The sequence below is a fragment of the Rhodococcus sp. IEGM 1370 genome (assembly GCF_033142325.1).
Lineage (GTDB): Bacteria > Actinomycetota > Actinomycetes > Mycobacteriales > Mycobacteriaceae > Rhodococcoides.
The window spans coordinates 240,733-298,403 of the sequence record NZ_JAWLRY010000004.1 but is presented as its reverse complement, the minus strand read 5'-3'; the positions used below and the strand labels follow the sequence as shown (position 1 = coordinate 298,403).

General features: G+C 64.7%; 49 protein-coding genes and 1 pseudogene (2 of these 50 only partly in view). 14 read left to right on the top strand and 36 right to left on the bottom strand.

Features of this window, described 5'->3' with window-relative positions; translation table 11 throughout:
- The 3 genes from R4P47_RS09700 to R4P47_RS09690 form a co-directional block, all read right to left on the bottom strand.
- Window positions 1-81, bottom strand: partial view of a transposase gene (locus R4P47_RS09700; protein ID WP_317784654.1) — the start only. The gene continues 399 nt to the left of window position 1, outside the view; 81 of the gene's 480 nt are visible here — the first part of the coding sequence; the start codon lies at window positions 79-81; its stop codon lies off the left edge, out of view.
- A 284-nt stretch (window positions 82-365) separates the two neighbouring features.
- Entirely contained in the window at window positions 366-1,649 is a 1,284-nt protein-coding gene (gene glyA / locus R4P47_RS09695) for a serine hydroxymethyltransferase (RefSeq protein WP_037191396.1), read from the bottom strand.
- A 46-nt stretch (window positions 1,650-1,695) separates the two neighbouring features.
- Window positions 1,696-2,892, bottom strand: a complete 1,197-nt coding sequence (locus tag R4P47_RS09690) for a DUF885 domain-containing protein (protein WP_317784653.1) — start codon at window positions 2,890-2,892, stop codon at window positions 1,696-1,698.
- A gap of 165 nt (window positions 2,893-3,057) precedes the next feature.
- Between R4P47_RS09690 and coaA the strand changes: the two genes are divergently transcribed.
- Window positions 3,058-3,981 (top strand): type I pantothenate kinase, encoded by a 924-nt coding sequence (coaA, locus tag R4P47_RS09685; protein WP_317784652.1) that lies wholly within the window; start codon window positions 3,058-3,060, stop codon window positions 3,979-3,981.
- A gap of 3 nt (window positions 3,982-3,984) precedes the next feature.
- Here coaA and R4P47_RS09680 read toward each other — a convergent pair whose 3' ends face one another.
- On the bottom strand, window positions 3,985-4,767 hold the full coding sequence (locus tag R4P47_RS09680) for an isoprenyl transferase (protein WP_037191390.1): 783 nt from the start codon (window positions 4,765-4,767) through the stop codon (window positions 3,985-3,987).
- Window positions 4,768-4,913: 146 nt separating this feature from the next.
- Here R4P47_RS09680 and trhA point away from each other — a divergent pair, with 146 nt between their 5' ends.
- Entirely contained in the window at window positions 4,914-5,579 is a 666-nt protein-coding gene (gene trhA, locus R4P47_RS09675) for a PAQR family membrane homeostasis protein TrhA (RefSeq protein WP_068052828.1), read from the top strand.
- Between the two features lie 6 nt (window positions 5,580-5,585).
- Here the strand turns inward: trhA and R4P47_RS09670 are convergent, their stop codons facing one another.
- From R4P47_RS09670 to mca, 4 genes are all read right to left on the bottom strand, one after another.
- Window positions 5,586-6,506: a GGDEF domain-containing protein gene (locus R4P47_RS09670; RefSeq protein ID WP_317784651.1), complete on the bottom strand. Its 921-nt coding sequence runs from the start codon at window positions 6,504-6,506 to the stop codon at window positions 5,586-5,588.
- 111 nt (window positions 6,507-6,617) lie between these two features.
- A complete protein-coding gene (locus tag R4P47_RS09665; RefSeq protein ID WP_317784650.1) occupies window positions 6,618-8,627 on the bottom strand; it encodes a thioredoxin domain-containing protein in 2,010 nt (669 codons plus the stop codon).
- Entirely contained in the window at window positions 8,627-8,899 is a 273-nt protein-coding gene (locus R4P47_RS09660) for a hypothetical protein (RefSeq protein WP_269596709.1), read from the bottom strand. Before R4P47_RS09660 ends, R4P47_RS09665 begins: the two co-directional genes overlap by 1 nt.
- Complete coding sequence (gene mca / locus R4P47_RS09655) at window positions 8,896-9,771, bottom strand: mycothiol conjugate amidase Mca (RefSeq protein WP_176460389.1); 876 nt, start codon at window positions 9,769-9,771, stop codon at window positions 8,896-8,898. Before mca ends, R4P47_RS09660 begins: the two co-directional genes overlap by 4 nt.
- Window positions 9,772-9,875: 104 nt before the next feature.
- Between mca and R4P47_RS09650 the strand changes: the two genes are divergently transcribed.
- Both R4P47_RS09650 and greA read left to right on the top strand, forming a co-directional pair.
- Window positions 9,876-10,316 carry a DUF4307 domain-containing protein gene (locus R4P47_RS09650; protein WP_068052817.1) on the top strand — a complete coding sequence of 147 codons (441 nt, stop codon included), beginning with the start codon at window positions 9,876-9,878 and terminating at the stop codon, window positions 10,314-10,316.
- A 225-nt stretch (window positions 10,317-10,541) separates the two neighbouring features.
- Window positions 10,542-11,036, top strand: a complete 495-nt coding sequence (gene greA / locus R4P47_RS09645) for a transcription elongation factor GreA (protein ID WP_032394210.1) — start codon at window positions 10,542-10,544, stop codon at window positions 11,034-11,036.
- 70 nt (window positions 11,037-11,106) lie between these two features.
- Here the strand turns inward: greA and R4P47_RS09640 are convergent, their stop codons facing one another.
- From R4P47_RS09640 to R4P47_RS09630, 3 genes are read right to left on the bottom strand one after another with little or no spacing between them, the layout of a single operon-like run.
- On the bottom strand, window positions 11,107-11,901 hold the full coding sequence (locus tag R4P47_RS09640; protein ID WP_094669390.1) for an ABC transporter permease: 795 nt from the start codon (window positions 11,899-11,901) through the stop codon (window positions 11,107-11,109).
- On the bottom strand, window positions 11,898-12,866 hold the full coding sequence (locus R4P47_RS09635; protein WP_068052812.1) for an ATP-binding cassette domain-containing protein: 969 nt from the start codon (window positions 12,864-12,866) through the stop codon (window positions 11,898-11,900). The genes R4P47_RS09640 and R4P47_RS09635 overlap by 4 nt, the downstream gene beginning before the upstream one ends.
- Window positions 12,867-12,921: 55 nt before the next feature.
- Window positions 12,922-16,053, bottom strand: coding sequence for an arabinosyltransferase domain-containing protein (locus tag R4P47_RS09630; RefSeq protein ID WP_317784649.1), 3,132 nt, complete (start codon window positions 16,051-16,053; stop codon window positions 12,922-12,924).
- Between the two features lie 166 nt (window positions 16,054-16,219).
- Here R4P47_RS09630 and R4P47_RS09625 point away from each other — a divergent pair, with 166 nt between their 5' ends.
- Window positions 16,220-17,356: a hypothetical protein gene (locus R4P47_RS09625; RefSeq protein WP_317784648.1), complete on the top strand. Its 1,137-nt coding sequence runs from the start codon at window positions 16,220-16,222 to the stop codon at window positions 17,354-17,356.
- Window positions 17,357-17,378: 22 nt separating this feature from the next.
- On the opposite strand, the gene ilvA is transcribed toward R4P47_RS09625, so the two are convergent.
- Window positions 17,379-18,542 carry a threonine ammonia-lyase gene (gene ilvA, locus R4P47_RS09620; protein WP_218829037.1) on the bottom strand — a complete coding sequence of 388 codons (1,164 nt, stop codon included), beginning with the start codon at window positions 18,540-18,542 and terminating at the stop codon, window positions 17,379-17,381.
- A 186-nt stretch (window positions 18,543-18,728) separates the two neighbouring features.
- Between ilvA and R4P47_RS09615 the strand changes: the two genes are divergently transcribed.
- From R4P47_RS09615 to R4P47_RS09595, 5 genes are all read left to right on the top strand, one after another.
- Window positions 18,729-19,667 (top strand): Asp23/Gls24 family envelope stress response protein, encoded by a 939-nt coding sequence (locus R4P47_RS09615; protein WP_317784647.1) that lies wholly within the window; start codon window positions 18,729-18,731, stop codon window positions 19,665-19,667.
- The gene (locus tag R4P47_RS09610; RefSeq protein WP_317784646.1) at window positions 19,667-20,218 is read left to right on the top strand and encodes a hypothetical protein; all 552 of its coding nucleotides are present in this window, start codon (window positions 19,667-19,669) and stop codon (window positions 20,216-20,218) included. The genes R4P47_RS09615 and R4P47_RS09610 overlap by 1 nt, the downstream gene beginning before the upstream one ends.
- 132 nt (window positions 20,219-20,350) lie before the next feature.
- On the top strand, window positions 20,351-21,352 hold the full coding sequence (locus tag R4P47_RS09605; RefSeq protein WP_317784645.1) for a GAF domain-containing protein: 1,002 nt from the start codon (window positions 20,351-20,353) through the stop codon (window positions 21,350-21,352).
- A 293-nt stretch (window positions 21,353-21,645) separates the two neighbouring features.
- Window positions 21,646-22,164, top strand: a complete 519-nt coding sequence (locus R4P47_RS09600; RefSeq protein WP_149407540.1) for a hypothetical protein — start codon at window positions 21,646-21,648, stop codon at window positions 22,162-22,164.
- Window positions 22,165-22,197: 33 nt separating this feature from the next.
- On the top strand, window positions 22,198-22,587 hold the full coding sequence (locus R4P47_RS09595) for a hypothetical protein (protein ID WP_094669380.1): 390 nt from the start codon (window positions 22,198-22,200) through the stop codon (window positions 22,585-22,587).
- A 95-nt stretch (window positions 22,588-22,682) separates the two neighbouring features.
- Here the strand turns inward: R4P47_RS09595 and R4P47_RS09590 are convergent, their stop codons facing one another.
- The 18 genes from R4P47_RS09590 to R4P47_RS09505 all read right to left on the bottom strand — a co-directional run bounded on the left by R4P47_RS09590 (window position 22,683) and on the right by R4P47_RS09505 (window position 44,363).
- Window positions 22,683-25,208: a polynucleotide kinase-phosphatase gene (locus R4P47_RS09590; RefSeq protein WP_317784644.1), complete on the bottom strand. Its 2,526-nt coding sequence runs from the start codon at window positions 25,206-25,208 to the stop codon at window positions 22,683-22,685.
- Window positions 25,205-26,500: a 3' terminal RNA ribose 2'-O-methyltransferase Hen1 gene (locus R4P47_RS09585; RefSeq protein WP_317784643.1), complete on the bottom strand. Its 1,296-nt coding sequence runs from the start codon at window positions 26,498-26,500 to the stop codon at window positions 25,205-25,207. Before R4P47_RS09585 ends, R4P47_RS09590 begins: the two co-directional genes overlap by 4 nt.
- A 281-nt stretch (window positions 26,501-26,781) precedes the next feature.
- Window positions 26,782-27,972 carry an elongation factor Tu gene (gene tuf / locus R4P47_RS09580; protein WP_032380840.1) on the bottom strand — a complete coding sequence of 397 codons (1,191 nt, stop codon included), beginning with the start codon at window positions 27,970-27,972 and terminating at the stop codon, window positions 26,782-26,784.
- A 102-nt stretch (window positions 27,973-28,074) separates the two neighbouring features.
- Window positions 28,075-30,177, bottom strand: coding sequence for an elongation factor G (fusA, locus tag R4P47_RS09575; protein WP_037191357.1), 2,103 nt, complete (start codon window positions 30,175-30,177; stop codon window positions 28,075-28,077).
- Between the two features lie 95 nt (window positions 30,178-30,272).
- Window positions 30,273-30,743 (bottom strand): 30S ribosomal protein S7, encoded by a 471-nt coding sequence (gene rpsG, locus R4P47_RS09570; RefSeq protein ID WP_003941856.1) that lies wholly within the window; start codon window positions 30,741-30,743, stop codon window positions 30,273-30,275.
- A gap of 1 nt (window position 30,744) precedes the next feature.
- Window positions 30,745-31,119 (bottom strand): 30S ribosomal protein S12, encoded by a 375-nt coding sequence (gene rpsL, locus R4P47_RS09565; protein WP_008714048.1) that lies wholly within the window; start codon window positions 31,117-31,119, stop codon window positions 30,745-30,747.
- A gap of 294 nt (window positions 31,120-31,413) precedes the next feature.
- Complete coding sequence (locus tag R4P47_RS09560; RefSeq protein WP_149407536.1) at window positions 31,414-31,941, bottom strand: DUF3558 domain-containing protein; 528 nt, start codon at window positions 31,939-31,941, stop codon at window positions 31,414-31,416.
- Window positions 31,938-32,438 carry a DUF3558 domain-containing protein gene (locus tag R4P47_RS09555; protein ID WP_373454795.1) on the bottom strand — a complete coding sequence of 167 codons (501 nt, stop codon included), beginning with the start codon at window positions 32,436-32,438 and terminating at the stop codon, window positions 31,938-31,940. The genes R4P47_RS09560 and R4P47_RS09555 overlap by 4 nt, the downstream gene beginning before the upstream one ends.
- 21 nt (window positions 32,439-32,459) lie before the next feature.
- Window positions 32,460-32,987 (bottom strand): hypothetical protein, encoded by a 528-nt coding sequence (locus R4P47_RS09550; RefSeq protein WP_317784642.1) that lies wholly within the window; start codon window positions 32,985-32,987, stop codon window positions 32,460-32,462.
- Window positions 32,988-33,029: 42 nt separating this feature from the next.
- On the bottom strand, window positions 33,030-34,436 hold the full coding sequence (locus R4P47_RS09545; protein WP_317784663.1) for a guanine deaminase: 1,407 nt from the start codon (window positions 34,434-34,436) through the stop codon (window positions 33,030-33,032).
- 61 nt (window positions 34,437-34,497) lie between these two features.
- Complete coding sequence (locus tag R4P47_RS09540) at window positions 34,498-35,121, bottom strand: TetR/AcrR family transcriptional regulator (RefSeq protein ID WP_317784662.1); 624 nt, start codon at window positions 35,119-35,121, stop codon at window positions 34,498-34,500.
- A 45-nt stretch (window positions 35,122-35,166) separates the two neighbouring features.
- Window positions 35,167-35,919: an enoyl-CoA hydratase family protein gene (locus tag R4P47_RS09535; protein ID WP_317784641.1), complete on the bottom strand. Its 753-nt coding sequence runs from the start codon at window positions 35,917-35,919 to the stop codon at window positions 35,167-35,169.
- Entirely contained in the window at window positions 35,919-37,079 is a 1,161-nt protein-coding gene (locus R4P47_RS09530) for an acyl-CoA dehydrogenase family protein (RefSeq protein ID WP_068283787.1), read from the bottom strand. The genes R4P47_RS09535 and R4P47_RS09530 overlap by 1 nt, the downstream gene beginning before the upstream one ends.
- Window positions 37,076-39,082, bottom strand: coding sequence for an acetyl/propionyl/methylcrotonyl-CoA carboxylase subunit alpha (locus tag R4P47_RS09525; protein ID WP_317784640.1), 2,007 nt, complete (start codon window positions 39,080-39,082; stop codon window positions 37,076-37,078). Before R4P47_RS09525 ends, R4P47_RS09530 begins: the two co-directional genes overlap by 4 nt.
- Window positions 39,083-39,086: 4 nt before the next feature.
- Entirely contained in the window at window positions 39,087-40,685 is a 1,599-nt protein-coding gene (locus tag R4P47_RS09520; RefSeq protein ID WP_317784639.1) for an acyl-CoA carboxylase subunit beta, read from the bottom strand.
- Window positions 40,682-41,830, bottom strand: a complete 1,149-nt coding sequence (locus R4P47_RS09515; protein WP_149407531.1) for an acyl-CoA dehydrogenase family protein — start codon at window positions 41,828-41,830, stop codon at window positions 40,682-40,684. Before R4P47_RS09515 ends, R4P47_RS09520 begins: the two co-directional genes overlap by 4 nt.
- Complete coding sequence (locus tag R4P47_RS09510) at window positions 41,827-43,554, bottom strand: acyclic terpene utilization AtuA family protein (protein WP_317784638.1); 1,728 nt, start codon at window positions 43,552-43,554, stop codon at window positions 41,827-41,829. Before R4P47_RS09510 ends, R4P47_RS09515 begins: the two co-directional genes overlap by 4 nt.
- Window positions 43,551-44,363: a TIGR03084 family metal-binding protein gene (locus R4P47_RS09505; protein WP_317784637.1), complete on the bottom strand. Its 813-nt coding sequence runs from the start codon at window positions 44,361-44,363 to the stop codon at window positions 43,551-43,553. Before R4P47_RS09505 ends, R4P47_RS09510 begins: the two co-directional genes overlap by 4 nt.
- A 112-nt stretch (window positions 44,364-44,475) precedes the next feature.
- On the opposite strand from R4P47_RS09505, the gene R4P47_RS09500 reads away from it, so the two are divergent.
- The 3 genes and pseudogenes from R4P47_RS09500 to R4P47_RS09485 all read left to right on the top strand — a co-directional run bounded on the left by R4P47_RS09500 (window position 44,476) and on the right by R4P47_RS09485 (window position 48,227).
- On the top strand, window positions 44,476-45,531 hold the full coding sequence (locus tag R4P47_RS09500) for an endonuclease/exonuclease/phosphatase family protein (RefSeq protein ID WP_317784636.1): 1,056 nt from the start codon (window positions 44,476-44,478) through the stop codon (window positions 45,529-45,531).
- Window positions 45,532-45,538: 7 nt separating this feature from the next.
- On the top strand, window positions 45,539-46,270 hold the full coding sequence (locus R4P47_RS09495) for an ASCH domain-containing protein (RefSeq protein ID WP_317784635.1): 732 nt from the start codon (window positions 45,539-45,541) through the stop codon (window positions 46,268-46,270).
- Window positions 46,222-48,227 (top strand): annotated as a pseudogene (locus tag R4P47_RS09485) (DUF222 domain-containing protein). Before R4P47_RS09495 ends, R4P47_RS09485 begins: the two are co-directional and overlap by 49 nt.
- Before the next feature lie 277 nt (window positions 48,228-48,504).
- Here the strand turns inward: R4P47_RS09485 and R4P47_RS09480 are convergent.
- From R4P47_RS09480 to R4P47_RS09465, 4 genes are all read right to left on the bottom strand, one after another.
- On the bottom strand, window positions 48,505-49,212 hold the full coding sequence (locus R4P47_RS09480) for a DUF4352 domain-containing protein (RefSeq protein WP_317784633.1): 708 nt from the start codon (window positions 49,210-49,212) through the stop codon (window positions 48,505-48,507).
- A 335-nt stretch (window positions 49,213-49,547) separates the two neighbouring features.
- On the bottom strand, window positions 49,548-51,653 hold the full coding sequence (locus R4P47_RS09475; protein WP_317784632.1) for an ArnT family glycosyltransferase: 2,106 nt from the start codon (window positions 51,651-51,653) through the stop codon (window positions 49,548-49,550).
- Between the two features lie 102 nt (window positions 51,654-51,755).
- Complete coding sequence (locus tag R4P47_RS09470; protein WP_317784631.1) at window positions 51,756-52,433, bottom strand: class F sortase; 678 nt, start codon at window positions 52,431-52,433, stop codon at window positions 51,756-51,758.
- A 3-nt stretch (window positions 52,434-52,436) separates the two neighbouring features.
- Window positions 52,437-53,858 carry an ice-binding family protein gene (locus R4P47_RS09465; RefSeq protein ID WP_317784630.1) on the bottom strand — a complete coding sequence of 474 codons (1,422 nt, stop codon included), beginning with the start codon at window positions 53,856-53,858 and terminating at the stop codon, window positions 52,437-52,439.
- Window positions 53,859-54,255: 397 nt separating this feature from the next.
- On the opposite strand from R4P47_RS09465, the gene R4P47_RS09460 reads away from it, so the two are divergent.
- Entirely contained in the window at window positions 54,256-55,011 is a 756-nt protein-coding gene (locus R4P47_RS09460) for a TetR/AcrR family transcriptional regulator C-terminal domain-containing protein (protein ID WP_317784629.1), read from the top strand.
- A gap of 37 nt (window positions 55,012-55,048) precedes the next feature.
- Here R4P47_RS09460 and R4P47_RS09455 read toward each other — a convergent pair whose 3' ends face one another.
- Together R4P47_RS09455 and R4P47_RS09450 are read right to left on the bottom strand one after the other, a co-directional pair.
- A complete protein-coding gene (locus tag R4P47_RS09455; protein WP_317784628.1) occupies window positions 55,049-56,743 on the bottom strand; it encodes an MDR family MFS transporter in 1,695 nt (564 codons plus the stop codon).
- A 106-nt stretch (window positions 56,744-56,849) separates the two neighbouring features.
- Window positions 56,850-57,671: the 3' portion of an MFS transporter gene (locus R4P47_RS09450; RefSeq protein WP_317784627.1), read on the bottom strand. Its footprint extends 468 nt past the window's final position; the window shows 822 of its 1,290 coding nt (coding positions 469-1,290); its start codon lies off the right edge, out of view; it ends in the stop codon at window positions 56,850-56,852.

Sequence of the window (57,671 nt, the reverse complement as noted above, 5' to 3'; positions counted from 1 at the left end):
CGAGACGGCACCGACACCATCCTCGAACAACGCTACCGCCGCGACCCGCTGATCCTCGGTAAGTGAACTTCGTGCACGCATACAAAACTCCCCGGTAGTCGGAACTGAATTACTCAGTCCAACTTCCGGGGAGCGGTGCATTGCACTCGGATCGACTGAAAGCCACATTGATCCACCGAGGTTGGGTGAATGGACCACTGCACACGTCTGGCCGGTGCAACGGTCCATTCACGCAGATCGGCGTGCGGCGTGGATGGACCACTGCAGACGTCTGGGCGGTGCAATGGTCCATTCACGCGAACAAGGGTGCGCGCGAACGAGGGTGCACGCGGACCGAGTGGGCGAATCTGCAGAAGAGCCCAGCGTCAGCCGAGCAATCCCCAGTCTTCGAGGCCCTCGTACAGCGGCTTGCTCTGTGCCAGTTTCACGACGCGGTCCTTGAGGGAATCGCTGGCTTCACCGGTGGCCAGGGCGGTGGCGATGATGTCGGCGACCTCGGTGAACTCGGCTTCGCCGAATCCGCGGGTTGCCAGTGCGCCGGTGCCGATGCGCAGGCCGGAGGTGACCATCGGCGGGCGCGGGTCGAAGGGCACTGCGTTGCGGTTGACGGTGATGCCGACCTCGTGCAGGAGATCCTCGGCCTGCTGGCCGTCCATCTCCGAGTTGCGCAGGTCCACCAGAGCGAGGTGCACGTCGGTGCCGCCGGTGAGGACCGATACACCCTTGTCTGCGACGTCGGCACCGGTGAGACGCTCGGCGAGCAGTGATGCACCGAGGAGGGTGCGCTCCTGGCGTTCCTTGAACTCGGGCGTCGCAGCGATCTTGAACGCAACTGCCTTGGCGGCGATGGCATGCATCAGCGGGCCGCCCTGCTGGCCGGGGAACACAGCGGAGTTGAGCTTCTTGGCCCATTCCTTCTTGGCCAGGATGATGCCGGAGCGGGGTCCGCCGAGGGTCTTGTGCACGGTGGAGGAGACGACGTCTGCGTACGGCACGGGTGAGGGGTGCACGCCTGCGGCGACGAGTCCGGCGAAGTGCGCCATGTCGACCCAGAGCAGTGCGCCCACTTCGTCGGCGATGGAGCGGAACGCGGCGAAGTCCTGGTGACGTGGGTAGGCCGACCAACCGGCGATGAGCACCTGAGGCTTGGCGGCGATGGCCTGCTTGCGCACCTCGTCCATGTCGATCCGGTGGTCTTCCTTCGACACCCCGTAGGACTCGACCTCGTAGAGCTTGCCCGAGAAGTTCAGCTTCATGCCGTGCGTGAGGTGGCCGCCGTGGGCGAGGTCGAGGCCCATGATCTTGTCGCCCGGGTTGATCAGTGCCATCAGGACCGCGGCGTTGGCCTGCGCTCCGGCGTGCGGCTGCACGTTCGCGAACTCGGCACCGAAGAGTTCCTTGGCGCGGTTGCGCGCGAGATCCTCGACGATGTCGACGTGCTCGCAGCCGCCGTAGTAGCGGCGGCCGGGGTAGCCCTCGGCGTACTTGTTGGTCAGGACGCTGCCCTGGGCCTGCAGCACCGCGCGGGGAACGAAGTTCTCCGAGGCGATCATCTCCAGCGTGTCGCGCTGACGCCCCAGCTCACCGGCCATCGCTTCGGCGACCTCGGGATCGAGTTCGGCCAGTGACAGGTTGTTGACGTCAGTCATAACAGGAGTCTCCAAGGGACAGCAGAATAAAGGGGGCCAGGCCAGTTTACGAGACGCGCAGTGCACCGGGTGTCAGTGGCTCGTCGAGCAGCCTGCCGAACAGTTGCGCGCGCTCACTGGCCGTCTCACCTCGGTCCAGCCAGCCGGCGAGCAGCTTGTAACCCTCGACGTAGGTGCTGATGTACGCCCGCCACAGCGGGGAGGACAGAAAGCGCAGGCTGTGCCGGGCGCGCTGCGGCGATGCCAACGACCATCGCTCCAGGTAGGCGGCCACGTCGTCCTCGCTCTTGTGCTGATCGTGCAGCAGCAACGCGGCGTCCTGCCGCACCCCCAACAGCTGGCTCGACGCGGCCGCGAGACGCTCGGCCTTCTCGCCGTCGAATCGCAGCCCCAGATCGGCGTAGATCTCCTGTGCCCACAGGCCCCAGCCTTCGCCGACGACGGCACCGAGCGCGTGATCGGCCAGGCCCTCGGCCATCAGGCACTGCGGGGTGTTCACCACGAACAGTGTCTGCTCGAGTTGGCCTGCACCGAGCAGTCCGGTCTCCTTGCGGCAGTGTTCGGTGTGGTGGCCCGGGTAGGACTCGTGCGCGATCAGGTGCGGCAGGTTGGCCATCTGCTGTTCGATGTCGGAGTTGATGGCGACGGTGGACTGGAAATTGCCGAGGTAGTAGTTGAACCCGGACCACGGCTTGTCTCCGACGACCTCGTAGGTGACCTTCTCGGTGTCGGGCAGCGTGTATTCGGCGCGGACGCGGTCGCGCAGCGCGGACGAGAACGCCTCGACGCAGTCCTGCAGTCGGTCGGCCGGAATGACGTCGGCACGGCGATGCGCGATCAACCGTTCGCCGAGCGACCCGGGACCGGCGAGAACCTCGTCCATCTTGCGGTGTGCCTGCAGGTACTGGTCCTGGTCGCCGGCGGAGATTCGGACGTCGAAGTAGGCGTGGACCTCGTCGACGAAGCCGATGTCCTCGCCTGCGAACTTGCGCGCCGAACATTCGAGTGCGCGCAGGTGGACGTCGAGGAACGTCGTGCGCTCGGGTGTCAGATCGACGTTGCCGAGCTCGGCGCGCAGTGTCTGTGCTCGACGGATCAGCTCACGCGGCTCGGGGGCCGGGGCGTTCTCGGTGATACGACGCAACTCGGGATCGCCGGTGTACGCGTCGACGAATCCGTCTTCGAGCCGGTCGAAACTCAGGCCCAGCAACAGGTATTCACGAACGAGGGAAGCAGCATCCATATCCGAACCCTAGTACGGCGAACGACCCCGCCCGTGCGCGATCCACCGGCACCGAGCACAATCTGGAACCATGCGACTCGCGCTCGACAGGAGCTCAGCCGAACCCTCTGCAGCTCCGATGTGGCAAGAGTGGAGCCTGCGGAACGATTTTGGTCGGAGTCGTGCGTGAGCGAGTCCAGTCCGTATGTCGAGTTCGACCGTGTGCAGTGGCGCACGCTGCGTCAATCCACGCCGTTGGTGCTGACCGAGGAAGAACTCGTCGGTCTGCGTGGTCTGGGTGAACAGATCGATCTCGACGAGGTGGCCGAGGTCTACCTACCGCTGGCGCGACTGATTCACCTCCAGGTCGCGGCCAGGCAACGGCTGTTCGCCGCGACCGCGACGTTCCTCGGTGAGAAGCACCCCGACCGTCAGGTCCCGTTCGTCATCGGTGTCGCAGGGAGCGTCGCCGTCGGAAAGTCGACGACGGCCCGTGTGCTGCAGGCACTCCTGGCCAGGTGGGACCACCATCCGCGGGTCGATCTGGTCACCACCGACGGATTCCTGTACCCGACGGCCGAGCTCATGCGTCGAGGCATATTGCACCGCAAGGGTTTTCCCGAGAGCTACGACCGGCGCAAGTTGCTCAGATTCGTCACCGAGGTCAAGTCCGGGACCGAAGAGGTGGGCGCACCGGTCTATTCGCACGTCTCGTACGACATCGTCAAGGGCCAGTACCACATGGTCCGGCAGCCCGACATCCTGATCGTGGAGGGGCTCAACGTATTACAGACCGGGCCACGGTTGATGGTCTCCGATCTGTTCGACTTCTCGATCTACGTCGACGCGCGAATAGAGGACATCGAGAGCTGGTACGTCAGACGCTTTCTGGCATTGCGCAAGACGTCGTTCACCGACCCGTCCTCGCACTTCCACCACTATGCGGGCCTGTCCGACGACCACGCGCAGATCGCGGCCGAGGATCTGTGGCATTCGATCAACCTGCCGAATCTGGTGGAGAACATCCTGCCGACGCGACCGCGAGCGACGATGGTGCTGCGCAAGGACAACGACCACGCGATCAACCGGCTGCGGCTTCGTAAGTTGTAGAGCTCAGATACCGAAGCGACGGTGTCTGGCCGCGAAGTCACGCAGCGCCCGCAGGAAGTCGACGCGTCGGAATTCGGGCCAGTAGGCCTCGGTGAACCAGATTTCCGAGTAGGCGCTCTGCCACAGCAGGAAGCCGGAGAGTCGCTGTTCGCCCGAGGTGCGGATGACGAGGTCCGGATCGGGTTGGCCGGAGGTGTAGAGGTGGCTACCGATCTCGTCGACGTTGATCGACGCCACCAGCTCGTCGCCGCTGACGCCCTCGGCGATCTTCTCGGTCACCAGGGACTGCACGGCGTCGGCGATTTCCTGCCGACCGCCGTATCCGACGGCGACGTTGACGTGTGTGCCCGACCGTCCCTCGGTGAGCGCAGCCGCTTCCTTGAGTCGACGCGCGGTCGACGCGGGCAGCAGATCGAGGGTGCCGACGAGTTTGACGCCCCAGTTCATCTCGGGTCCGCAGATCTCCTCGACGACGTCGGTGATGATGTCGAGCAACGAATCCAATTCGTCGGCGTCGCGGCGGAGATTCTCGGTGGAGAGCAGGTAGATGGTCGCCATCTCGATTCCGGCTGCGTCACACCAGCCGAGCATCTCGGCGATCTTCAGTGCGCCCATGCGGTGCCCGTGCGCGACGTCGGTGAACCCGTTCTCGCGAGCCCAGCGGCGATTGCCGTCGCACATCACCGCAACGTGCCGCGGGTGCTGCACGCCTTCCAGCTGGCTCAGCAGACGCCGCTCGTACACGTTGTAGAGAACGCCGCGGACCTTCTGCGGAATGATCACCACTGCTTCGTCACCACTGCCCCGTCACCGCTGCTCTCATCACCACGAAGGATCACCTTACGCCGACGTCTGCGAGGCGGTCGCCGGTACAGTAGCGTCAGAACCTACGGTTGCGTAGGTTCAAGGCGGCGGCACGGGAGGCAATCGACATGACGATGTTCGGACTCGACGAGATACCCGTCAAACCTCGCATGCGCGGCTGGATTCACCTGTACGCGTTCGGCGTGGCGGTGGTGTGCGCGATCACTCTCGTCACGCTCGCGTTCAGCATGGTCTCGGTCAGTGCGGGTGTGGCCGTGAGCGTGTATTCCATCACCGTATGCGGCGTGTTCGGGGTCAGCGCCACCTACCATCGCGTGCACTGGAAGACCACGGCGTCGCAGATCTGGATGAAGCGCGCCGACCATTCGATGATCTTCCTGTTCATCGCGGGTAGCTACACCCCGTTCGCCGTGCTCGGTTTACCCGGATCCACCGGACGCACGTTGCTCGTCGTCGTATGGGCCGGGGCCCTCGCCGGGGTGGCCCTGAAGATGTTGTGGCCCACCGCTCCCCGCTGGGTCGGGGTACCGCTGTACCTGCTCCTCGGCTGGGCGATCGTCCCGGTCGCACCCACGCTGATCGACCACGTCGGCTACGCGCCGTTCGTCTTGCTGCTCGTGGGCGGAGTCTTCTACAGCATCGGAGCCGTGCTGTACGCCACCAAGTGGCCGAATCCATGGCCGACGACCTTCGGCCATCACGAGTTCTTCCACGCGGCAACGGTATTGGCGGCAACCTGCCACCTCGTTGCCGTCTGGCTCGTACTGTTCTGATCGACCTCAGGTGGTTCGGGATGCCTTGTCTCGGTACATCAGTGCGTCGGCGCGCTGAATCAGCCGGTCTCTCGACTCCCCCGGCTCACGTACTGCAACACCCACGCTCACCGATACCCCGAGCAGATTCGATCCGAACGGCACCGGCTCGCCGCAGATCGCCGACCGCACCGATTCGGTGACTTCGGCGGTGTCGAGGCCCGCCGACCCGTCGAACGTCACCGCGAACACGAATTCGTCTCCCGCATATCGGCCGACGACGCTCCCGCGCGGCGACCACTGGTGCAGTCGACGGCCCGCTGCCTCGAGCACGGCGTCACCTGCCGGATGACCGTGCGCGTCGTTGATGGATTTCAACCGATCGACGTCGACGAAGGCCAGGGCAACCGGCAGATCCTCGGCGATCCATTCGTCGACGTAGGCGAGCAGAGGACCTCGTCGCAGCAATCCGGTCAGCTCGTCGCGCTCGGCGCGATCGCGCCAGTGAACGGTGTCGTCGACGACGGGATTGACCAGGTCCAGCAGTGCGACGATGAACCGTCGCCCGGCGATCGTCGAGATTCCGACGTGCATCCAGCAGGAGACGACCTCCCCGTCGACGCGCCGCACTCGACGCAGAGCTCCGATCGGTCGACCGTGGTCGGTGGGGCCTGCCTCGGGGTAGCGGTGCTCGAGCTGGACCGCAATACGCGTCGCCGACGCGCGATCCCCGAGCGGCACGAAATCTGCAACGGGGCGACCGATCATGTCGTCCACGGCGCACCCGAGCACGCCCTCGCACAGGGTGTTGGCACCGACCACCTCGTAGTGCATCGAGTGCACCATGGCCGCCATCGGAACCGCGGCCACGAACTGGGCGACAGCAGCGCGCTGGTCGTCGGTCACCGCCTCGTGCACGGTGTCCGCACGCACCACACCCTCATTCATGACACCTTCGCTCATGACACCGTCGATCCATTGGTAGACGCTCGACCGCCCCAGGCCGAGGAAACTCCCGGCAACAGTACTGTTGCTCCGTCGAAGCATCGACGAGCGTGGTCAACTCCGCAGTGCGAACGGCAATTCTTCGGCAGAGGTCACAGGACGGTCGCACACGAAGCCACGACACACGTACGCCGTTTCGAGGCCGTCGACCGGTGGACGGTCGCTCAGCAGCACCGACGAATCCGTCAGGCCTGCGACCACCACGGAACCGCCAGGGGCCAGAGCCCGGACGGCCGAGAGCAGGTCACCGCCGGGTGCCGTCGACACCGCGACCTGAATGGGACCGCGAACGGACGCTTCCGCGACCGCCAACCAGTGGCCACCGGACCTGGGTGCTCGTTCGAGAATCGAGGCCGATCGTGCCAGCGACGCAGCCGCCAGTTCTCCGTACCGCGCCGAGGAGGTGTGATCGACCAACGCCGCTGCGGTGAGCAGCGCCTCGGCCATCGTCGACGCGCCCGACGGGGTGGCCCCGTCGATCGGGTCACGGGGCCGGGTCACGAGAGTCTCGGCATCGTCGGCGGTGTCGAACCACGCGCCGACGTCGTCCGGGTCGGCGAAGTGGTCGATCGCGGCATCGACGATCGACGTCATACGCTCGGTCCACACCGTGTCTCCGGTGGCCTGGAACAACGCTGCCGCCGCGACCGCGAGAGCCGCGTAGTCCTCGAGCACACCGGTGGCCTCACCGACTGCACTGCCGAGTGAGGCGCGGCGGACTCGGCCCGACTCGACGTGGCCGGCGAACAGTTGCTCGCCGCACTCGACTGCCGCGTCGACCCATCGCGGTTGCCCCAACCCGGTCCCGGCCTCGACCAACGCCGTGATCGCCAACCCGTTCCACGCGGTGACGACCTTGTCGTCGCGGCCCGGTTGCGGCCGAGTCGCGCGAGCGGCGAACAACGTGCTGCGCACTCGGGCGAACCGGTCGTAGTCCTCGGGTTCGGCGGGCAGCTGCAAGACCGACATGCCGGCCTCGAACGTGCCTGCCGAGTTCACCGCGAACAGCCCTGCTGCCCACACACCGTCCTCGAAGCCGAGTGTCTCGGTCAGTTGCTCCGGAGTCCACGCATACGTCAGCCCCTCGATGCCCTCGGTGTCGGCATCGAGTGCCGACGCGAAACAGCCGTTGGCCGTGCGTAATTCACGCAGCATGAACTCCGCGGTGTCCGACGCCACCCGCCGGGCGAGCGCATCGTCGTCGACTCGCGCTGCGTGCGCGTAGAACCGCAGCAGCAGAGCGTTGTCGTAGAGCATCTTCTCGAAGTGCGGGACGATCCACTCGGCATCGACGGAGTAGCGCGCGAATCCGCCGCCCAGTTGGTCGTAGATACCCCCGCGCGCCATGGCCGACGCGGTACGGCGCACGACGCCGAGAACCTCGGTGTCGCCGGTGCGCTCGTAGTGCCGGAGCAGACCTTCGAGCAACGCGCCGGGCGGGAACTTCGGTGCTCGGCCGAAGCCGCCGTAGAGGGTGTCCTCGTCGGCGCAGATCGCGGAGACCGAGGCCGCCAATGCATCGGCGTCGATAGGGCGACCGCCTGCGGGCACGCCTGCGCTGTGTTTGCGAAGTTCGGTGACGATGTCGGCGGAGGCGTCGAACACCTCCTGTCGCCGCGTCGACCAGGTGTCGGCGATCGCGGTGAGCAACTGCTGGAACGACGGCATTCCCTGACGCGGAGCCGGCGGGAAGTAGGTACCGCAGTAGAAGGGTTCGGTGTCGGGGGTCAGGAAGCACGTCATCGGCCACCCGCCCTGGCCGGTCATCGCGACGGTGGCGTTCATGTACACCGCGTCCAGGTCGGGTCGTTCCTCGCGATCGACCTTGATGCACACGAAATGCTCGTTCATCAGCGACGCGGTCGCCTCGTCCTCGAACGACTCGTGTGCCATGACATGGCACCAGTGGCACGCCGAGTATCCGATCGACAGCAGGATCGGAACATCGCGATCGCGGGCGGACTGCAGTGCCTGCGGTCCCCACTGCTGCCAGTGCACCGGGTTGTCCGCATGCTGCTTCAGATACGGGCTGGTGGACTCACCCAGGGCATTGGCGTCGAGCATCAGGGCTCGTCGGAGACGGCGGGTTTGGTTCGGTTCTGTTCCGGTGGAAACGGATCTGCCAACCCGCCGCGATCGGTGCCCTCGTCGAGAGCCTGATCCAACGTCGGATCCTCCTGCTCGAACGTGGCGGGCAGACGCTTGATCTTCTTGTTCATGGACCAGATCAGCAGTGCCGTTCCGACCAACAGCGCGACCAGGATCACCAGACCGATGGGCGAGGACTTACCGAATTCGGGACCGGTCGGCTGCTGGGCGAGGATCGAAACGATCATTTGTCGGTCTCTTCTATTCCGGCGAACAGGTCCGTCTCGGGCAGCGACGTCGTGACCCGAGTGCGGGCCAGCTCGAACTCTTCGGTGGGCCACAGCTTGCGCTGCACGTCCAACGGCACGGCGAAGAACGAGCCGTTGGGATCGATCTGCGTCGCGTGTGCGCGTAGGGCGTCGTCGCGCTGCTCGAACCAGTCACCGACGGTGACCTGAGTGGTGATGCGGCCGATGATCTCGTCGCGCTGGCCGTCCCACCGCTTCAGCCAGTCGACGAACGGGCTCTCCTCGCCGCGGTCGATGAACCAGTCGTGGAAGAGCTGCATGCGCTTACGAATGAACCCGTGCGAGTAGTACAGCTTGAGCGGAGTCCACGGCTCACCGGCGTCGGGGAAGCGTTCGGGATCGCCCGCTGCCTCCCATGCCGCCATCGAGACCTCGTGGCACCGGATGTGGTCCGGGTGCGGGTACCCGCCGCGTTCGTCGTACGTGGTGATGACGTGCGGCTTGAACTCGCGAACCACCTTCACGAGCGCCTCGGTCGAGACCTCCAACGGGACCAACGCGAAACAGCCGTCGGGAAGCGGCGGGAGCGGATCGCCCTCGGGCAACCCGGAGTCCTCGAACCCGAGCCACGTCTGCTGCACGCCCAGCACTCGGGCGGCCTCGGCCATCTCCTCACGCCGAACCTCGTGGATGCGCTCGTGCACGCCCGGAATGTCCATCGCCGGATTGAGGATGTCTCCCCGCTCGCCACCGGTCAGGGTGACGACCAGAACATCGTGTCCTTCGGCCGCGTAGCGAGCCGTTGTCGCAGCGCCTTTGCTGGATTCGTCGTCGGGATGGGCATGCACTGCCATGAGCCGCAGTCCGGACACGTTCTTCCTCACCTCGGATTCGCCTGATTCTTGCCTGCCCCTATAGTTCCATCTGACGCCGACAGGCCCCCAGCGGCACCCCCGAATCGATCCCGAGAGCGGCCATGACCAACGCACTTCCCGCAGGTAGATACCCGTCGGGTTCAGGCCCGAGCGGTATTCGACAGGCCCCCAAACGTGCGACGAAGATCGCACTGGTGGCACTGGTCCTGCTGGTCGGACTGGGCGTGGCCTACTACGCGTACAGCAAGTTCTCGGTCAAACCGATCGAGGGCAGTCAGCTCTCGTTCGACATCGTCGACGAGGACACGATGTCGATCAGGTTCAGCGTCACCCGGCAGGATCCCGAGCAGCCCGCTGTCTGCATCGTCCGCGCTCGCTCGCGCGACGGCTCCGAAACCGGCAGGCGCGAGGTGTACATCCCACCGGAGTCGGCGTCCACCACCGTGGAGATGACTACCGAGGTGACGACGTCGGCCGCCCCTGCCGTCGGCGACGTCTACGGCTGCACCCTCGATGTTCCCGAATATTTACGAGCCCGATAGGCGAACTGCCTGTTCGTGGTAAGGTCGGGTCATACACGGCCACCGCAGAAGGTGCCGTGTATTGCTGCATTGCGGGCAGGGTTCACCTGCGAACGATGACGACGGCTCCAGGATGTGGGCCGGCCAAGGGGATCCAACCATTGGAGTCCCCTGTTCGTTGCGTGCCCTACCTGCTCAGAAACCGGAATCCGAGCTCGAGATTCCGACTACGAGGGAGTGATCGAGATGACCGAGACCCAGGTGACCTGGCTTACCCAGGAATCACACGACAGGCTCAAGAGCGAACTCGACCAGCTCATTTCCAATCGCCCCGTCATCGCCGCCGAGATCAACGAGCGTCGCGAAGAGGGCGATCTGAAGGAGAACGGCGGCTACCACGCTGCGCGCGAAGAGCAGGGCCAGCAGGAAGCACGTATCCGCCAGCTGCAGGAGCTGCTCAACAACGCGAAGGTCGGCGAGGCACCCACCCAGTCCGGTGTCGCACTGCCCGGCTCGGTCGTCAAGGTCTACTACGACGGCGACGAGTCCGATACCGAGACGTTCCTGATCGCCACCCGCGAAGAGGGTGCCCGCGACAACAAGCTCGAGGTGTACTCCCCCGCGTCACCGCTGGGCGGATCGCTCATCGACGCCAAGGTCGGCGACACCCGTGAGTACACGCTGCCCAACGGCAAGACCATGAAGGTCACCCTCGTCAGCGCGGAGCCGTACCACACCTAGGCCTGCTCACGAGAAGACATGAAAGCACCCACGGTCGCCGAGCGACCGGGGGTGCTTTTCTGCGTGGATGTCAGGCGGTCATCGTCTTCTGGTACTTGCGCACCGACAGCGGCACGAACACCACGAGCATCAACACGACCCAGATCAGGGTGTAGAGCACGGGGTTCTGCAGTGGCCACACCTCCGGCGGCGGTGCCATCGGGTTGGTGTTGCCGAACTGCTCTCGCACCGCCAACGTCACCGACGAGATCGGATTCCACTCCGCGATCGTCTTGAGCACGGTGGGGAAATTGTCGATCGGGACGAAGGTGTTGGCGATGAACGTCAAAGGGAAGATCACGATGAACGACGCGTTGTTGAAGATCTCGGGCGACCGCACGATCAGACCAACCAGGGCCATCACCCACGAGATCGAGTACGCGAACAACAGCAGCAGCACGTACCCGAGCAGAGCGTCGAAGAACGAGGACGTGATGCGCCACCCCACGAGGAGTCCGGTGAGCGACATGATCGTGATGGTGACGAGGTTGTTGCCCACATCCGCTGCGGTCCGCCCGATCACCACTGCCGATCGTGCCATCGGCAACGACCGGAACCGATCCATCACGCCCTTCTGCAGATCCTCGGCCAGCGACGACCCGGTGAGGGAGGCACCGAAGATCATCGTCTGTACGAAGATGCCGCCCATCAGGAAGCTCTTGTAGTCGATTCCGGGGACATCGATCGCACTGCCGAAGACGTACGCGAACAGCAGGACGAACATGATCGGCGAGAGCGTCGCGAAGAACAGTAGGTCGGGAACTCGCTTGAGCTTGATCAGATTTCGCTTGGTGATGATCGCGGAATCCAGAAGAACGTTGCTCATTTCTCTTCCTCCGCCGTCTCGGGTTCGCCGGTGGTCTGACCGGTCAGACTCAGGAACACATCGTCGAGGTTCGGCCGCCGAAGACCGACGTCGACCACTCCGATTCCGTTGTCCTCCAGCTGGGCCAGCGCCGTGGACAGATCCTTCGATCCCCCGTTGACGGGCATGACGATCCGGCCCACCTGATCGTCGAGGGTGGGTGGCTCGACGCCGATCGGAGCGAGGATCTGCATCGCTCGCTCGGCCTGGGACCGATCGGTCAACACGAATTCGACTCGCTCGCCGCCGGTTTGGGCCTTGAGCTCGTCGGCCGTGCCACGCGCGATGATCTTGCCCTTGTTCAGCACGATGATCGAATCGGCCAACCGGTCGGCCTCCTCCAAGTACTGGGTGGTCAACAGAATGGTCGTGCCGTCGCGAACGAGATCTGCGATGAACTCCCACATGGTGATTCGACTACGTGGATCGAGTCCGGTGGTCGGTTCGTCGAGGAACACCACCCGTGGTCGACCGATCAGGCTGGCCGCGATGTCGAGTCGCCGACGCATACCTCCCGAGTACTGCTTGGCTGTCCGGTCACGTGCGTATTCCAGGTCGAATCGTGCGAGCAGTTCGTCGGCCCGCTTCTTGGCCTCGGCCTTGCGTAGGCCGAACAGTCGGCCGACCATCTCGAGATTCTCGTACCCGGTCAGGTACTCGTCCACGGCCGCGAACTGACCGGTCAGCCCGATCGTGCTGCGCACCTCGTTGGCCTGCGTCGCCACGTCGAGCCCGAAGATCCGGGCCGAGCCGGATGTCGCTTGCAGCAAGGTGGCGAGAATACGGACCGCCGTGGTCTTTCCCGCGCCGTTGGGGCCGAGCACACCCAGCACCGTGCCCTCGGGAACGGTGAAATCGATCCCGTCGAGCGCGACGTTCTTGCCGTACCGAAGTACGAGGTCCTCTACTTCTATAGCGTTCGCCATGGCCCTCTCCCCGTTTCTCTCCTGGTCGGTGTAAGGACTTCCGAACGCGTAGAGATTAACCGGTCTTGATCGGACCGGGCGTCCACAGACCCGAACGCTGGACCTCTTCTGCTGTGATCTGCGCCGCCTGCGCCGTCTCGTCGTACGGGATGTACTGCTCGATCGATCCCCAGTCGCGGTCCCAGTCGCCGTCAAGATACGACGGGATGGTGCGGGCGGAGGCGACGATGTCGATCCACCCGAGCGGCCCACCGCCGAAGTGGTCCTGCCACGCGTTGGTGATGACGGCACCGCTGCGGTCCGGCAGCACCCGGTACTGCGGAACTTCGGCGACCCCGAGGCGGTGATCGAACGGATGCTGGCAGGGGAAGTTGAAGCCGACCTCCCAGTCCAGCATCACCGGAGCGTCACGGCCGACGACCTCGTTCAACGTCTGGGTACGCGGAACCCGCGGCGGCGTGATCGCCAACCACTGGTCGGAATCTCGATCGTTGTCGGCCAGCACGAGCCGAATCGTGTTGGCACCGTTCGGAATCTGATCCATCGGCACACGCAGGTTGCGCCACGACGGCGTCGGGCCGATGTCGATGGGGGTCACCCGACCCTGCGCCTGCCCGTCGACTCCGTACTCGAGTTCGAGGCTCTGCCCGTACGTGACGATGCCGTCGGAGTCCACCGAGCGGATGCGTCCGGCAGCGGCGATCGAGATCAGGTCGCCGGGATCGGCAGGCAGCGCGTACCAGCCGGTCGTCAACGTGGCGGGGGCGTCGGATCCGAACGAACCGAGCACCGGCACGGTGGCCGGATCGAGGCCGAACGGCAATGCGCTACCGCCGGTTCCGGCCCCGGTGGTCGACGTCGGCTGCTGCTGCTCGTCGGTGTCGACGGTGTTCGAGGTACCCGACGCCGAGGACTCCTTGTCTGCGGTGAGATCGCCCGCCACACCGTCGGGGGTGAACCCGTCGTTCTCTTCGCCCAGCGCGGCGAACGCATCCCCGGTGACCGGTTGCAGCACATCGGCATTGGGGTTCGTCTCGAGCAACACGTCGTTGGCAAGGCCGCACGTGTCGCCGGCAAGCGCCGAGAGATTCGATTTCGCGACCGAGTACGACGGCCACTGCGCCACGGCACCCTTGGCCATCGACGCGACGGCCACCAGCACCATCAGTGCTGCTCCGACAGCGATCGGCGGCACCGACCACCATCGCGCCATCGGTTTGTCGGTGCGCACGTACGGCGCGCGGAGATGGAACCAGACGGCTGCGAGCAACAGCAGCAGGGTCAGGCCGAGGAACATGGTCGAGATGCCGAGACCGGCAACGAGGATCGGCTTGTCCCAGAACGGAACTCCCCAGGCCGAGACGTACCAGTACCCGTTGGTTCCGGTGAACGCGACGGCCGTCACGAACGAGACCGACGCGGCGAACAGCAGTCGGTTGCGCCGCGATCGCAGTACCGCCGCGCCGGTCGCCACGGCTGCGAGCACCGCAACCGATGCGGCGAGTCCGGCGAAGACCCCGAAGTGGTGGGTCCACTTGGTGGGGGTGATCATCATCAAGGCCATAGCCCCGACGGTGATGCCGACGATCCGCCGCGCCGGTCCTGTTGCGGTACCGGGGATCTTGCCGCCCTTGCGCAGCATGGCGACGACGACCGCGATCAGCGAGACGATCATCACGAACACCCCGAAGCGGCGCGCGAGCGAGCCGTCGATGTCCATGTTCATCAGCCACTGGTAGCGCAGGTACTCGTCGAACCAGGCCTGGCTCGGCCCGGCCGCGTTGTGCACTCGCTGCATCTCGAGCATGCCGGCCACGGTCTGGTTGCCGAATGCGAACACCAGAACCACCGTGCCCGACGCGATCAGCGGGGCCAGCAACGTCGCCGCGCCCAAGGCCGTGCTACCGAACTGCCGGGCCCGAGCGACGACGATCTGCAGCACCGGCCTGGCTCCGGCGATCAGCGGTGCGAAGCAGATGAAACCGGAGGGGCCGCACGTGACCGTCAACGCCGCGATGAGTATCGCCGCGGCCGCGGGCAGCAACCTGCGGGTCGCGATCGAGCGCTCCACCGAACACCACGTCAGCAGTACTCCGAGCGCCACGAACGGCTCCGGACGCAGGCCGTTGTTGTACGGCAGCCAGAACGCGAGCAGCACCAGCCCGCCCGTCCACAGGGCAGTCTTCGAGGCGCGAGCAGCAGCACCGAACCGCGGAATCACCTCGCGACTGATGACGAGCCACGCCACGACCGCGCAGATCAGCGTCGGCAGGCGCATCCAGACACTGGCCGTCGAGACGTGCGACATGATTCCGAACATGTCGTACAGCGGCGTACCGAACGGTGTCTCGGGCACACCGAAATAGCGGAAGTAGTTGGCCATGTACCCGGCGTGATCGGCCGTACGCGCCATGCCCAGCTGATAACCGTCGTCGGAGGTGTTCGCGCCGATCAGATGCCACACCAGCAACGTCCCGATCACCACCGCATCGGCAGCACCGAACGTCCACCAGCGACGCGGCAGGAACCGTCGGGCACGTCGGCCGTCGGACAGGTCGAGGCGGTGCAGCGCCACCAGCGAGATGCCCGTGGCGAGTACGCCGACGATCATCGCGAACCACTTCACCGCACTCGGGGTCGACGAGAATCGACTGTCGAGCTGCGCGGTCAGTGTCAGGCCGTCGACGGTGCCGCGAAGATCGCTGAACACTCCGACCAGCTGCGGCCGAACATCGCCCTCGCGCGTCGCGGTGTCGGCACCGGTCAGCCCGACGGTGGTCGCCGTGCCGTTCGAGGTGATCGTCAACGCGCAGTCGTCCGCAGTCGAACGGCTCAGCTCCGAGACCGGCTTCTCGAGGAGGACGGAATCACGCAACGTCACCTTCAGTTGCGATGCCTCACCACCCGTGACCTCGGCGACGAGACCGTAGCGATAGGCGTCGGGCGATCCCTCGGGCGAGGTGGACAGCAACAGCCCGCCGTCGGGCAACAGATTCGCGGCAGCACACGGGACCGTCGCGTCGACGCTGATCGGGGTGTATCCGACGAGCGGAGCCTCGACACTGGCGATCGTGTCCGACTGCGGCCACGTCAGGGAGGACTGTTGCTGCTCGATCGGCAACAGCGGTATCGCGATCGTCAGCAGGATTCCCAGGACTGCGGAGACGATCGCGACGAGCCGAGCCATGCAAATATCTCCCACCGATGTCCTGGTCCAGGTCGCTGATCAAGGTACCAGCCGGGGTCGAGCGAACCCGGCACGCTGATCGTGCGGAAATGTGCTCGACGCAGAACAGTTTCCTTCCGACCGATACTCCGGTTCGGACAACCTTCGCTGTGGCACACTCAGCCCGATGATCAGCCCGATGACGGTGCATGTCGACGACACCGGTGCTGATTCCATTGCCGCGCGAATAACGACCCCATCAGGCGTCGAAGTGCGAGTGAGAACCGAGTCGAATTACTCGCTGGACCATTCCTCCACCCCCTGGCTTCCGCCGCTCCTGACCGCCGGGATGCGCAAAGGGTGGGATATCGCTTTCGACGGCCCCGTGGATTCGACCGCACTTCGAGGTGCATCCGAGGCTCAGAAGATCTTCCGGGACTGGTACCCGAAGCGTTTTCGAGAAGTATCGATGTCGGCGGAACCCGGCCGCGTTGCCACCGGCGCGACGGGAGTGGGTTGTTTCTTCAGCGGTGGCGTCGACAGCTTCTACTCGGCAATCATGGAATCCGACCGCATCACCCACCTGGTCTTCGTGCATGGTTTCGATATCGGTATCGACGACGAGAGTTTGGCGGCCAGAGCCTTGGCCGGAGCCCGAGAGTCGGCGGCGGAATTGGGAAAGCCGTTGATCGAGGTGAAGACCACGATCAGGTCGGCCTTCGCCGACCGACTGCCTCTCGATTGGGGATACGACTTCCACGGTGCCGCGTTGGCGCACGTCGGTCTGGCGTTGTCGCAGCACCTGAGCACCGTCATCATCCCGTCCTCGAACTGCCGCGAGGAACTCGCACCGTGGGGCTCTCATCCAGACCTCGACCCGTTGTGGTCGAGTAGCTCGGTCGCCTTCGAGCATCACGAACTCGATCTGCACCGTTTGGGCAAAATTCGTCGAATCGGCGAGAACCGGACCGCGATGAACCATTTGCGGGTCTGCTGGGAGAACCTCGACGGGGAATTCAATTGCGGCCGATGTGCCAAATGCGTTCGCACCCAGATCGGGCTGGCGGCCGCGGGTGCGCGGTGCACGACTTTCCCCGAAACCATGGATGTGCGCGCTGTGGCTCGAATGCACATGAGAAGCCGCGATCGCGGCTACCTGAGAACCTCACTCGCGGCGATGCACGATGCCGGTGTCACCGACACAGAACTGCAGCGGGCCGTGAACACAGCAATACGCCGAAGCCATTGGACCCCGGCGCTTCTCTACGTGCGTAGTGCAGGTTCGTATATCGGCCAGGTGATCCGTCGAAGTCTGCGGCGTTGAATCGGTTGTGTCGACCAGCAGGTCAGTTCTCCACGTGCACTGCGTATCCGGCCGCACCGAGAGCATCGAGCACCGAGCCGCGGTGGTCCGGTCCGCGGGTCTCGACGGTCAACATCACGTCGACCTCCTCGAGCCCCAGGCGTCCGCCCGTACGGGAGTGGACGACGTCGACAACGCTGGCACCGGCGTCGCGCACCACGCCGAGCACCCCGGTGAGTCCGCCCGGCTTGTCCGAAATCGTCACGCGCACAGCGAGATAGCGTCCACCCGCCCGGAGACCATGAGTGATGACGTGGGTGAGCAGCAGCGGGTCGATGTTTCCGCCGGAGAGGACGGCGCACACCGAACCGGTCAATCCGAGCTCGTCCGCGGAATGCGTCATCAGCGCTGCCACCGCTGCCGCCCCGGCCGGTTCCACGATCAGTTTCGCGCGTTCGATGCACAGCACCAACGCCCGCGACAGCGCATCCTCGCTGACGGTCACCACGTCGTCGACCCATCCCTGCACGTGATCGAAGGGCACCGATCCGGGCAGGCCGATCGCGATGCCGTCGGCCATCGTCGACATCGATGTCAACGCGATCGGATGACCCGCCTTCAGCGATGCAGGCCACGCGGCAGCACCCTCGGCCTGCACGCCGACGATCCTGATACCGGGCTTGGTCAGCTTCACCGCCGCGGCGACACCGGCCAACAGTCCACCGCCGCCGGTGGGGATCACGATGGTGCCGACGTCCGGCATCTGCTGCAGCAGTTCGGTACCCAACGTCGCCTGCCCCGCGACGATGTCGAGGTGGTCGAACGGATGAATGAGAGTGGCACCGGTGCGTTCGGCGAATTCCCTCGCCGACTTCAGCGCCTCGTCCACCGTGTTGCCCACCAGATGAACAGTCGCGCCGTAGGCCTTGGTGGCGACGAGCTTCGGTAGCGACACGCCTACCGGCATGAACACCGTCGAGTCGATCCCCACCTGCGAGGCGGCCCACGCCACACCCTGAGCGTGATTGCCCGCGCTGGCCGCGACGACACCGCGGGCGCGCTGCTCGGCGTCGAGCCGGGCAATGCGGTTGTACGCCCCGCGCGGCTTGAACGATCCGGTGCGCTGCAGGTTCTCGCACTTGAGCCGCACCTCGTGGCCGGTCAGGTCCGACAGAATTCGCGAGGCCACCACAGGGGTCCGGCGCATGACCGGCTCCAGCAGCTCCTCGGCCGACGCGATATCCGACGCGGTCACCCGCACAATTTCCGACACGGTCGCAGTATGCCAGGAACAATTACTCTCGTGACGTCATCCGCCACCGGTCGTCACTACAGTTGTGGAGCGCGTGCCGCACCACGGCGAGCCGCGACGGGCGCAAAGGATTCTCTGAACATGACGCAGGCTGGATCCGACGAGGTCGACGACGGCCGCGAGATGCGTGGCAGCGTCGAGATCAAGGATCGGGCCATGTCGCGGACTGCCATCGCGGCGGCATCGAAGGATCCTCGGGTCACGCGCACCACCGGCGGCTTGTCGCGACTGACCGGGCGAGAACTCCCCCGCGCCGACGTCACCCTCGGCGAGGACACGATTGCCGTCAACCTCTACATCGGGGTGACCTGGCCGTCGCAGATCACCGAGGTGACCGAATCCGTGCACGCCACCGTCGAGGCCGCGTTGGCTACGATGACGGGCCTGCACGTGCATCGAGTGAACGTCCTGGTATCGGACACCACACTGGACACCGGCCCCTCGCCCACCTCGAATACCGAAGCATCGCAGCCCATCTCACCTCGACCACCCACTGCTGGCCCGGCCGCGATGCCGTTGGCACTGTTGTTCGGGTTCGCCCTCCTCGGTGTGGCCTTTGTCGCCGGCCGGGAATTCCTGATCGCACACGGCAACCTCGGTGGTAGCCCGTGGATCGCCGACGCGGTGTCCTGGATCTCCCGATTGCACTGGCAGAGTTGGATGATCGCCGCCGCGATCGGAGCCGCCGTCGTCGGGTTCTTCGTCGTGTTCATCGGGGCCAAGCCCCGAACGAGAACGCATTCCGGCCTGGGCGAGTCGGCGTCGACCGTGTGGGCCACGCCGACCGACATCGCTCGATTGTGCAGTGCTGCAGCACAGTCGACCCGCGGAGTCGTGGACGCGCACACCGTCGTCACCCGGAAGAAGATCGAAGTTCGGGTAGAGCGTGACGCTGCGTACGATGCCGACCGTATCGACGTCGGCGTGCGCGAGGCACTCGCTCCTGTGCTGTCCGTTGCTGCGGGCGAGCGCCGGCTGACGGTGAAGCAGTCGGTGGCAGCACCGACGAGGGTCTCGTGATGAAGACCTTCGTTGCCGGTGTCGACCGACTCCTCGCCATCGCGACCGGGGCCGGGTTGATCGCGGGAGGTAGCTTCGCGCTGGCCTGGCATTACGACGTCCCCTGGGCACGAGAGATGCTCTCTCGCTTCGATCGTGCGCGAATCGCCGCCCTACCGGAACAGGGCTGGTGGTTGCCGACCCTGGCCGTGGTCGGCTGCATCGCCGTTGTCACGGCACTGCTTCTGTTGATCGGCAACTTCTCTCCGCGCACGACCGGAACGGCAAGCGTCATCGAGAAGCCCCACTTCTCGGCGCACGTGGACCTGAGCGCCATCGCGTCGGGCGTCGCCGCGGAGCTGGCCGATTTCCCCGGTGTCCGACGCGCCCGCGGTACGGCGATCGACGATCGGGGAATGCCCACCATCACCGTATCGGTCCATGCTGCAGCCGATTTCGATGTCGTGGCCTTCACCGCCCGAGCCGAAGCCCGTGCCGCCTTCGTGGCCGAATCACTCGCCGGTGCACACGTCGCCACTCGCATTCAACTGCACGTCGACAAGCGGCGGTAGCGCGGCCGCGCAGCGTTGCGACAGGCCCGGCCACCTGTCCCTTCTGTCGGATTCACCGGTACGGTGTCGATACACGGCCCGAAGCAGGGAAGATCCGCGGAGCTCGACTCGAGTGGAAGGGAGTCCGCCTCGATGGGGCGTAGGAACGGCGACTGGATGTTGATTCTTCTCGAACCGGATTCGGCGGCATGCGTGGTGGCGGTGGGGACGACGCAGAAGAGCAAGGTTCCCATGGCAGCGTTCCTGAGGAGGTCGTCCGACTCGATCCACGCACGTGATGCGGTTGCTCGGTGCGCAGAATCGGGCAGGGACGTGGACATCGAATGCGGGCCGGGCAGGTACGTCTCGGCTCGTCCGATTCTCGGTGACGACGGTACGGTCCAGGCGGTGTGGGCCAGACTGCATCCGGGCACGTGCGACTCTCCGCCGTCGAATGCTTGGGCCTTTCGCTGGAATCCGACTCGCGGCACTGCCCACTCCAAGGACTCCCCGGCGCTGAATTCCGATGTGGCGCACTTGTCGGTAGCAGAAGCGATGGCAACGTTGGATTTCGGATTGCGAGCCACCGACGTCCTCGCGATGCTGGTATCCAGCACAGTCGGCGACACAGTGGATCTCGACGCCACCCAGCGTTGGACCACGGACGAGCTACATCGAATTCGCGTGCTGGCGCACACCACCGTCGAAGGGGAAGCTCGTCACCTGCGTGGCATCGCAATCGACCGCGGTCCGTTCGTCATGAACCATCCATCCCCTACCGGAGTCCAGGAGACGATGAGCGGGCTCGTAGCGGGTGCCTCGGTCATCGCACGACGCCACACCGCAATAGTCGATCTGTGCACCCTGGAGACCTTGTACTGGCACGGCCCGCCGCCACCGTCCATCGCCTGGAATCTCGACCCGACCGACCCGCGACCGCGAGTGCACCCGGACGACGACGGAGCAGTCGACGCACTCGCGAAATCAGTGTCCCGGGCCGGCGGCGCAGGAGACGAACCGAGCATCACCGTCAGATTCAGAGACCGAAACGGCGGCTACACCACCCACTCGGTGACCGCGTGCGCTCTACCGATTCTCCCTGACGACGAAGAACCTCGGCTCGCGCTGGTGACGGTGACCGAGGCCCGCATCTGATCGCGCGCAGCGCTGGCGCTTCGGCACCGACGGGTTTAAGGTTCGGTGTGTTACGCAAAGACTCGGTCAACGAGGCGTAACCCGCGACCTACCTTGTGTCTCTCGGGATGGTCCGCACAACTACAGATCGCCGGACGAGCGTGCGCTCTCGTTCCAGGCCGATCCCATCGAGTACGCAACCGGCCCATATCCGTTGTGGCCCCATATTCGTTGTGGCACTGCACCCGGCTCGGTCCGAACGACAGCCACCATCACGTCGCCGAATCGCCCCTTACTCACGAACGGGAGACATCATGAACCGCATTTCTGCTCGGACTCGCACCGCATCCATCGCCTTGATCGCCGGCTCGATGATCGCCGTGACGTCGATGAGCGGGGCCGCTGTTGCTCTTGCTCAACCCGCGCCACCCGCGGTGTCCGCCACCGTCGAGGAATTCGTCCCCGTGAGCGCAGAAGAAGTTGCCTCGCTCAATGCTTCGCTGGCAGAACAGGGCCGCAATCCACTCCCCGCCGGCACAGCCGGCTTTCAGATCAGCGACGATGCGACTGTGACGATCGTCGACGAGACCGGCAAGGTCCTCGACCGGCAGCCGACTCCCACGGGACCTCAGGCCCGTGGAGTCACCGATGAAATCAAGCGAGTAGTCGGTGCCTGCCTCGGAATCGACTTCTTCGGCGCAGTCGGTGCTTGGGAGGCGATCGAAAGCCAGGTGAACTCGTGGGACAAGGCTGCCAAGTTCGTCCTGAGGCGAGTCGGCCTGATCGCCGCATTGTCCTGCGGCGGCGGAATATTCGCGGAGTACCTACTCTGACATGCCCTTCTCCCCAGGAAAGGAACGATTGCCATGACAGCTCCCACCCGAAACAAGTTCGAGCGATGGTCCGGCGGGATGCCCCTCGCCGCCCCGGTGGCATTCGGAGCCGTGCTGTTGATCGCCAGTGTCTCGTCGAAGCTCGGTGGCAGCTCCCTCTTCTTCTTCGCCCCTCTGGCCTTCGTCACCTCGGGAACGATGGTCTGGCTCGGAGCCCGACGTGATCCGACGCGAGACCACCTCGCTCACGTCACCGTCGGGTCGGGACTGCTGGTGGGATGCGGCGTCGTCGTCGCCGTGTGTGGTCTCGCAGGCGGTCTGATGCTCGACTCACCGACGTTCTGGGCGTCCATAGCCGTCGTTGCAGCAATTGCGGCACCGATCAGCGCAGGCATCAGCCCATTCTCGTCGCCGAGGGGCTAGTGCCTGCGGCAGTGGGGGGGGGGGGGGGGGGGGGGGGGGGGGGGGGGGGCCCCCCCCCCCCCCCCCCCCCCCCCCCCCACCACTGGCCACGGCACCTACAACCGCGGGTCGACCGGCTCGGATTCCAGTGCCAGGACGGCGAACACGGCCTGGTGGATGGAATAGAGCGGCTCACCGCGCACCGAGCGATCCAGCGCTTCCATTCCCAGCGCGTATTCGCGAAGCGCCATCGACTGCTTGTGTCCCACGTTTCGGTTGCGCAGGGCAGTCAGTCGATCCGGGTCGGTGTAGTCGGCACCGTAGATCAGCCGCAGATACTCACGGCCACGAACCTTCATGCCGGGCTGCATCTTTCCGCGCGGAGCGTTCGCTTCCGGTTTGACGACCATGCCCTCGCCGCCCTGCGCCGTCAACTCCTCCCACCACTTCTCACCTGCCGCAACCGAATCCGGCGACGACAGATCGACCTCGATTCGACGGGTGATGGCGAACACCTCGGGAGCTGCTGCCACCAATCGGTCGGCAACATCGAGGTGCCAGGCGTGCGGACGATCGGCATACGTCTCGACGTTCGACGCCAGCACCTGGAACGGCGCAATCCGAACCCCGTCGAGGCCGTCCGTCGGCCAGATGTACCGCCGATACGCATCGGTGAACTCGCCCAGGTTGACCTGCCGAACGGTGTTCCGTTCCAGCAACGCCTGCACATCCAGACCACGCGAACCGGCCGATGCCAGCACCGCCGCCTCGGCCCCGAGATTCGCCCGAGACACCGCAGCGACCGCGGCGTACTCGGTCTTGATCAGGCCCTCCGCTTTGGCGGACCACGGCATCAGTTCGCAGTCGAGAATCAACCAGCTCGAGGCCAATTCGTCCCACACACCGGCCTTCTCGATCGCGTCGGACACCCCGGAGATGAGCTCGCCGGTCAGTGACTCGTCGAACACCGGACGACCCGTCCGCGTGTACGCGGTGCCGAGCGATCCCTCCGGCGCATCGAACTTCTCCCGAGCAGTGTCTGCATCTCGACACACCACCACGACCACCCGCGAGCCCATGTGCTTCTCCTCGCAGATCACCGTCGATGCACCGAGCGCGCGATACGCGTCGAATGCCTGCGTCGGATATTCGAGATACCCCTCGCGCTCGGATGTTCCACTCGGAGCCATCGTCGGCGGCAGATAGTGCAGCCACTGCGGAGCGAGGGCGAACCGACTCATCACTTCCAGTGCGCCCGCGGCATTCTCCGGCCGAACCGATACGCGCCCACGCAGCGACGTCTCGACGCCCGTCGGGCCGATCACGTCGGACAGATCGAGCGATGCTGCATCCCGCGTGAACGCGCCCATCGGGCGGGCAGGCTCGTACCAGACCTTCTCGGCCGGAACCGACACCACCTCGCGCTCCGGGTAACGCAGCGCCGTGAGCTTCCCGCCGAAGACGCATCCCGTATCGAGACACGCAGTGTTGTTCTCCCACTCCACTTCCGGAACCGGGGTGTGCCCGTAGAGCACCGTCGCCGAGCCCCGATAGTCCTGCGCCCACGGGTACCGCACCGGAAGGCCGAACTCGTCGGTCTCGCCGGTGGTGTCGCCGTACAGGGCAAAACTTCGAACCCTGCCCGACGCCCGGTTGTGGTACTTCTCGATCAACCCGGCGTGCGCGACGACGAGCTTGCCGCCGTCGAGCACGAGGTGCGCGACGAGGCCGTCGCAGAACTCGAGCACCTGCCGGCGAAACTCTGCCGACTCGGCGTCGAGCTGTTCGAGGGTCTCGGCGAGACCGTGCGACGTGGTCACCTTCCGGCCGCGGAGTGCCTTGACGAGCTTGTTCTCGTGGTTGCCCGGAACTGCCAATGCTGCTCCGGTACCGACCATTCCCATCACCAGTCGCAGGACTCCGACCGAGTCCGGTCCGCGATCGACGTAATCGCCGACGAACACGGCAGTCCGACCGGGCGGTGGCGTCGCACCGACCGCGCGGCCGGCCTCGTCCCGCTCGATCGTGTAACCCAGCACGCCGAGCAGGCTTTCGAGTTCGGAGGCGCAGCCGTGGATGTCGCCGATGACGTCGAACGGTCCCGTGAGCTCACGTCGATCGCTGCGCAGCGGGGTGCGGACGAACGTCGCCGACGCCACCGCCTCGACACCGTCGAGTACGTGGACCGTGCGAAAGCCTTCCTTGGACAGTCCCCGAAGCGAGCGTTGCAACTGGGACTGCTGGCGGCGCAGCACATCTCGACCGAACGTCCTGTCGGTGCGCTCGGCGTTGCGCTGTGCACACACCGACTCGGGCACATCGAGTACGACGGCGACCGGTAGCACGTCGTGTTCGCGGGCCAACGCGATCAACGTCTTTCGCGCCGCGGGTTGCACATTCGTGGCGTCCGCGACGGTGAGCAGACCGGCCCGGAGCCTGGTTGCGACGAGGAATTCCAGCAGCGCGAATGCGTCCTTGGTCGCGCTCTGCAGGTTGGGGTCGTTGCTCACCATGCCCCGGCAGGCATCACTGGACACCGTCTCGTACGGACCGAAGTGCTGCGCGGCGAAGGACGACTTGCCGGACCCGCTGATGCCGACGAGTACGACGAGGGATCGATCCGGAATGTCGAAGGTACTCATCGGGTCTGCTCCTCTCGGGTGAAGACGGCCATCTGGGTCGGGGTGCCGTGCATGTCGTCGACGGGGCCGATTCCCTCGACGCGCATCTCATAGGCGTGTTCACGTGCCACCGACGAACCCCAGTGCTCGAACTGCGCGCGGGTGAACTCGAATCGGTGATCGACATGACGGAAGCTTCCCGGTTCGAGGCCGGGATACAGCGCGTTGTACTCGGAGTTGGGTGTGGTGACGAGAACCGTTCGCGGACGCGCCTGAAGAAACACCGAACGCACCAACGCCGGCAGCCGATCGAGATCGACGTGTTCGATGACCTCCATGAGCACCATCGCGTCGAATCCGTGCAGCCGAACGTCGCGGTACGTGGCCGACGACTGCACCAGTTCGATCCGAGCACGCTGCCGGTCGGACATGTCGTCCAGACGTAGCCTGCGCTGCGCCTTGGCGAGTGCACGATCGCTCACATCCGCACCGAGAATGCGATCGAAACTGTTGTCCGCAAGCAGCTCTCGCAGCAGGCGACCCTCACCGCAACCGAGGTCGATCACCGACTTCGCGCCTGCACCCGTCAGTGCCGCCAACACGGCACGCACCCGCTTCTCGGCCAGCGTCGGATCTCGCGGGGCTGCGTCGCCCTGCGGAGCGTCGGGCACGAGTCGGTCGAGCGCCGAGGCCACCAGTTCGCGACGGTGCGCCAGGTAGCGGGAGGCGATGAGCGACGACTCCGGGTGATCCCCCAGCCAATCCCCTGCTGCTCGAACGAGTTTGTCGGCCTCGTCCTCGCCCACCCAGTAGTGCTTCCCGTCGTCGAGGACCGGAAGAAGGACGTACAGGTGCCGCAGTGCAGCCGACAACGTGAATGTTCCGGTCAAGACCAGATCGACGTACTCGGAGTTACCCCAGTGCGGCTGCGTCGGATCGAGCGGGATGGGCGTCGCGTCCACTTTCCAACCGAGGGGACCGAACATCCGTGACGCCAGGTCGGTCGCACCACGAGACGGCGCGGCAGGCATCGAGATCATCAGATCGATTGCAGCAGAGACCAATTCAGGCCTTCCGGTACACACGCCGGCCAGCGTCTGCTTGAACAGTCGCGACAATGCCACCGCGAGCCCGGACGCTGCACCGTCGTTCACCAGAACTGCAACTGTGGTGCGCTCGACCGAGACTTCCGGATACAGCACAGTGGTGGTGCCCATGCGCAGGTTCCAGCTCTGCACGCGATCGGGGTGCTTGTGCAACAAATACCCGATGTCGGAGGAGTCCGGGAAATCGGTTGTGGCATTTGCAGTCACGGTCAGTAGCACCGCAGCGACGTTACGGGACAGCCGCGCCCGATGCGTCCCATTTTTCGGGTGCCCGTCGGGCTGCGTCAATGGACCACTGCACACGTCTGACCGCGGCAAGGGTCCATTCACTCACTGCGGGTGAACACTTCGGCCCGCGTGAATGGACCGTTGCATACGTCTGAGCGGTGCAAGGGTCCATTGACGCTCACGGGAGGGGTGCACGCACGCAAAAGCGGCACCCACCCGTGAGGGTGAGTGCCGCTTCCGGTACAGCTGGTGAAACTAGATCACTTGACGATCTTCGTGACGCGACCGGCTCCGACGGTACGACCGCCCTCACGGATTGCGAAACGGAGGCCGACATCCATGGCGACCGGCTGGATCAGCGTGACGGACATCTCGGTGTTGTCACCGGGCATGACCATCTCGGTGCCCTCGGGAAGGGTCACGACGCCCGTAACGTCCGTGGTACGGAAGTAGAACTGCGGGCGGTAGTTGTTGAAGAACGGCGTGTGGCGGCCGCCCTCGTCCTTCGAGAGGATGTAGGCGTTGCCCTCGAACTCCGTGTGGGGAGTCGTGGTGCCGGGCTTGATGATGACCTGTCCACGCTCGACGTCTTCGCGCTTGATGCCACGAACGAGGAGGCCGACGTTGTCGCCTGCCTGACCCGAGTCGAGCAGCTTGCGGAACATTTCGATTCCGGTGACGGTGGTCTTGGTCGAGCCGGGGCGGATGCCGACGATCTCGACCTCTTCGTTGACGTTGACCGAGCCGCGCTCGATACGTCCGGTGACCACGGTGCCACGACCGGTGATGGTGAAGACGTCCTCGACGGGCATGAGGAACGGCTTGTCGGTCTCACGGACGGGATCCGGAACGGAATCGTCGACGGCCTGCATGAGCTCCAGAACCGACTCGCCCCACTTCTCGTCACCCTCGAGTGCCTTGAGTGCGGAGACCTTGATGACCGGTGCGTCCTCGTCGAACTCCTGCGAAGCGAGGAGCTCGCGGACCTCCATCTCGACGAGCTCGATGATCTCGTCGTCGTCGACCATGTCGGCCTTGTTCAGTGCGACCAGGATGTACGGAACACCGACCTGGCGGGCGAGCAGCACGTGCTCGCGGGTCTGCGGCATCGGGCCGTCGGTTGCTGCAACGACCAGGATTGCGCCGTCCATCTGTGCCGCGCCGGTGATCATGTTCTTGATGTAGTCGGCGTGACCCGGTGCATCGACGTGCGCGTAGTGGCGCTTCTCGGTCTGGTACTCGACGTGGGAGATGTTGATCGTGATACCACGAGCCTTCTCCTCCGGAGCCTTGTCGATCTGATCGAAAGCCGAGGCCTCGTTCAGGTCCGGGAACTTGTCGTGCAGAACCTTGGTGATTGCAGCCGTCAGCGTCGTCTTACCGTGGTCAACGTGACCGATGGTGCCGATGTTGACGTGCGGCTTCGTCCGATCGAACTTCGCCTTCGCCACTGTGTGTCCTCCTGGACTGATCTGTGCGGGCCCCGACGGGGCCGGCACGCGTATGTGTTCTTACTTATTACAGGTCGAGCGTGGTCCAGCAAACGAAGAGATTTACTCTCCGTTGACCTTCGCGATGATTTCCTTCGCTACGTTCGCGGGAACTTCTGCGTACGAATCGAAGACCATGGAGTAGTTAGCGCGGCCCTGTGTCTTCGACCGAAGGTCTCCGATGTAGCCGAACATCTCCGACAGCGGAACCAGTGCCTTGACGATACGGGCACCGCTGCGCTCCTCCATGGCCTGAATCTGACCACGGCGGGAGTTCAGGTCGCCGATGACCTCACCCATGTAATCCTCGGGCGTGATGACCTCGACGGCCATGACGGGTTCGAGAATGACGGGGCTGGCCTTGCGGGCGGCTTCCTTGAACGCTTGTGAGCCGGCGACCTTGAAGGCCATTTCCGACGAGTCGACGTCGTGGTACGCACCGTCGAGCAGTGTGACCTTGACGTTGACCAGGGGGTATCCGGCGAGAACACCGTACTGCATGGCGTCCTGAGCACCGGCGTCGACCGAGGGGATGTACTCCCTGGGCACACGACCACCGGAGACCTTGTTCTCGAATTCGTAGGTCGCACCGTCTTCGCCCTCGAAAGGCTCGAGCTTGATGATGACCTTCGCGAACTGGCCGGAGCCACCGGTCTGCTTCTTGTGGGTGTAGTCGTGCTTCTCGACCGTCTTGCGGATGGTCTCGCGGTACGCGACCTGCGGCTTGCCGACGTTGGCCTCGACCTTGAACTCGCGACGCATACGGTCCACGAGGATGTCGAGGTGCAGCTCGCCCATGCCGCCGATGACGGTCTGGCCGGTGTCCTCGTCCAGCTTCACCGAGAAGGTGGGATCCTCTTCGGCGAGCTTCTGGATTGCTGTTCCCAGCTTCTCCTGGTCGGACTTGGTCTTCGGCTCGATCGAGACCTGGATGACCGGGTCCGGGAAGCTCATGGACTCGAGGATGATCTGGTTCTGCGGATCGCAGAGCGTGTCACCCGTCGTGGTGTCCTTGAGGCCGATGACCGCGTAGATGTGACCGGCAGATGCGGTCGCGATCGCGTTCTCCTTGTTGGAGTGCATCTGGAACAGCTTGCCCAGACGCTCCTTCTTGCCCTTGGTCGAGTTGATGACCTGAGCGCCGGAGTCGACCTTGCCCGAGTACACCCGGACGTAGGTCAGCTTGCCGAAGAAGGGGTGAGTCGCGATCTTGAACGCGAGAGCCGCGAACGGCTCGTCTGCGGACGGCTTGCGAGTAATCTCCTTCTCCTCGTCGCCGACGGCGTGTCCGATGGTCTCGGCAACGTCGAGGGGAGACGGGAGGTAGTCGATGACCGCGTCGAGCATGGGCTGGACGCCCTTGTTCTTGAACGCGGATCCACACAGGATCGGGTACAGCTCGCTGTTGACCGTCATCTTGCGGATGGCGCCCTTGATCTCGTCGATCGTGAGCTCTTCGCCGCCGAAGTGCTTCTCCAGAAGCGCTTCGTCGGACTCGGCCACGGTCTCGAGCAGCATGGTGCGGTACTCGTCCGCGCGCTCCTTGAGGTTTTCCGGGATCTCCTGGATCTCGTACTTCTCGCCGAGCTTGGTCTCGCCACTCCACACAAGAGCCTTCATCTGCACGAGGTCGATGACGCCCTCGAAATCGTTCTCTGCGCCGATGGGCAGCTGGATGACCAGCGGCTTGGCACCGAGACGATCGATGATGGTCTGCACGGTGTAGTAGAAGTCCGCGCCGAGCTTGTCCATCTTGTTGACGAAGCAGATGCGCGGCACGTCGTACTTGTCGGCCTGACGCCAGACCTGCTCGGACTGCGGCTCGACACCTTCTTTGCCGTCGAACACTGCGACAGCGCCGTCGAGGACGCGGAGCGAGCGCTCCACCTCGACGGTGAAGTCGACGTGACCGGGGGTGTCGATGATGTTGATCTGGTTGTCGTTCCAGAAGCACGTCGTGGCAGCAGAGGTGATCGTGATGCCACGCTCCTGCTCCTGCTCCATCCAGTCCATGGTGGCTGCGCCATCGTGAACTTCACCGATCTTGTAGGAGATACCGGTGTAGAAGAGGATGCGTTCGGTAGTGGTGGTCTTGCCGGCATCGATGTGGGCCATGATGCCGATGTTGCGGACCTTGAGTAGGTCGGTCAGCACGTCCTGTGCCACGAGTTAACCCGCCTTGGTGTTGGAAGAGGTATTGCCTGAGCTGATCAACGCTCCGGCGGTATCGGATAGTTCCGAATACCGCCCGAGCGAGGAGATCACCAGCGGTAGTGAGCGAACGCCTTGTTGGCTTCGGCCATCTTGTGAGTGTCCTCGCGACGCTTCACAGCGGCACCGAGGCCGTTGCTGGCGTCGAGCAACTCGTTCGCCAGACGCTCGACCATGGTCTTCTCACGACGAGCGCGCGAGAACGTGACCAGCCAGCGCAGTGCCAGCGTGGTGGAGCGGCCGGGACGAACCTCGACGGGCACCTGGTAGGTGGCACCACCGACGCGACGGCTGCGAACCTCGAGGGCCGGCTTGACGTTGTCGAGTGCACGCTTGAGCGTGACGACGGGGTCGGTGCCGGTCTTCTCGCGAGCCTGCTCGAGCGCCTGGTAGACGATGCGCTCTGCGGTCGACTTCTTGCCGTCGAGGAGAATCTTGTTGACGAGCTGCGTGACCAACGGCGATCCGTAGACCGGGTCGTTGATCAGCGGCCGCTTGGGTGCTGGGCCCTTGCGTGGCATATCAGCTCTTCTCCTTCTTGGCTCCGTAGCGGCTACGAGCCTGCTTGCGGTTCTTGACACCCTGGGTGTCGAGCGAGCCGCGGATGATCTTGTAACGCACACCCGGGAGGTCCTTCACACGACCACCGCGAACGAGCACCATCGAGTGCTCCTGCAGGTTGTGACCCTCACCGGGGATGTATGCGGTGACCTCGACCGAGGAGGTCAGGCGAACACGCGCGACCTTACGGAGCGCGGAGTTCGGCTTCTTGGGGGTGGTGGTGTACACGCGAGTGCACACGCCACGGCGCTGTGGACTGCCCTTGAGGGCAGCGGTCTTCAGTTTCGCGACCTTGTCGGTGCGTCCCTTACGGACCAGCTGGTTGATCGTTGGCATGAACCGGCTTTCTTCGTGTCGATAAACAGGGATCTAGCAGTTGGAGCAAGAGAACACTGCTCCTCACCCGGTACTGCTGCTGCTCCAGTACTGCTACCGCGGGTCTCTTGCACCCCGCGGTCGGGTGTGTCGCATACCCCCACACGTCCAGCCGGTTGCGCGCTCTCAGAGCGAACGTGCGCACGGCTGTACCTCGCATAGGCACACAAACGGTCCGGCCAGGCCGGACACGACCCATAACGATACCCGGCGGCGCGGCCTCGGGTCAAAACACCCTTCGCCCTGATACGCAACCTATCTGCTCAGGTTGAGTGTGAGGTCGGCCAGCTTCGCCGCGGCCTGGCACGGATCGGGGTGGGCGGCACCGGGCTGGTACTGCACCCACCACCCGAAGATGCCGTCCCGATCCGCGCCGGCCGAGACTCCGCACGAATCGGGATCGTTCGGACGCTGAGCCTGGATTGCCTTGCGGCCCTGCACCGTTGTGTCGGTGACGGTGTACATCATCTTTTCCTCGGCGGCCCGCTCGGCGGCCAGAGTGCCGGATTCGAACCAGTTGAACGTCACCTTCACCGTGCCCGCGGAGCCGACGAGATCCCACCGACAGATGGCCCCGAAGAAGCCGCGTTCGATGGCGTCGGCTCCGGTGGTCTCGGCGATCTGGTCGTCGGAGACGGCATCGCACTCGGTCAACAATTCGGTGAATTCTTGGCCACCGGAGCCTGCGAAGCTCGCTGGTCTCGCAGTTCCCTCGACGGTCTGGGCGCACCCGGCGACGAGCAACAGGGTCGACGCCGCCGCGACCACTCGTCTGCGTGTCATTGCTTGCGCTCCACGGTCAGAGTCGCGAGTTCGTTTCCGACGTCGCACGGCGGGCGCGCGGCAGGTCCGAGGGAGTACGTGATCGACCAGTGGAAGAAGTCGTCGCCGAACTGCACGCCTATTTCGCACAGAGTGTCCTGCTCGGCCTCGAACCCCGGGTTGCCGTCGATCTCGATGTCTTTCGCCGGACGGCCGATCAGCTCGGAACCGGCGCGCTCGCGTCCGATAGGGCTGCCGCGGTACCAGGAGAAGCTGACGCCCGGTCCGCCGAACCCTGTGGTCTCCCACTGGCACCCGACGGAATTACGGGTGATCTGCGCGAACGGGCCCGCTCCGAACGCGGACTGCACCTCGGCGTCGGTGATCGATCCGCATTCACCGAAGAAGGGACCCGGCTCGTACACCGTGGTCGTCGGGGCAGTCTCTTGCGTCGATGCAGCGTCGTCCTCCGCACCGCCGCACCCGGCGATCAGCACGGCTGTTGCCGTCACGACCATCGCGAACCGTCTCGTCATCTGCTACGGGGCCGAGAATCCGCCGACGCCGGGAATGTCGAACACGATTCCGGAGGCAAGGACGTGCGCGGTGAACAGGACCGGGCCGCTGCCGGTATCGGCGACGACCGGCCCTGCGGGCTCGAACACGCCGTTTCCCTGCCGGCAGATCGGTGCGTTGACCGACCCCGTGCGTCCGTTGGCGATGTTGACGAAGTCGACCTGCAGGCTGGCGAAGTTCTGGTACGACGTGCAGATCCGCGGATCGGCGGCACGGCCCCAGATGTGGGTCAGTCCCGGCGTCTCGGTACTGGCAACCTCGATCGTGCCGATCCACTGATCCGGAACGATGAGTCCGCCGACGGTGACCCCGAGGTTGGGAATCTGCAGAACGGGGACGGGACCCGGTCCGGGCGAGGGTGCAGGCGCGTTCTCGGCGGGTGCAGGCGGCGCATCGGCAGGCGGTTGCGCCTGTGCGACCGGCGCGAGGGCCATGGCGCCCACAGCCGCGAATGCGGCTGCGAGGAGACCGAATCGAGTCCGACGAGCCATACCTGTGTGTCTCCTGATCCTTTGGAAGCGAGTCGCCATACGTTACCGCGAAGCCGCGAGCTTCCGGCCCTGGACGTAGACGCCGACGATGGCGGGCTCGCGCATCGACATCAGCAGAGCGAACAGGGTCTGGTCTCGGGCGAGCTCGGCATCGTCGGCACGGACGCCGTGGTCGATCGCCGCCGCCAACTGCGGCCATGCGGACGGATCGACCACCACGAAGTCGGCTTCCTTGCCCGCGTCGAAGTTGCCGATTCGGCTATCCATGTCCAGCGCTCGTGCCCCCGCGAGGGTTCCGGTGAACAGCAATTCAGCGGGATGCAGGGACAGTCCTGCGTCACCGGCCTCGGAGATGTGCACCTTGAACGCGTCGGCGAGGACCTGCGGCAGCAGCCATTCGTCACCACCGCCGAAGTCCGACCCGATGGCGATGTTCACTCCCGCGGCAACGGTCCGCAGCCACGGCATGGTGCCCGAGCCCAGGAACTGCTGCGAGGTGGGACAGTGCGCGATGGACGTGCCGGTCTCTGCCATTCGCGCGAGTTCGACGTCCTGACAGTGCACCGCGTGGGCCAGGACGGTGCGCGGGCCCAGGAAGCTCTTCCCACCGACCTGCGAGCCCGGCAGAAACTTGCCGTCGTAGGTGTCGAGGTACGTCTCCACCCCGTAGGCATTCTTGGTGGCGTCGATCTCGCCGGTCCCCGGCCGGTTGTTCTCGTTGAGGTGTGTGTGGAAGTAGACACCTCGGGCCCGCACGGAATCGTAGAGCTCGCCGAGGTTCTTCAGCGTCTGCGTCGTCACCGAGAGCGAGAACCGCGGTACGACGGCCACGTGCAGCAGTGCCGTGTCGACATCGCCGGTGTCGGCTGCGTGCCACTTCTCGATCTCCTCGGACACCAGTCGGATGGCCTCGTCCTCACCGGTGATCAATGCCTGCGCCGACGCCGGGCCGGTGGTCTGGACCCCGCGGCCGCTGACGATGCGTAGCCCGTGCTTCTCGGTCTCGGCGAACAGCGAGTCCTGCGCATGCGGGAACGCCGATCCGAACACCATCGCCTGTGTGGTTCCGGCCCGGATTCGCGCAGCACAGAAATCTCTGGCCGCAGCGGCAGCGAACTCGGGATCGGCGAAGCGGGACTCGGACGGAAAGATGCACGTGTTCAGCCACTCGAGCAGTTGCCCGCCGCCGTAGGAATCCCCGGCGTAGGTCTGCGGGAAGTGAATGTGGGTGTCGACGAATCCCGGAAGCAGAAACCCGGGCCGATGGTCGGCAACCGTATGCTGCGCGAATTCGGTTGGGAGCGAATCGAACTCTCCGCAGAACTCGATGATGCCATCGTCGCCGACCACGAGGGCACCGTCGGGAATCGAGACCAGCGCGGCGGCGGCGTCGAGCACCGTGGGCGAGCCGGCGACGTGAAAGATGTGGCCGCGGTGCACGCGTGCGATTTCGGAAGTCACCCGCCAGACTCAAGCACACGTCGATCGGAACTGCAGATCGTGCGGCTCTCTACTGCGCTCCCGCTCCTGCGGCGGACAGCCGCGCGTTCAACGACGCATCCAACACCTCTGCCCACGAGCGCACGACCTCGGCACGTCGTCGTGCGTCGTCGGTCAGCACATCGGCCAGACCCAGACCGCGGGCGAGGTCGAGGGTTGCCTGAACCAGGCGGTGGGTGACGGGATCGTTGTCGTCGACACCGAGGTTCTCGACGGCCATCTTGTGGGCCCGACGACCGAACCGTTCTTCGAGAGGAACGATCCGATCGCGCAACTCGGGGTCGGCCGAGGCTGCGGTCCAGACCTGCAGTGCCGCTTTGAACATCGGCCCGGTGTAGTACTCGACGAGCCGCTCCACCACCAGTGTCGTCCGGCCGGGGCCCGCCGGAATCTCCTGCGCCTCGCGGCGAGCGCTGTCCATCCGAGTGTCGAACATGTACTCGAGCGCTCCGGTGATCAGGTCCTCGCGCGTCGGGAAATGATGCTGGGTGGCGCCGCGGGAGACGCCTGCACGTTCGGCGACCACCCCGACCGTCGTTGCCACCCAGCCCTGCTCGGCGAGCGAATCGATGGTCGCCTCGAGCAGTCGCTGACGCGTCACCCGGCTGCGGTCCTGCTTGGGTTCGCGCGCCATCACCATCGCCATACTCCCTACTACCGACCTGACTTCTCGGCCGCTCTACTTCTCGGCCGCCCAGGACGGGGGCCTTTTCTCCAGAAAGGACATCATCCCCTCTCGGGCCTCGTCGGATGCAAACAACCTGGCCGATTGCTCGGCGACGGCCGTCCCGCGCTCGTCCATCTCGCGCCTGATCGCGGCCGTGGTGAGGCGCTTCGACTCGGCCAGGCCCTGCGGCGAACACTTCCTGAACATGATCATGTAGTCGGCCACCGCGGCTGCGGGGACGGCGTCGGCCACGGTGACCAGACCGATGGCCTCGGCCGTCGCTCCGTCGAACGTCTCCCCGGTGAGGAAGTAACGGCTCGCCGCGCGAGACGTCAGCCGCGGCAGCACGGCCACCGAGATGACCGACGCGGCCAGGCCCAGCCGAACCTCCGTCAACGCGAACGAACTCTCGGGTCCGGCGACCGCGATGTCGCAGGCCGCGACGAGCCCCATCCCGCCTGCCCGCACATGTCCGTAGATCTTCACGACGACGGGTTTCGGGGTGTCGATGATCAGCCGCATCAGATCCAGCATCTGCCGCGTGCGAAGTTCCGGTGATGCTCCGGCTTCGCGGAGGTCTGCTCCGGCACAGAACGTGGTGCCGGTGTGGCCGAGCACGATCGTTCTGACGTCGTCGTCGTGCGCCGCAGCGATGAGTCCGGCGGTCAATTCTTCGACCAACACCGAGGACAGCGCGTTCCGGTTCTCCGGCGAATCCAACGTCAAATACGCTGTGTCCTTGCCCGACTCGACGAGAACGGCCATCAGTAGCTTCTCGGCAGGCCGAGCGAGTGCTGGCTCACGAAGTTCAGGATCATCTCCCGACTCACCGGTGCGACGCGGGCGATGCGAGCCGCCCCGAGCATCGCAGCCAGGCCGTACTCGCTGCTCAAGCCGGCACCGCCGTGGGTCTGGATCGCCTGATCCAGCGCCTTGATACTGGCCTCGGCCGCAGCGTATTTCGCCATGTTCGCCGCCTCGGCAGCACCGAAGTCGTCGCCGGAGTCGTAGAGCACCGCTGCCTTCTGCATCATCAGCTTGGCGAGCTCGAGTTCGATCTTGCACTGCGCCAACGGATGCGCGAGACCCTGATGCGCTCCGATCGGCGTCTTCCAGACGGTCCGCTCGTTGGCGTACTTCACGGCGGCGTCGATGGCGTAGCGGCCCATACCGACAGCCATCGCGGCACCGAGAATGCGCTCGGGGTTCAGCCCGGCGAACAGCTGCATCAGAGCGGCGTCGGCCTCTCCGACGAGCGCTTCGGCGGGGAGCCTGACGTCGTCGAGGAACAGTACGAACTGATGATCGGGCTCGACGATGTCCATCTCCATCTGCGTCTTCTGCAGTCCCGGAGCGTCCGTGGGCACGATGAACAGCGCCGGCTTGAGCTTGCCGGTCTTCGAATCCTCGGTGCGTGCGACGATCAGGACCGCATCGGCCTGATCCACGCCGGAGATGTAGATCTTGTTGCCCTTGAGAATCCACTCGTCACCGTCACGACGCGCCGTGGTCGTGATCTGGTGTGAGTTGGAGCCGGCGTCGGGTTCGGTGATGCCGAAGACCATGATCTTGGACCCGTCGGCGAGGGCGGTGAGCCACTCCTGCTTCTGATCGGCCGTGCCGTACTTGCCGATGATGGTGCCGCAGATGGCCGGGCTGACGACGACCAGCAGCAGACCGGCGCCGTGCGCGGCCAATTCCTCCTGCACGAGCGCGAGTTCGTAGATGCCCGCGCCACCGCCGCCGTACTCCTCGGGCAGGTTGACGCCGAGGAAGCCGAGCTTGCCCGCCTCGTTCCACAGTTCGGTCAGCGGCTCACCCTTGCGCGCCTTCGGCAGGACGTAGTCGATGTAGTTGTAGCGCTTGCCGAGTGACGAGACTGCGTTGCGCAGACCCTTCTGCTCTTCGGTTTCGATGAAACTCATGATTGCTCCACTCCCTCTTCGGTGACGGCTTCTTCGGTGACAACGGCGAGAACTGCGCCGACTTCGACTTGCTGACCTTCCACTACGTTCAATTCGGTGAGCACACCGTCGGCGGGCGCGGTGACCGTGTGTTCCATCTTCATCGCCTCCAGCCACAGGATCGGCTGACCGGCGGTGACGGTATCGCCCTGCGCAGCAGCGATTCTGATGACACTGCCGGGCATCGGTGCGAGCAACGAACCGGCCGCGACCTCGTCGGTGGGGTCGGTGAACCGCGGGGCCTTGATCAATCTGACCGGACCGAGAGCGGAATCGACGAAGACGTCCGAACCGTAGCTGCTCACCTGGAAGATACGACGAATTCCATTGTCGTCGAGCGTCACCCGCGTCGGGGTGTGCTCTATCAGTTCGACGCCCTCCACCGAGGAGGTGAGTCCGCTGCGTCCGATCGAGTATTCGACGGTGATGTCGTTGTACGTCTTGCGCTGCGGTTGGGACCGGAGATTGCGCCAGCCGCCGGGCAGTCCCCGGTTCACTCGCGCCTGCGCGGTGTTGTTCGCTGCGTCGGCCAAGGCAGCCGCGAGAGCCGACAGTTCCTCGGCCCGGCCGTGTGCGATCGGCTGAGCCAGGACCTCGAGCCCGTGCGTGTCGAAGAAGGCCGTGTCGGTATCCCCGGCCAGGAACGCCGGATGCCGCAGGATGTTGACCAGAAGATCGCGGTTGGTCTTCAGGCCGTGAACGGTGGCCTTCTGCAACGCTTTCGCCAGAAGACTGGCAGCCTGATCCCGCGTCGGCGCGAACGAAATGACCTTCGCGAGCATCGGGTCGTAATGAGTTCCCACCACACTGCCGGTCTCGACGCCGGAATCGACCCTGATGTATCCCCGGGTCGTTCCGCTGGCTCCACTCCTGCTCGCCTTCTCGGGCACCTCGAACTGCGCACCGGGGATCTCGAATCGGTGCACGGCACCGCTCTGCGGCTGCCAATCCTGGGCCGGATCCTCCGCGTAGAGGCGAACTTCGATGGAGTGTCCACGTGTCTCGGGCTGCTCGGCGGGCAACCGCTCCCCCGCGGCGACCCTGATCTGCAGCGCCACCAGGTCGAGTCCCGTCGTGCATTCGGTGACCGGGTGCTCCACCTGCAGACGGGTGTTCATCTCGAGGAAGAAGAAGTTGCCCTTCTCGTCGGCGAGGAATTCGACGGTGCCCGCACCCTCGTAGCCGATGGCCTCGGCGGCCAGCGTCGCCGCATGGAAGAGCTTCTCGCGCATGCCGTCGATGCGTTCGACGAGCGGCGACGGTGCCTCCTCGACGACCTTCTGATGCCTGCGTTGGATCGAGCACTCGCGCTCGCCCACCGTCCACACCGTGCCGAATCTGTCGGCCATGACCTGCACTTCGATGTGCCGACCGGTCTCGATGTACCGCTCGACGAACACCGTTCCATCACCGAATGCCGAGAGTGCCTCGCGTCCAGCGGCTTCGAGCTCGGAATCCAGGTTCTCGAGATCGCGCACGATGCGCATGCCGCGCCCACCGCCACCCGCGGATGCTTTGATCAGTACCGGAAGCTCGTTCTCGGTGACCGACTCGGGATCGAGCTGGGTCAGCACCGGCACGCCGGCGTCGGCCATCATCTTCTTGGACTCGACCTTCGAGCCCATCAATTCGATGGCCTTGACGGGCGGCCCGATCCACGTCAGGCCGGCGTTCTGCACCTGTTGCGCGAAATCGGCGTTCTCGGAGAGGAATCCGTATCCCGGATGCACGGCGTCGGCTCCGGCGGCCGCCGCTGCGGCGATGACGAGCTCGCCGCGCAGGTACGTCTCGGCCGAACTGTTTCCGGGTAGCCGCACTGCCGAATCGGCCTCGCGCACGTGCGGGGAGTTCGCGTCGGCGTCGGAGAACACCGCGACAGTGTCGATGCCTTCGGCGCGACAGGTGGTGAAGACGCGGCGGGCAATTTCGCCGCGGTTGGCTACGAGGACGGAGGCTACGGTCATGGCGTCACATCCGGAAGACACCGAAGTTGGCGGTGCCTTCGATCGGGGCGGTGGCGATGGCCGACAGGCACATTCCCACCACCGTGCGGGTATCACGGGGGTCGATGACGCCGTCGTCGTAGAGGCGTCCGGAGAGGAACATCGGAATCGACTCGGCCTCGATCTGGCCTTCGATCATCGCGCGCATTCCGGCATCTGCTTCGGCATCGAAGGCTTGTCCGCGAGCTTCGGCGGCGGCGCGTCCGACGATGGAGATGACACCGGCGAGCTGCGCGCCGCCCATGACAGCGGATTTGCTGGACGGCCAGGCGAAGAGGAATCGCGGATCGAAGGCGCGTCCGCACATGCCGTAGTGGCCGGCACCGTAGGAGGCACCGAGCAGGATCGAGATGTGCGGCACTTTCGAGTTGGACACGGCGTTGATCATCATCGAACCGTGTTTGATCATCCCGCCCTCCTCGTATTCCTTGCCGACCATGTATCCGGTGGTGTTGTGCAGGAACAGGAGTGGGGTGTTGGACCGATTGGCGAGCTGAATGAACTGCGTCGCCTTCTGCGATTCCTCGCTGAACAACACACCGCGGGCATTGGCGAGGATGCCGATCGGATATCCGTGCAGCTCGGCCCAGCCGGTGACGAGAGAACCGCCGTACATGGGCTTGAACTCGTCGAAATCCGAACCGTCGACGATGCGGGCGATGACCTCGCGTGGGTCGAACGGGATCTTCAGATCTGTGGGGACGATGCCGAGCAGGTCCTCGGAATCGGCCAGCGGCTCGATGACCTCGGCGCGCGGCTCGGGGCCCTTCTTCTTCCAGTTCAGCCGGGAAACGATGCTGCGCCCGATGCGGATGGCGTCCTGCTCGTCGACGGCGAAGTAGTCTGCGAGGCCGGACTTTCGGGCGTGCATCTCGGCACCGCCGAGCGATTCGTCGTCCGAGTCCTCGCCGGTCGCCATCTTGACCAACGGTGGTCCGGCGAGGAACACCTTGGAGCGTTCCTTGACCATGACGACGTGATCGGACATGCCGGGGATGTACGCGCCACCTGCGGTGGAGTTACCGAACACCAGCGCGATCGTCGGGATGCCCGCCGCCGAGAGCTGCGTCAGATCACGGAACATGCGACCGCCGGGGATGAACACCTCCTTCTGCGTCGGTAGATCGGCTCCACCGGACTCGACCAAGGAGATCACCGGAAGCCGGTTCTGCGTGGCGATGTCGTTGCCGCGGAACCCCTTCTTCAGCGTCCACGGGTTGCTCGCCCCGCCGCGGACAGTCGGGTCGTTGGCGACGATGAGGCATTCGACGCCACACACCACGCCGATACCCATGACGGTGCTGGCTCCGACGGGAAAGTCGCTGCCCCAGGCCGCGAGTGGGCACAGTTCGAGGAAGGCCGAGTCCTCGTCGATCAGCAGTTCGATGCGTTCGCGGGCAAGAAGCTTGCCACGCTTCTTGTGTCGCTCGACGTACTTCTGACCGCCACCGAGCAGAGCCTTCGAGTGCTCGGCCTCGATCTCGCCGAGTTTGGTGTTCATGGCCTCGACGCTCCCCGCGTACTGCTCCGATGCGGTGTCGAGGGTGGACTTGAGCACGCTCATGCCTGGTACCCCAATCGTTTTGCAGCCAGCCCGGTGAGGATCTCGGTCGTCCCGCCGCCGATGCCGAGGATGCGCATGTCGCGGTACTGCCGCTCGACCTCGCTCTCGCGCATGTAGCCGAGCCCGCCGAAGAGCTGCACCGCTTGATTGGCGACCCACTCTCCGGACTCGACGGCGGTGTTCTTGGCGAAGCAGACTTCTGCGATGAAGTCGCTGTCCTCCAGCATGGACCGTTCGGCGATACTGCGGGTATAGACGCGGGCGATGTCGATCTTGCGGGCCATCTCGGTGACGGTGTTCTGTACGGATTGCCGTGCAATGAGCGGCTTTCCGAAGGTCTCCCGATCACGGACCCACTGCAGCGTCAGATCGAGGCACCGCTGCGCGCTCGCGTAGGCCTGCGCGGCGAGGGCGATGCGCTCGGTGAGAAACGCCTGCGCGATTTGCGCGAAGCCACTGTTCTCGGCACCGACGAGGTTGGCAACCGGGACGCGGGCGTCGACGAACGAGAGCTCCGCGGTATCGGATGCGCGCCAGCCCATCTTGTCGAGCTTGCTGGTGACCTCGAACCCTGGCGTGCCCTTCTCGATGACGAGCAGCGAGACGCCCGCTGCGCCCTCGCTTCCGGTCCGCACCGCGGTGACGATGAAATCTGCTCGGCACCCCGAGGTGATGTACGTCTTCGAGCCGTTGACGACGTAGTGATCGCCGTCCTTGACGGCCTTCGTCCTGAGGTGCCCGACGTCGGAACCGCCACCCGGTTCGGTGATGGCGAGCGAGCCGATCTTCTCCCCCGCCAGCGTGGGCCGCACCCACTTCTCGATCTGGTCGGCGTCGCCCGCAGCCACCAAGTGCGGCAACGCAATTCCACTGGTGAACAGCGATGCGAACAGTCCACCCGACGCACCGGCCTGGTGCATCTCCTCGCAGATCACGACGGCGTCGGCCAGATCTCCACCATCGCCGCCGACCTCCTCGGGAAAGCCTGCTCCGATCAGTCCGAGAGCGGCTGCCTTCTTGTGCAGCTCACGCGGAATCTCGCCGTCGGTCTCCCACTGATTCATGTGCGGGGCGATGTCCTGCTCCACGAAACTGCGCACTGTCTTGCGCAGCTGCTGACGCTCCGGCGTCGTCCAGATACTCATTCGAGTTCTACTTTCTTGTCGGGTCGTTCCGCAGGCTCCACTCCCGCGTAAGCGAGTGTTTCCGGGATGTCGATGTGCCGCGACCGCAGCCATTCACCGAGCCCCTTGGCCTGTGGATCGAATCGGGCCTGCGAGGCGACGCCTTGGCCGAGGATTCCCTCGATGACGAAGTTCACGGCCCGCAGATTGGGCAGTACATGACGCGTGACGGTGAGCGGCTCGGTCTCGGGCAGCATCTGCTTCAGAACCTCGACCGTCAATGCGTTCACCAGCCAGGAGAATTCGTCGTCGGTGCGGACCCAGACCCCGACGTTGGCGTTGCCGCCCTTGTCGCCGCTTCGGGCCGCTGCGATGGTTCCGAGCGGAAGGCGAATGGTCGCCTCGGCCGCTCTGGGTGCAGGCAGCACCGGTTCTTCCACGGGCTCCAGTACCTGCGACTCGGTCGACGGAGCGATGGTGGACTCGGTGCCATCGGCCAGGTGCGCGACGTGCGGCACCTCGGCCGCGTCGACGAAGCCTGCGGTGAACACCCCGTAGGGCGCACCGTTTCCGGGCGGGGCGGTGACCGAGAATCCGGGATAGCTGGCCAGGGCCAGTTCGACTGCTACGGCGGAGAACTGACGTCCGACGGCGTCGGGGTTGCTGTCGCGGGCAACGCAGCGCAGCAGGGCGCTGGCCGTCTCCTCGGTCTCGGCGTCGGGCTTGTCGGTCCGCACCAGGGTCCAGTCGAGCTCGGTGGGGCGAGCCGGGAGCCAGGACTCGAATTGCCGTTGTGCCAGTGCTGCTTTGGCTTCGATATCGAGCCCGGTGAGCACCATCGTGAACTCGTTGCGGAACCCACCGAGTGCGTTGAGCGAGACCTTGTAGGTGGGCGGCGGTGCTTCGCCGGTCACGCCGGTGATGGACACACGATCACTCGACTCCTGCGCCAGGATCGCCGAATCGATCCGCGCGGTGACGTCGGGGTTCGCGTACCGCCCGCCGGTGATTTCGTACAGCAGCTGAGCGGTGACGGTGCCGACGCTGACGGCACCGCCGGTGCCCTCGTGCTTGGTGATGACGGACGAACCGTCGGACTCGATCTCGGCGATGGGGAATCCGGGACGAGCCATGTCCGCGATTTCGGTGAAGAACGAGTAGTTGCCACCAGTCGCCTGCGTTCCGCATTCGATGACGTGTCCGGCGATCACGGCCCCGGCCAACGCGTCGTAATCGGTGGGTGCCCAACCGAAGTGGGCCGCGGCCGGTCCGACGATCACGCTGGCGTCGGTGACGCGCCCGGTGACCACAACGTCGGCACCGGAGTTCAGGCATTCGACGATGCCCCACGCGCCGAGGTAGGCATTTGCGGTCAGCGGGTTGCCGAGGCCGAGTTCGGCGGCTCGGCCGAGGAGGTCGTCGCCGTCGACGTAGGCGATCTTCGCGCCGGAGTCCAACTTTTCCAGTGCCTCGGCCAGGCCTCGGGGATTGAGCCCACCGGCGTTGGCGACGATCTTGACACCCTTGTCCAGCGCCAGTCCCAGGCAGTCCTCTGCCTGCCGCAGAAAGGTTTTGGCGTAGCCACGGGTCGCGTCCTTCATCCGATCGCGGCCGAGAATGAGCATCGTCAGCTCGGCGAGGTAATCGCCGGTGAGGTAATCGAGTTCGCCGCCCTCGAGCATCTCTCGCATGGCGGAGAGGCGGTCTCCGTAGAAGCCCGAACAGTTGCCGATCCGTACCGTCATGCTTGCTCTCGTCCTGACTGTGTCCGTCCGACCCCCGGAGGGCCTGCGAAGGCTTGGGCGATGGTGAGCCAGTGCGCGGCGTCGGTTCCCTCGGCACGGATGTCGAGGGTGTCGCGATGAGCGCGCTGGGTGACGAGGAGGCAGAAGTCGAGTGCCGGACCGCTCACTCGTTGGGTGGCGTTCTCGGGTCCCCAGGTCCAGAGCTCTCCCGACGGTGCGGTGAGCTCGATGCGGAACGGTTCGGAGGGAGGCGTTTGCTGGTTGATCGCGTAGGCGAAATCCCTTGTGCGAACGCCTATGTGTGCGACGCCGCGGATTCGGTCGGTGGCGACGCGGGTGACGCCCACCGCATCGGCGACATCCTGACCGTGCGCCCAGGTCTCCATCAGACGCGCCGTGGCCATGGACGCCGCACTCATCGGGGGTCCGAACCAGTCGATCTTGGTACCCGTCGGAACCTGTGTGAGCGCTTCGTTCATGGCACGGCGTCGAGTACGCCAGGTGCTCAGTAGTTCGGGATCACGCGATTCCTCCTCGGCCGCCTCGTCGACGAAGCCGGTGGGGTTCTCCCATGCCTTCTTCAGCGTGAGAGCGAACTCCTCCTTGGCCTCGACATCGCCGGATGCTCCGGACGTGGTCCGCTCTGCGACGTGATCGGTCCAGGAGAGGTGCGCGATCTGGTGCGCGACGGTCCACCCCGCGGCCGGTGTCGGTGCCGCCCATTGTTCGGGGGTCAGCTCGGCCACGAGTGCATCGAGGTCGTTGCCCTCGGCGCGTAGGTCGTCGACGAGAGAGTCGAGGTCTGCCATGAGCCCAGCTTCACAGGAGGTCCTGAAAAAAGCAAGCACGCATGCTTGTTAATTCGTAACCTCGTGTTCGCTTGCCATCCCTACGGTGGCGAGCGTGAGAATGTCGAGACTTGTGGCTGTCACCGTTACCCTCGCCGTCATGGCCGCCGGTTGTTCCTCTGTGAATCCAACCGCCACGGACCCGGCCCCCGACGAGCCGTCGAGCATTCGGGTGGCGACGTTCAATGCCAGCCTCAATCGGCCGGTGGCCGGGCAGCTGGTGACGGACCTGAGCGGAGAGGACGCCCAGGCCCGCGCGGTCGCCGATGTGATCGCAGCGAATTCACCGGATGTGTTGCTGGTCAACGAGTTCGACTACTCAGGCCAGGACGCGGTGACATTGTTCAACGACAACTACCTCGACGGGCAGTACCCGTATTTCTTCACCGCGCCGGTCAACACCGGAGTCGACTCGGGACTCGATCTGGATAAAGACGGCCAGCTGGGCGGCCCGGGTGATGCGTGGGGGTTCGGGCAGTTTCCCGGTCAGTACGGGATGGTCGTGTACTCGAAGTTTCCGATCGCCACCGATTCGGTACGTACATTCCAGAATTTTCTGTGGAAGGACATGCCGGATTCGCTGCTGCCGCGCGACTACTACGGAGAGGTGTCCGACGCGCTTCGGCTGTCCAGCAAGTCTCATTGGGACGTGCCGATCGACGTGAACGGGAAGACGCTACATGTGTTGGCGTCCCACCCCACTCCCCCGTCCTTCGACGGACCCGAAGACCGCAACGGCAAGCGCAACCACGACGAGATAAGGCTCAGTGCCGATTACATCTCGGGTGCGGACTACCTGTACGACGACAACGGTGTGCGCGGCGGGCTGGAGGACGGAGCATCGTTCGTCATGCTGGGCGATCAGAACAGCGATCCGGTCGACGGAGATTCGGTGGCCGGTGCCATCGCGCAGGTTCTCGACCTTCCGCGGGTGCAGGATCCGGCACCCGGCTCGGCCGAACATGGCACGAACACAGCCGATTTCGCCGACCCTACGCCCGGCGACCTGCGCGTCGACTACGTGCTGCCGTCGGACGATCTGACGGTGATCGACTCCGCTGTTCACTGGCCCTCGGGCACCGAGCACCCGTCGGACCACCGGCTGGTGTGGGTAGACCTCGAAATATGATGGGCGAGTGACCGATCTACCGATTGTCGAATTCGCGTACCCCGGACCGCTGCGGGACAGACTTGTTGCGGCTGTGCTGTCCGGTGAGAAGACCAGCACAGCGAGCCTGTTGATTCAGTACACCGAAGAGGAGCTTCCGAGGGTCGGTGAACGCGGCGCGGTGGTGGATTCGGCCGGAGTCGTGGTGGGAGTCATCGAAACCACGGGTGTCGATATCGTTGCGCTGAAAGATGTTTCGCTCCAACATGCCTCAACGAGGGTGAAGGATACATCGACGTGGCGCACTGGCGAGCCGGGCACGAAGGATTCTGGCACTCGACCGAGGTTCGCGCGGAACTGGGTGATCCACACTTCACAGTCGACGACGACACTCGAGTGGTACTGGAGCGATTCATACTCGTTCCGAAATGAGGCGGATGGCGGGTGGGGATCGATGGCACTGGCCAGCGCGAAGAGGTCGAAGAAACCGAGAGCTCGGGTTCAGAATCCCGGTCGATTCAGCGAGATTCGCGGTGGAGACGGTGACGAACATCGGCATGCCCTACAGGCCGCACAGGGGCTCGGGTGCGACGGCATCAGTCCGGGGAATCGATACCGGGCTCACCTCGAAGGCGGGGTAGTTCTGGCTCGTGATCATCCTGGAGCCCTACGCGGCGTCAGAGTCGAATATTCTGGTCGGTGGCTGGGTGTATGGGCCGTTTCGATCAATCCATCTTCGGCACAACAGAATTGGGGTTGACGAACTTCGCATTCCGCCGTACCATCGAACGTACGTTCTACTTCGAGTCGGAACACGTGCCGGGGGGCGACTACACAGTGATCACATCCAGTTCGACGCGCAGTCGGTTCGCGGCCTATCTCGGGCCGCAACCGAAGCCGTATATCGACAGCACAGTGCTGGGCGAAATTCGCGACGTTGCGATTCTGGAGAATCAGGCTTGCGCTCGCAAGGTCGCTCTGGCCGCAGCTATATGGGACTCGTGCATCCATCAGAACGTGCTCGTCGGTGATGTCATTCAGGACGCGGGCAACTATGCGGCATCTGAAGTTGCACGCGTTCTCGGTTGCTCGAAGACTGTTGCGAACACGTACGCCGAGGTTGGAATGGACCTCCGGCTTCGGCTTCCTACCGTCGCGGCCGCGTTCGAGGCCGGCGAACTCGACCTTGCTCGCGTCCGCGCGATATACCGCTGCACCCACAACCTGACGCAGGACGCGGCGACGGCCGTCCAAGGCGAGGTACTGCACGCTGCCCGACGCCTGTCACCTGGTCCCCTGGTCCCCTGGCGACGGAAATCTGGTCGATCATGTACCGCATCGCGCCCGAGCAAGCCGCCGCTCTGCGTAAGGACTTGGAACGGCACACGAACGTCACGTACACCGACAAAGATGTGCTGTCGACGCTGAAGGCCGACCTCACCGCCGCCGACGCCGCAGCTGCCTGGCAGTTGATCAACGAGATGGCCGCTACCGTCTGCCGTCGAGATCCGCGGAACAAGGGGCAGAAGCGTGCCGCAGCGTATGTTGCTCTGCTGCAGCAGGAGTCGTCGATGGTCTGCATGTGCGAGCCCGATGACGAAAATCCGTGCACGGCCGATACTGTGCATCCTGATCGACGCGCCCCACTGACGGTCATCACCGTCGACCTCGCCACGCTCGCCGGTCTGCTGTCCAATCCTGCCCACCTTGCCGGCCACGGCCCCATCGATGCCGAGTACGCCCGTGAACTCGCCGACAACGCACACTGGCAGATCCTGCTCACCGAAGCCCGCGATCTGGCGGAGAAGCTCGGTTACGGCGAAGACCTGGAGTCACTGATCGACCTCGATACCGATACCGATACCGATACCGATACCGACGGTGGCGCAGGCACTGGGGACAAAGGTGCCGAGAGCAGAGCCGACAGCGGCGGCAGCAGGACGAACAACAGCAGATCGAAAAATGGCCAGAAAAAGCCCAGAGGATCCAAGGTAGGCAAGTCGAGAAACAGCAGGTCCAAGGGCAGCAGTTCGCAGGTGGTGTTTCATCCGCTGGGGCGTGGTCGTCGCCGTGTCGGCGGTATTGCTTTTCGGCACACGCGGGCGCCGAAGTCCGCACAACCACCACGGAACAGCTGTGTCGCCACTCCGTATCGCGGTACTTACACTTTCGTTGCCGAACTCGAAGCAGCGATCGCATCGGATCCAGCTCTCGGGATCGCGCTGTACCCGGACGGGCACGGCGGTCTCGAGCTGCCGCCACCCGGAGCCCTCGTATACCGCCCGACTGTTGCACTGGCGGAACGCATTCGATATCGCGACCGCACGTGCCGGCACCCCGGCTGCGACGTCCCGGCCCAGCAATGCGAGATCGACCACATCGTCCCGTACTTCCATCGCGATCCCTCGTCGGGTGGCTGGACCATCGACACCAACCTGCACTGCCTGTGCCGCTACCACCACAACCTCAAGACGATGGGTCTGTGGACTCCGGTGATGCTCGCCGATGGCGTCGAGTTCTGGGTCTCGAATGCCGGCACTTCAGCGGTTACGGTTCCCGGCACCACGCAACTCGCCGACCTGAGCCACCTGCCCGCCGTCTATCGCAGGCCCAAAGGTCAAGCGATACAGTCAGATACGTCGAGCCTGGAGATCGTCCAGCCGCTGCCCGCGCCGGTACCTACGTCAGCACCGGACGATGATCCTCCGCCCTTCTGACGAATCTTGGGTCAGTACAGAGAAGTTCCACCGCAGTCGAAGTGTCTGCGGTGGAACAACTGTGACTTCTGGGTGTCGCTCCGCTCGGTCGGTGTCAGCCTGTGTGAGCGCTGAGGTCGTACACCGTCGCGCTGCCGACCGCGGTGAAGTTCACCTCGACCCATTCCGTGTCTGCGCCGGTCGGACCTGGTGTCGGGATAGATCTACTGTGTGCCCTGGCGATAGTCAGGATCGCCTCGGTGGAGCAGTGGCGGCCGAGTCACTCGGGTCAAACAGGTTAAGCAAGAGCTACTTTCACTCCGCTGGAGAACATCGAGTCATGTAGCTGCAGCGTGGCGGGAGCGGTTCCTGGTGGCACGTCGAATGCGACCTTCACGTCTATCGAATTGCCGGGATTGATCTCACCCAATACGGCGACCTCGGTGTTCATATACATACCGGACTCGCTGGATGCCCCATACTCGCGGCCCTGCGCATCGCTCATCTTCTGGTTGTCGCCGAAGTAGCTCTGTGGCTTGTCTCCGATGTTCTTCACTCGCATCGTGACGACGATGAACTCGCCCTGCGCGTCCGCGGTCATGTAGGGGTTGTCGGTTGGGTCGCTCACCGTCTTCGCGCTGGCGACAGTGGTGACTTGGAACTCGAACTTCCCGTCGCGGACCGCGCTCCCTGCGGATGCGATGTCCGAAGAGGACTCTGCCGGTGCGCCGGCACCGGAGCCCGTCGAGCCACTGTCGTCCGTTCCCGTCAAACTCACGACAATCACCAGAGCGACGAACACACCAAGCCCGATCAGCAGGCCCTTCCGCAACTTATGCGACTTCTTGGGCGGCTCAGGCGGCTGGTCGCCCCATTCATTGCCGTCCCAGTAGGATTGGCCGGGCCTTCCGCTCGGGTCGGGATAGAAGCCTGCGGGTGTTGCCGGTCTGGGTGTGGTCATGGCCGTTGATGCTTCGCTGACTCGCCGCTGCTTGCGAGGGTCCAAGGTCACTCATCGGCGCGACGTTTGCCACGTACTTCCGCACGAACATCTGGCCACGCCGTCCCGTGATGCGGTTCTGGCATGACCAGTACGGGCGCGATGTGCTTGGTGCCGTCGCCGTCTGGCACTCACCACAGCGTCGAGACGACAGGCCTGTGGATTCGATTCATGCCGGCAGGGGATGTCGTGTTCTGGATGTCCGTGCCGGCACCAATGCCCGGCGACGATCCGCCGGCCTTTCCGATTCCAACAAACGTTGCACACAGAAGTTCCACCGCAGTCGAAGTGTCTGCGGTGGAACAACTGTGACTTCTGGGTGTCGCTCCGTTCGGTCGGTGTCAGCCCGTGTAGGTGCTGAGGTCGTACACCGTCGCGCTGCCGACCGTGGTGGCAGTGAAGTTCGCCTCGACCCATTCCTGGATCTGAGAGGACGTGCTCGCAGAGTCGCCGCCCATGCCTCCGCGCGCCATGCCCCCGCCCATTCCGCCCGAGACGTAGTACGTCACCTCATGATCGGCCACGTACTGAATGAACTCGTCGAGCGACGGCGCAGGATCTCCGCTCCACCCACCGATGGCCATCACCGCCGTGTCGGAGACCAACTCGTAATTCGCAGCCGACATCGAACCGTTCACTGCAGCAGACCATTTCGTGGTCGTCGACTCGAGCAGCGCAGCCAACTCCTCGTTGGACTCACCGCCCATGCCGCCCATGGCCATCCCGCCGCCCACGTTGGTGCCGGCAAAACCGGCCGGAAGATCCGCAGCATCAGCAGGCATGCCCGCATCACCGCCCGACACAGCATCGCCCGACACAGCATCGCTTGGCATCGCGCCCGTCGGCATTCCACCACTGGCCATTCCATCGCTCGACATTCCGCCACTGGGCATTCCACCGCCTGGAATTCCGCCGGGACCGCCGTCGCTGACTGCACCGGTCGGACCTGCGGTGGGAACGGAACCACTGTGCGCGTTCGTCGTCGTGGCGATGGCATACGACGCGCCGCCGCCCAGACCTGCCACGGCTCCGAGGATCAGCGCGGCCGCAGTGAGCTTTCGGTATCGCCCGGCCGCCAAGATCATCACGGCCGAAACGGTGGTTCCCACCAACAGGATCCACTTCAGTGCCGGCAGCCAGTCCGCGTTGCGATGCAACAGCACCCAACTCCAGATCCCGGCTGCGATCATCATCGATGCCATACCGGCTCTGCCCCAGATCGATTCACGCCTGAGCCACAGTGCGTAACCACCGGTTCCGATCAACCCGGCCAAAGCCGGGGCGAGCGCGACGGTGTAGTACGGGTGGATGGTTCCGGACATGTAGCTGAAGATCAACGCCGTCACCAGGAACCAACCGCCCCACAGAATCAGGGACGCACGCAGGAGGTCGGTTCGCGGCGCTCGGCCACGAGCGATCAGCCCGAAGACCAGCGCCACCAGGGCCGCCGGGATGAGCCAGGAGATCTGAATTCCCATCTCGCTGCCGAACAGCCGATCCAGACCGGTCGAGCCGCCGAAGCTGGACCCGGCTGCCCCGGCACTCATCCCCGCCGGAGCCTCCATGCCACCTCCGCCGCTGTTACCGAAGATACGGCCGAGCCCGTTGTACCCGAGCACCAGATCCATGACGGTGTTGTCGGTGGACCCACCGATGTACGGTCGGGCACTTTCCGGCCAGAGCTGGACCGTCACCACCCACCACCCGGCGACAAGCACGAGAGCGGCCGAGGCCCCGATCAGGTGCAGCAATCTGGCCCGCAACTGCGCCTGTCCTGCAACGAGATACGTGAGACCGAACGCCGGCAACACCAGCAGCCCCTGCAGCATCTTCGTGAGGAACGCGAACCCCAGCGCCACGCCGGCAAAAGCGAGCCACATCGCGGCCCGCCTTCCGGCCGCTGTCTGCAGAGATCGCACGACGAAGTAGCCGCCGAGTGTCATGAGGAACACCAACAGCGCGTCGGGATTGTCGAAGTTGAACATCAAGGCCGCCGCCGGCACCGAAGCCAGGGTGAAGCCGGCGAGCAAACCGGCCATGGGGTTCGCGACGCGCTTGACCGCGGCATACACCGTCGCCACCGAGGCGACACCCATCAACGCCTGCGGCAACAGCAGGCCGAAGCTCGAGAACCCGAACAGTCGGGCCGACAGACCCATGACCCACAGCGAGGCCGGCGGCTTGTCCACCGTGATGAAGTTCTCGGAGTCGAGCGATCCGAAGAACCACGCCGTCCAGTCCTTGGTACCGGCCTGCACCGCGGCAGCGTAGAACGTGTTCGCATAGCCGCTTGCCGTCAAATTCCACAGGTACAGCGTTGCCGTGGCCGCGAGCAGAATCAGCAGACCGAGCAGGTGCCGGCGGCGATACCACCACTTGTTCTGCCAGGACGGCTGGCGGGCGTGCGACGGAGGCATCGCGGCCGGTCGGTCGAGTTGGGCAGTCATCGCACATCCTGTTCGTCGAAGTTGTCGACTACGAGAGTGTGCGATGGACCGTCGGCCCGGCTGGGAGCAGCCTGCGAACTTGCTGTGAGCGAAAGAGCTCGTTCAGACGCGATCTGCGTACACGACGATGTTGTCGTCGTAACTCGATATGTCCGAATCGAATTGGCCGCCACAGGTGATCAAACGCAGGCCTGAGTGATCGATGTCTCCGTACACCTTGTCGGTGGGGAAGGCATCCTTCGGATACTGCTCCACCGCGCTGACGACGAACCGGACAGTGTTTCCGTCCTGGCTGACGACGGTGACATCGTCGCCCTGTCGGAGATCGCGGAGCCGGTAGAAGACGCCGGGGCTGCCGTCCCAATCCACATGCCCCGCAACGATCGACGGTCCCAGTTGCCCCGGAACCGGCGACCCGGTGTACCAACCGGCCGGGAAACCGCCCGGGGGAACTTCCATCGTGCCGTCCGGACGCAGACCCAGACCCATCACATCGGAGTCGACGCCGATCGCACCGATCTCGATGCGCGCAGGCGGTGACCCGGCGACCGACGATTCGGCAACAACCTCGTCTGTCGGGGCGACGGCTGCAGGAGCAGAAGAGACCGAAGACGTCGAATCAGTCTGCAGGGGAACGGTATCCGACGGCGTTGCACACCCGGTAACCAGTAACAGCAGCATGAGGAACGCCGCTGCCACCGCCCGCACCACGAACCGATGACGGATCGTGGTGCGGGCGGATTCAGCGAGAGGTCCTGATACCTCGACGGTAGGTCTCACCGATCAGTGCCGACGACGAGTCAGAGTCAGGGCAGAGACCGCACCGACCGCGAGCACGGCCAGCAATGTCCAGATCGCAGCGAACGGCGTTGCGTCAGAGGATGACACAGTGCTGCCGTCACCGGTGTCGACGCCACCGTTCGGGATCTGCGTGATCTGCCCACCCGGGTTGTACGTGCCCGGCTGATCCGGGCCGCTCGGCGTGTTCGGCTGATTCGGAACACCGGGTGTGTTGGGGGTGTTCGGCTGATCAGGCGTGTTGGGCACGTTCGGCTGGTTGGGCACGTTCGGCACGTTCGGCTGGTTCGGCACGTTCGGCTGGTTCGGCACGTTCGGCTGGTTCGGCACGTTCGGCACATTCGGGATACCGGGGATCGCCGGGATCGTGATGCCGGGGACGGGCGGCAGGCCTGGGATCGGGGGTACGTCGATGACGATCGGCGGCGTTCCGCCACCGTCACCCGGGGTACCCGGCGTACCCGGCGTTCCGCCACCGTCACCCGGAGTGCCCGGTGTACCGCCACCGTCACCGTCACCGCCACCGGGAGGAGTCGTGGTCACTGGAGGCGTCGTGGTGACCGGGGGCGTTGTCGTGACCGGAGGCGTAGTGGTCACCGGGGGTGTCGTAGTGGTCGGGGGCGTTGTGGTCGTCGGCGGAACGGTTGCACAGTTCGGGCTGGTGATGCGGTTCGAGTCCAACGTCACGGCACCGTTCCGGGCGAGCAAGCGTCCGTCGACGGTGGCACCGGTGGTCGCAGTGATGGACGCCAGCGCCATGACGGTGCCGACGAACTGGGTGTCGGTGCCCAGTGTCGCGGAGCTGCCGATCTGCCAGAACACGTTGCATGGATTCGCCCCGTTGGTGAGCGATACCCGACTGTTCGAGGCAGTGATCAGCGTCGATGCCGCTTGAAAGATGAACACTGCGTTGGAGTTGCCCTGCGCATCGAGTGTCAGAGTCCCGGTCAGGCCGAGAGTGCCCGAGCCTCCGTACAGTCCGGCCAGGAGAGTCTGCCCGCCGAGTTCGACTCCGACGTCCGCCGGGCCGGTTCGACCGGCCGCGTCGTTGTAACCGACGGTGAGATCCGACTGTGCTTGTGCAGCAACGGTATCGCGGTCGTGGATCACCCCGCCCGTGACCAAGCCGGGCGGAAAGCCGGTGACACTCGGCGGCTCACCCTCGCCTGGACTGACGCCGACGTCGCCGCTGATGGTCGAGGTGCCGGTGTTGGTGACTGTGGAGCCGGCCAGCACAGCGAACGTCTCTGCGGTTCCGAGGCCCACCGTGGTGGGCTGGGCCAGCGCCAGTGGGGCACTGACCAGCATGAGAGCGCTGGTGGCCAGGGCAATTGTTCCTACGAAAGGAACGAGCGTCTTGCTGCGGCCGGTGATGGTGGACGCATGGGTGCGCTGCGGAGCATGCATGGATTACATACCGATCTGCTGGTGGGGGGACGAAGCGGGCGTGCTGCCACGCTTCGTGGGTCACGCATCGATCCCCCGACGAGTTCGATTGCGTTGCAAGTGATGTCGCGACTTTCGACGATGTTCACTGGAATACACCAGGGGCGTCGAGGTCTCGCGGTCTGTGCACTTCGATGGCATCGCCTGCCGGCTTTTTGCAACACAGCGATAGGAGTGAGAAGTAAGCGGAGGCTCTTGGCCCACTCCGCAACTAAGAGTTTCCCCGTATCTCTACGGTGTAGAGCTACAGCACACCACGTGTAGCATCGTGCGTCAAGCGAAATACGTTGGTGAACAACAAGTTTGTTTGACGCTACTTACCGGTCGGTTCACAGCTTTTCGAAAGGGGTGCCAGCCGATGTCCACTACAGACCGATTCGGCCCACACTCCAGGGACAAGATCGACCGCGACTACGTGGTGTCGGCCGCACTGTCCATCGTCGACCGAACCGGACTCGACAGCCTCTCGATCCGCAGCCTGGCGACGTCGATCGATCGCGATCCGATGACGGTGTACCGGTACCTTCCGACGAAGGAAGCCCTGCTCGACGCCATCGCCGATTCGATTCTCAGCCCGCTCGTCACGGTCGACCGAACGGACCCCGACTGGCAGGGACAGCTTCGCTTGTTCGCCCGGCACTATCGGCGTCTTGCACTCGAGCACCCACATGCGGCAATTCTGCTGTCCACTCGCCCACATCGGACGCCGCTCGGGCTGGGCACCACGAGGTCTTTGCGGTCACTCGAAAGCGTGATGGCGTTGATGACCAACGCAGGATTCACCGCACCCGAGGCGTTGTCGACCTATCGGCTGCTCAAATCCTTCCTCCGAGGTCACGTGCTGAGCGAGACCCAGGAAATGACCGAGAACCCGGACGAGACCGGCGACCGTCTCAGCCTGGCGTTGCGCCGACTCCCCGCCGACGAATTTCCGTTGCTGTCCACCTTGCCGCCGCTCATCACCGCATACGACGGTGCTCACGAACTCGAACGAGGCCTGGACGTCCTCTTCGCAGGTCTCGTGATGACCATCGCGCCGGCCGAGGCGATCACCCCCGCCGAATCGGGTCGATCGACCTGCCCGGACATGCCACCACCCCAGCCGTCGCGGTGAAACCCGCCGGCACCGCGGGCGAAACGCTTCACAGCATCTACAGCAAGCCGGGTCCCGCCTCCTGCGCCTTCTCTTCGTCACGCTGCTGCTGCGCCGCAGCCAGACCCGACATCGTGCGCAGCGGAACCTCCTTCAAGAACAGCACCAGCACGAATCCGAGGAGCATCAGGATCGAGACGGCCAGGAAGACGTAGTCCATGGCGTCGGAGAACCCGATGCGGAACGGCTCGGCCAGTGCGGGTTCGAGCTTCTGAATGAACGAACTGTCCTGCAGCGCACTGCCCGCGACGGAGGCGTCACCCGAGGCGATGGCCTGGGCGAAACCGGATTCCAGTGGATCGGAACTGGTTGCGGCGCTCTGCACTGCCTGCTGGAACGCCGGCGTCGAACTCGCGGCAATCAGCGCGTCACCCGTCTTGGGGGTCAGCTGCGTGAACAGCATCGACAGGAACACCGCCACACCCACCGTCGCACCGATCTGCCGGAAGAACGTTGCGGCAGAGGTGGATACACCCATGTCCTTGGGCGGCATCGCGTTCTGGATGGCCAGGGTCAGCGGCTGCATCATCGAACCGAGCCCGAGGCCGAACACGCCCATGACGACCATCGTCTGCCACAGCGGGGTATCGGCGTGCACGTAGTGGAAGACGAACATCGCGATGGCCATCAGTGCAGTACCGACGATCGGAAAGATCTTGTACCGCCCCGTCTTCGAGATCATGCGACCCGAGACGATCGACGCGACCATCAAGGCACCGACGAGGGGCAGGGTCTGGTAACCGGCCAGCGTCGGCGAGGATCCCTTGACCACCTGCAGGTACTGCGGCAGTAGCGAGATGCCACCGAACATGGCCGCACCGGCGATGACGCTGACAGCAATACACAGCGAGAACAACGGGTTTCGGAAGAAACGCATGGGGATCAGGGCGTCGCCGCCCATCTTGATCTCGGCGAGCACGAACGCGATGACGCCGACGATGCCGAATCCGAAGCACAGCAGGGCCCGCGGCGAGCTCCATCCCCACACGCGACCTTGCTCGGCGATGATGAGCAGCGGCACGAGGCCGACGCTGAGAAGCACTGCGCCCCACCAGTCGACGCGCGCCTCGCGGCGGTAGACCGGCAGGTTCAGCACTCGCCACACGACGACGAGCGCGATGATTCCCAGCGGGACGTTGATGTAGAAAACCCAACGCCAGCCGGTGATTCCGAGAATCGACGACTGCCCGGCGAGCAGTCCACCGATGACCGGCCCCAGCACGCTGGACGTCCCGAACACGGCCAGGAAGTAACCCTGGTACTTGGCCCGTTCACGCGGCGGAACGATATCGCCGATGATCGCCAGCGCCATCGACATCAGACCGCCCGCACCGAGACCTTGGATCGCACGGAAGGCAGCGAGCTCGTACATCGACGTCGCGATCCCGCACAGCATGGACCCGACAACGAAGATCGAGATGGCCGTCATGAAGAACGGCTTGCGTCCGTACAGGTCGGACAGCTTGCCGTACAACGGGGTCGAGACCGTCGAGGTGATGAGATAGGCCGTCGTCACCCAGGCCAGAACCGAGAACCCGTTGAGATCGTCGGCGATGGTCCGAACGGACGTCGAGACGATGGTCTGGTCGAGGGCGGCGAGGAACATGCCCATCATCAGGCCCGACAGAATCGTCATGATCTCGCGATGCGAATACTCGCCGGCCGCGGGCTTCACTTCAGGCTCGGTAACCATCTCTTGGATTCACCTTTACGTAGCATTTACTTGTGTCCTACAACGATATTCGGGACACCAGCATGCGCGCAGAACGCCGTCTGTGCAACGGAATAAGGCAGGTGGTCTACTTACGCCTCATCCGGTCCCGCACCTCACGCATCGTGTGCGGGTGAATACCTTCGGCAGCGAGCACTCGACGAGTCTTGCGACGCGTCGACAGGACACCGATGATCGCGACGATCCACACCGGGAACTGCGCGAGCAGCGCCACCCGGAATCCGTCGAAGGTGTAGCCGCCCATCGCGTCGAGAATCCATCCGATCGCCGCGATCACCAACAGCGACGCCAGGAAACCACCGATGTTCACCATCCCCTGCGCTGTGCCCAGATTGGCGCTCGGATTGAACGTTCGCGCGAGGTCGAACCCGATCACCGAACCGGGGCCACCCACCGAGATCACCACCACGAGCAACACCAGCAACCACAGCGGAGCGGGCCCGGGCAACGCCAACACGATCGCCCACATGGTCGCGTTGCTGATCATGATCGCCAGCACCAGCCACGACCGTCGCATCGGATAGCGCCCGGTGAGAACACCAACCACGATGCCCGACGCCACCGCCGATGCCACCGACACCGTCAGCAACGCTCCGGCCGTCGACGCCGACAGGCCCTGTGCCGACGTCAGATACGGAACACCCCACAGCAACGCGAACACCGTGATGGAGAACTGGGTACCCATGTGCGAGAAGAAGCCGAGCCGGGTGCCGGGGCGTCGCCACACCTCGGCGATGGAGGCGAGGGTCTGTTTCAGCGTCGTCGGCTCGAACACGGGGGCAGCTCCGTCGTCGGGGCGATCCCTGACGAGCGCGAGAACCAGTACGAGCGCAAGGAGACCGAGTGCTGCTGCGCTACCGAACGCGAACGTCCAACCGGGTCCGTTCAA

Excerpts from the sequence above, each read along its gene's own strand:
- glyA (WP_037191396.1), bottom strand. The coding sequence starts at position 1,649 with ATGACTGACGTCAACAACCTGTCACTGGCCGAACTCGATCCCGAGGTC.
- R4P47_RS09690 (WP_317784653.1), bottom strand. The coding sequence starts at position 2,892 with ATGGATGCTGCTTCCCTCGTTCGTGAATACCTGTTGCTGGGCCTGAGT.
- trhA (WP_068052828.1), top strand. The coding sequence starts at position 4,914 with ATGACGATGTTCGGACTCGACGAGATACCCGTCAAACCTCGCATGCGC.
- R4P47_RS09670 (WP_317784651.1), bottom strand. The coding sequence starts at position 6,506 with ATGAATGAGGGTGTGGTGCGTGCGGACACCGTGCACGAGGCGGTGACC.
- R4P47_RS09665 (WP_317784650.1), bottom strand. The coding sequence starts at position 8,627 with ATGCTCGACGCCAATGCCCTGGGTGAGTCCACCAGCCCGTATCTGAAG.
- R4P47_RS09660 (WP_269596709.1), bottom strand. The coding sequence starts at position 8,899 with ATGATCGTTTCGATCCTCGCCCAGCAGCCGACCGGTCCCGAATTCGGT.
- R4P47_RS09650 (WP_068052817.1), top strand. The coding sequence starts at position 9,876 with ATGACCAACGCACTTCCCGCAGGTAGATACCCGTCGGGTTCAGGCCCG.
- greA (WP_032394210.1), top strand. The coding sequence starts at position 10,542 with ATGACCGAGACCCAGGTGACCTGGCTTACCCAGGAATCACACGACAGG.
- R4P47_RS09640 (WP_094669390.1), bottom strand. The coding sequence starts at position 11,901 with ATGAGCAACGTTCTTCTGGATTCCGCGATCATCACCAAGCGAAATCTG.
- R4P47_RS09635 (WP_068052812.1), bottom strand. The coding sequence starts at position 12,866 with ATGGCGAACGCTATAGAAGTAGAGGACCTCGTACTTCGGTACGGCAAG.
- R4P47_RS09630 (WP_317784649.1), bottom strand. The coding sequence starts at position 16,053 with ATGGCTCGGCTCGTCGCGATCGTCTCCGCAGTCCTGGGAATCCTGCTG.
- R4P47_RS09625 (WP_317784648.1), top strand. The coding sequence starts at position 16,220 with ATGATCAGCCCGATGACGGTGCATGTCGACGACACCGGTGCTGATTCC.
- ilvA (WP_218829037.1), bottom strand. The coding sequence starts at position 18,542 with ATGCGCCGGACCCCTGTGGTGGCCTCGCGAATTCTGTCGGACCTGACC.
- R4P47_RS09615 (WP_317784647.1), top strand. The coding sequence starts at position 18,729 with ATGACGCAGGCTGGATCCGACGAGGTCGACGACGGCCGCGAGATGCGT.
- R4P47_RS09610 (WP_317784646.1), top strand. The coding sequence starts at position 19,667 with ATGAAGACCTTCGTTGCCGGTGTCGACCGACTCCTCGCCATCGCGACC.
- R4P47_RS09605 (WP_317784645.1), top strand. The coding sequence starts at position 20,351 with ATGGGGCGTAGGAACGGCGACTGGATGTTGATTCTTCTCGAACCGGAT.
- R4P47_RS09600 (WP_149407540.1), top strand. The coding sequence starts at position 21,646 with ATGAACCGCATTTCTGCTCGGACTCGCACCGCATCCATCGCCTTGATC.
- R4P47_RS09595 (WP_094669380.1), top strand. The coding sequence starts at position 22,198 with ATGACAGCTCCCACCCGAAACAAGTTCGAGCGATGGTCCGGCGGGATG.
- R4P47_RS09590 (WP_317784644.1), bottom strand. The coding sequence starts at position 25,208 with ATGAGTACCTTCGACATTCCGGATCGATCCCTCGTCGTACTCGTCGGC.
- rpsG (WP_003941856.1), bottom strand. The coding sequence starts at position 30,743 with ATGCCACGCAAGGGCCCAGCACCCAAGCGGCCGCTGATCAACGACCCG.
- rpsL (WP_008714048.1), bottom strand. The coding sequence starts at position 31,119 with ATGCCAACGATCAACCAGCTGGTCCGTAAGGGACGCACCGACAAGGTC.
- R4P47_RS09560 (WP_149407536.1), bottom strand. The coding sequence starts at position 31,941 with ATGACACGCAGACGAGTGGTCGCGGCGGCGTCGACCCTGTTGCTCGTC.
- R4P47_RS09555 (WP_373454795.1), bottom strand. The coding sequence starts at position 32,438 with ATGGTCGTGACGGCAACAGCCGTGCTGATCGCCGGGTGCGGCGGTGCG.
- R4P47_RS09550 (WP_317784642.1), bottom strand. The coding sequence starts at position 32,987 with ATGGCTCGTCGGACTCGATTCGGTCTCCTCGCAGCCGCATTCGCGGCT.
- R4P47_RS09540 (WP_317784662.1), bottom strand. The coding sequence starts at position 35,121 with ATGGCGCGCGAACCCAAGCAGGACCGCAGCCGGGTGACGCGTCAGCGA.
- R4P47_RS09535 (WP_317784641.1), bottom strand. The coding sequence starts at position 35,919 with ATGGCCGTTCTCGTCGAGTCGGGCAAGGACACAGCGTATTTGACGTTG.
- R4P47_RS09530 (WP_068283787.1), bottom strand. The coding sequence starts at position 37,079 with ATGAGTTTCATCGAAACCGAAGAGCAGAAGGGTCTGCGCAACGCAGTC.
- R4P47_RS09525 (WP_317784640.1), bottom strand. The coding sequence starts at position 39,082 with ATGACCGTAGCCTCCGTCCTCGTAGCCAACCGCGGCGAAATTGCCCGC.
- R4P47_RS09520 (WP_317784639.1), bottom strand. The coding sequence starts at position 40,685 with ATGAGCGTGCTCAAGTCCACCCTCGACACCGCATCGGAGCAGTACGCG.
- R4P47_RS09515 (WP_149407531.1), bottom strand. The coding sequence starts at position 41,830 with ATGAGTATCTGGACGACGCCGGAGCGTCAGCAGCTGCGCAAGACAGTG.
- R4P47_RS09510 (WP_317784638.1), bottom strand. The coding sequence starts at position 43,554 with ATGACGGTACGGATCGGCAACTGTTCGGGCTTCTACGGAGACCGCCTC.
- R4P47_RS09505 (WP_317784637.1), bottom strand. The coding sequence starts at position 44,363 with ATGGCAGACCTCGACTCTCTCGTCGACGACCTACGCGCCGAGGGCAAC.
- R4P47_RS09475 (WP_317784632.1), bottom strand. The coding sequence starts at position 51,653 with ATGACTGCCCAACTCGACCGACCGGCCGCGATGCCTCCGTCGCACGCC.
- R4P47_RS09465 (WP_317784630.1), bottom strand. The coding sequence starts at position 53,858 with ATGCATGCTCCGCAGCGCACCCATGCGTCCACCATCACCGGCCGCAGC.
- R4P47_RS09460 (WP_317784629.1), top strand. The coding sequence starts at position 54,256 with ATGTCCACTACAGACCGATTCGGCCCACACTCCAGGGACAAGATCGAC.
- R4P47_RS09455 (WP_317784628.1), bottom strand. The coding sequence starts at position 56,743 with ATGGTTACCGAGCCTGAAGTGAAGCCCGCGGCCGGCGAGTATTCGCAT.